The sequence below is a fragment of the Vibrio sp. 2130-1 genome (genome assembly GCF_033339515.1).
Genome location: NZ_JAWOUT010000007.1, coordinates 57,672 through 115,342, shown reverse-complemented (window position 1 = coordinate 115,342; position 57,671 = coordinate 57,672). Strand labels below are relative to the sequence as shown.

Genomic DNA, 57,671 nt, shown 5'->3' with positions numbered 1-57,671 from the left:
TTCAAAACCATTGCCATCCGGTAAGCCTACGTCTAACACAAGTAACGATGCTGAGTTATGCTGCAAAAAGGCTAAGCCCTCTCCTGCTGTTGCAAACCACTCTGCGTGGTAGCCATCCATCTCTAATACATGAATCAGGTTCTCTGCGATAGCAGATTCATCCTCGATAATAAGGACGGTGGGTTGTTCGCTCAATGTCTTAGCCTCATTGACGGTGTTTATCTTTATGTTGGTATTATCACTTAATTTGGAGCCAAGGCTAGTGGATTGATGCAGCAAAGGCGCAGTTCGTGGATAATACTAATCAAACACACTTCTATTCAGCATAATAAATTTATCACTTAGATTAATGGGTCACCACAATTGTGAATACAATGATTTCAACCATTGATATGAACAGTGTTCATTTTAAACTCAAGTTATCAATTCGATTTTATTTAAAGGATAGTCACTGATGAAAAGAGCGCTAATCCCCCTGGCTTTACTGACTTTGCTCTCAGGTTGCGCCAGCATGTCTCCGGATGAGTGCAAAACGGCAAACTGGTACAACGTAGGTTATCAAGATGGCCGAGATGGCAACGATCCAAACATTATCAATAGCTATACCGAAGACTGTGGTGAAGCGGGTGTGACACCCGACCGAGCGAAATGGAAAGAAGGCTTTGATAAAGGCACTATCCAATATTGCTCACCAGACAATGGGTACACTGTCGGTATCGAAGGCAAAGAATATTACGGTGTATGCAGCAGCAAAGAGTTTATTGAGAACTACCAGTTAGGTCATCAAGAATATCAACGCCAGCAACGCATCCAACAAATCGATACTGAAATCTCGGTCATCGATAATCAGCTTGATGGCAATCCAGACAAAGATAATGCCAAGAGACTGAAAGAGAAGAGAAAGCGATTGGCTGACGAGCGTTCAAGCCTCTTGTCGCCAACCATCAACTTGAATCTGAATTTCTAAATCGATTGGATTTAGCTTCTAAAAATTCATGGCCCTAACTCAGTTCTAGGGTCATGAATTGACTGTTCGGATCGAGTTCGTAATCCCCGAACGGCTCGCAGTACACAAAGCCATGCTTTTCATACAACAGGCGCGCTGGTTTAAAAAACTCCATCGAGCCCGTTTCTAAACTCAAGCGCTGCAAACCTTTTTGCTTCGCTTGCTCAATCACATGAATCAATAATTGAGATGCCACACCTTGGTTTCTTGCCGTAGGCGTGGTGCGCATGGATTTCAGCTCCGCGTGTTGGTCATCCAACTCTTTAATCGCCGCACACCCAAGCAGTTGCTCACCTTTCCATCCGGTCCAAAATGTCACTTCTGGCGCTTTGAGCTTATCTAAATCTAACGCATGCACGCTTTCTGGTGGTGACGTGGCGTACATGTCCTGTAAATGTCCTTCCAACAGCGCTATCACTTGCGGCCGTTCTAAATTGTCGATTTCAATCCTCATCTTTCCATCCTTGGTTTTTCCTAGCTAAAGCGGCTGTCTCATAATGTGTTGCGGTCCAACGGGGCCTCCGTGGTAAAGCTCATTGGTATCTTCAAACCCTGATTTTAAATAGCACTGATAAGCGGGTATGTTGCGGCAATTCACTGTGAGATAAAGCGCATCAAACTCGGGATAATGGCGTTTGGCGAAATCGGCAAACTGTTGAATGGCTTGCTTGGCGATGCCTTTGCCTTGATGACGGTGATCCACCAGCAAAGCACGCACGCCTAAACTGTTTTTCGGGCAAAAATCGTATTTCTCGCTGTAAGCAGCATCAAATAGAAAAAAGCCAACCACGTCATCGTCCGCCAGAATCAGATGCGGAAGCTCTGTAGGTTCAAGACGCGTAAGCATTTCACCCACATCCGCGACCGTAAACTGCGATTGCTCTTCTAGCACGCTAAGTTCGCAAGTTTGTTCATGTCGCTCAGGCGAATACTTTTCAATGGTAATCATAATCTTCCTTGTTGTTTTTATGCTCAATTCATACAGGGTATGTCGTAAATAGAAATACCTAGTGTCGTATTTCCCACTCGCAGGCAAACGTTTAGCACTCTATTATCCTCGCCATTCGATAGAGAGGTTTCCATGTCCCGTTTTTTACTTTGTAGTTTTGCACTCGTTTTACTCTACCCTACTGCCATTGATTTGTATCTTGTTGGTTTGCCTCAAATTGCGTCAGATCTCAACGCCAGTGAATCTCAGTTGCATATTGCGTTTTCGATCTATTTAGCTGGCATGGCTACCACCATGTTATTCGCGGGGAAAATTGCAGACTCTGTGGGACGAAAGCCTGTTGCCGTCGTCGGCGCGATGATCTTCGTGCTCGCGTCTTTTCTCGGCGGGATGGCTGAGCAACCAAACACTTTCTTGATTGCTCGCTTTTGCCAAGGCATCGGGGCTGGATCTTGCTATGTCGTCGCATTCGCGATTTTACGCGACACGTTAGACGATGAACGCCGCGCGAAAGTATTGTCGATGCTCAATGGCATCACCTGTATCATTCCAGTGATCGCACCCGTGATTGGTCACTTGATTATGCTGAAATTTCCTTGGCCGAGTTTGTTTACCACAATGGCAGGAATGGGCATTCTCGTCAGTGTATTGGCCATTTTTGTTCTCAAGGAATCACTACCCAGCCAACAAGGTGAAGAACAGACAGCGCCAGAGAGCCATCAAGAGACTTTCTTCGAGCGATTTTTTATCAGTAGGCTGATCATTACTGCACTTGGAGTGACCACCATTCTGACTTTTGTTAACGCTTCACCAATTGTCGTGATGAGCATGCTTGGTTTTGATCGCGGTGGCTATTCTTCCATCATGGCTGGTACTGCGACGATCAGTATGTTGATTTCGTTCTCGGCACCATTGGTATTGGGGATTTTTAAACAGCGAACCTTAATGATAACCTCTCAAGTATTGCTCGTTTGTTCAGCCATCGTGCTCAGTGCAGCCCATTTCCATGATGGACAACCTTTTTACTATGTGTTCGGACTTGGGCTGATTTGCGCTGGCTTCGCTTGTGGCTTTGGCGTGGCCATGAGCCAAGCGCTCAGCCCATTCTCTCAACAAGCTGGCGTGGCGAGCTCAATACTGGGCATTGCTCAAGTTTGTAGTTCCGCGTTCTATATTTGGTTTATGGGTTTCATCGGCGTTAGTGCACTGAATATGTTGGTGTTTATCTTAGTGTTAGGTAGCGTAATCAGCCTTGCTCTAATACTATTGATTCCAAAGCCTGTTCACGATACCCATTATGAAGAAATCCCTAGCGCGACTTGATTTAAACTTACTGTTCACTCTGCAATTATTGTTGCAAGAGCAAAGCGTCTCGAAAGCCTCGAAAAAGCTGAACGTTACGCCCTCTACCGTAAGTAAGTCGCTCAACAAACTTCGTCATTGGTTCGATGATCCTTTGTTTGTCAAAACACCTAAAGGTCTTGCGCCAACGCCCTTGGCGCAAAGCATGGAGCAAGATCTTGCAGAATGGCTGCAAATTGGCAGCCAAATTGCAGAAAAACGCAGCGATATTACGCCTAAAGGAGTGCGTTTTGATATCACGATTGAGTCGCCATTAGTGCTCACAGTGCTGGACAGACTCATCGTCGCTATCCACCAGCGATACCCTGAAGCGAAAGTAAAAACCAGTAACTGGGATTACGATTCACTCGACGCCATCATTCGAGGCGAGGCGGATATCGGTTTTACCGGCCGAGAAAGTCACTCTAGATCGAAAGAGTCGTTGGATCTTCTGCCTTATTTCTTGGATTTTGAGATTCTATTTTATGACCTGCCGATGGTGTATTTGCATAAAGATCATCCGGCTTTACAGCAAGAGTGGAATCTCGAGACCTTTCTGAGCTACCAACACATCAATATTGTTTGGGAAAAAAGTGAAACTTGGGCGTTGGATGAAGTATTAACGGAACTAGGGCTACAGCGCTCTATCGGGCTGACGATGTCCAACTTTGAGCAATCCCTTTTTATGGCAGCGCAGCCGACGCATGGCATGATCACCACCGCGCCGCACTATTGCAAAAGTTACACAGAAAAGCTGCATCTCGATTTGGTGTGCTTGCCAATTCCGTTAGACCAAGCTCAACAAGACAAGTTACTGATTCCATTCACCATGATTTGGCATAAACGCAATGCGTACAACCCCAAATTGCTATGGTTGAAAAACACCATTAAGTCATTGTACAAACAACCTTCCCAACCACAGTAAGACTCAGGCTAAGGTCAGGTTTTCTCTGGTTATTTTTAATGACTTTCTTGCTCTGATAGCTATAACTAATCACTTTATCAACTAATAAAAATGTTCTTTTGGATCTACACTAGCTGTTCATTTACACGCTAAGGATCAAGGATGTCGACCTTCTTACTCACAGCTATTGCAATGCTGGCGTTCGCTGCCAATTCATTATTGTGCCGACTTGCCTTGGCAGAAGGGTTAATTGATGCAGGAAGCTTCACGCTCGTTCGATTGATATCTGGCGCGATTACCTTAATCGCAATGCTTGTCGTGAGAGGTCAGTGGAAAACCGATCGGCCAACTTCTCGCTTTCGCTTTTTTGCTGGCGTGGCGTTATTTGGTTACGCAGCCCTTTTCTCTTTCGCGTACTTACAACTGGCGACAGGAACTGGTGCTTTGCTTTTGTTTGGTGCCGTGCAACTTACGTTACTGGCAATCTATTGGTGGCAAGGTGAGCGCTTTCAGTTTCTCGAAATCATCGGTATCGGCCTTTCAATTGTTGGATTTGTTTGGTTGATGTTGCCATCTGCCACTCGCCCCGATATTAGCTCTGCACTTCTCATGTTGATTTCTGGCGTTTGTTGGGCTGCGTTTACTGCGCTCGGTAAACAAGCGCCTTCTCCAAGTAGTGGAATCACGTGGGGATTCATCGCAGCATCAATAATTGGCGTGCTCCTTTCGCCATTAATCTTGTCCTCAATCCAACTTTCTTTGAGCGGAGTGTTGCTCGCTATCGCATCTGGTGCCATTGCCTCTGGCCTTGGTTATACACTTTGGTACCAAGTCGTACGTAAGCTCTCTTTACTTCAAGCCGCCGTCAGCCAACTTTCCGTGCCAGCCATTGCTTTACTACTCGGCAGCATCGTACTCCACGAGCCTCTTTCACTGCATACTCTTTTAACCAGCGGCATCATTCTTGGTGGGATCGCTTTGGTTTTTTTATCTCGATCCAAAAAAACAAACGAACAATCGGCAAGCCGATAAAAAGTAATAACTTTCCCTCTCAAATACCCATTCATCATCTATGCTTTTTAAAGCAGTAAAGCTCATTGCAGATGGTACAAGTGGTCTGCTTTGGTACCAGGCGAAGAATATAAGGTGAGAATTGGCTCACACAATGCAGCGATTTTGTTTCAAAAGTGAGAATCATCACAGATCGCGAATTTGCTCGTTTTAGGCGTTTCACCAATAACGCCAAGGGCTAGCACGAGATCAAGCCAAATACGCACTTTGTGTTTTGACAAAGGGTTTACAAAGCACACTTTTTCACCCGCTATATTCCGCCCCCCGAATTTATTCAGAACAAGATTCTGATTATTCATATAAGAAATTCATCAACTTATAACGATAAGCCTGAGCAAACTTTGACACTATGAACGACAAAATAAAATTCGCTATTAAAGTATCGCTTAGCCTGACTCTGGCTTATCTGATCCCGTTTGCCATGGGTTGGCCGCAAGCATCGACGGCCGCAACTACTGTAATGCTGATTGCATCGACAGGCAGTCGTCGTGAATCACTCGCCAAAGGTACCTTACGCGTGTTAGGTACATTGGTTGGTGCCGTGGTTGGCTTGTTACTGGTGGGGTTGTTTGCTCAAGACCGCTTGCTGTACATGCTGAGCGTGTCGGTTGTGGTCTCATTCATTTTTTACTTCCGTAATGCCTATCAAAAAGATCCAACGCTACTCATGCTGACCGGCGTGATGACACTGATGATGTCCAATGGCGGTGACGCAGAAGGTGCGTTTCTTTATGGCGTTGACCGCGCCTACATGACGGTGTTTGGGGTGGTGGTTTACACACTCGTGGGGACTTTCTTATTCCCGACCAAAACAGAACAAAACCTAAGACAGCTCATCGAACAACTCAACCAAGCACAACGCGCGTTGTTCACCTCTATCTTGCAAAATTTCGAGCAAAAATCGGCAGGGCAAATCTCTCCTCAAGAAGGCGGAGAAGAAAATCCAGAAGCGGAAGAGCCACAACCTAGCGTGGACACTCTCATCGAACAGATGTTTGCCGCTCAAAATGCACTCGAACAGCGCTTTGCCACGGTCAGTGTGGAATGCAGCGACGTGTCGGCCTACATGAAAGAGTGGCGCTTGGCAGTTCATTTGAACAAGCAGGTAACGCAACAATTGACCGTCGCGGCGCACAGCCACTTTAGCCACCAGCAAGACCGTGAAAGCATCAGCAACTTTGATCAAGCCGTGGCGGAAATTGACGCGCTATTTGATACCTGCCAACAAGTCTGGGAAAAAAAAGAACCCGCTTATCGTGCTCAGGAATTCAAAGTCAAATACAACCAAGCGTTGCTAGAAGACGCAGCTCACCTAGAGAAAGGCTCTGCGCTTACGCTTGGTCACCTGTTGGAACTGATGCATCAAAACTTGTCGCGTTTAGCGGAGAGCATTAGCTGTATTGACTCTGTGACGAACAATGTCTCCTTTGACGTGCCACTGCCGAAACCGAAAGGCAAGTTTCTATGGTGGGACGCAGAAAACTTTAAAACCGCGGTCAAAACCTTTGTCACTTATTGGGTTGCTGGACTGATTTGGATTTATTTCAATCCACCAGGCGGCTACTCGTTCGTGGTCTTCTCGACCATGTTTATGTCTTTGCTGTCGTTCGTGCCTGTGCACCCAATTTTGTTGCTTGTGCTGTTCACTTTCGGCTTCTTGTTCGCGGTGCCTTCTTACGTCTTCATTCTTCCGCAATTGGATCTCGGGTTAGAACTTGGCCTGTTCATCTTTATCTACACCTTTATCGGTTTTTATCTGTTTAACGGGCCAGTGACGATTTTCTATATGATTGGCTTGTTTGTTCTCGGTTTAGACAACAACATGTTTTATCACTTCGGGATCCTCATGACGATCATGCTGTTGTTCTACATGGTGGTGTTCATGATTATTTTCGCGCACTACTTCCCGTTTAGCTCACGACCAGAACACCTCTTTTTGACCATAAAAGAACGCTACTTCCGACATACCCGAGAGCTGTTCACTACCTATCAACAGCAGTCTAGCTCGGTTATTACGCCGCCCAAACGGGCCTTACACTTGGTGACGCTCAATGTCTCATCGAAAAAGCTCAAAGTCTGGGGTTCGAAAATCAACCACAAACACTTTGATAAAACCACGCCAGAAGCGATTGGCGCGTTCAGCAAAGCGTGTGATGTACTCAGTAATCACATCAACATCTTAATGGCCGCCGAGAAAAAGTTGATGACCAATCCGCTGATTACTAAGCTTCGCCAACAGCACCGCGATTCCATCATTCCTTTGATGGCTGGCGCTTTAGCTAGCCATCAAGCAACACAAGAACTCGACTCCGTATTCGACCAATACAGTCAGGATTACCAAACATTCGAAGATAAACTGGAAGATTTTTTTAGTGAGTTGGATTTATCTGACTACGCTTATTCAGAGATAGCCGGTTTTTATATCTTGCTGAATTTAAAACGGAACGTGTTCGAAGCAATCAAGCATTGCAAGCAAACCTACGAGGATATCGATTGGGTGAACTTACAACAGAAGCGTTTTTAAAGGTGGGGATATGATGCTTCCAAAACTAACCAAACCAAGCCTCGCCATACTTTCTTTGCTCGGACTCAGTGCGTGTACCACGGTAGGACCAGATTATGTTCATCCAAAGCAGGCGCCACTGCCAAGTGACTGGTCGGTGCAAAAAGCAGCCAAAGATACGCAGCAATCAGAGCAACAGCTACAACAATGGTGGCAGCAATTTAATGACTCGACTCTTAATCAGCTGGTTGAGTTGGCGAGCAAACAAAACCTCGATTTAGAAGCCGCAGGGCTACGAATTGTACAAGCACGTTCATTGCTTGGTATTTCGACTGGCTTGCAATACCCACAAGTTCAAACCGTGTCAGGAAACCTAGCGCGTGCCTACGTAAATGATCAGGGCGTGAATAACGCCACTTTGTCGTTTGATGCTGCTTGGGAAATGGATGTTTGGGGCAAGTATGCTCGCGGTATTGAGTCGGCAGAAGCGGGTTACTACGCATCCATCGCATCGTATCACGACATCATGGTTACCATAACCGCCGAAGTGGCGCGCAATTACATCAACTATCGCACATTCCAAGAACGTATTTTGCTGTCTCGCCGCAATATCGAGATTCAAGAGCGTGTCGTACGTATTACTCAGGTGCAGTTCGACTCTGGCAACGTTACAGAATTGGACGTTCAACAAGCTAAAAACCAACTCTACACCACCAAAGCAGCGCTACCGAGCCTCGAAGTGGCAATGAAGCAATCACGTACTGTGTTGGCTTTGCTACTGGGTCTGTTACCAGAAGAAGTAGATGGACTGCTACAGTCGGATGGGATGCACAAGCAAATCGCTGAGTACGAAGCCCAGTTCAAATCAACGGGCAGAAAATCGGCGCTATCGGGCACCGACGAGCGCTCCATTGTGCCACGTCCACCGCTTTTGGATACGCAAGTGGATGCTAACTTAGTGATGCGACGTCCGGATTTGCAAGTCTCTGAGATGCAAGCTCGCGCGCAAAGTGCGCAGATTGGCGTGGCAGAAACCGCTCTGTACCCAAGCTTTTCGTTGTTCGGTTCCATCGGTATCGACAGTACGGTTCCCGATGGCAGCAGTTTCAGTTTTAGCGATTCGCTCACCATGGTGGTTGGCCCAACGTTCAGTTGGAACATTTTCCAATACGGACGCGTGAAAAATAACATTCGTTTCGAAGATGCTCGCTTCCAAGAAACGCTGACGAACTACAACAAAAAGGTACTGCAAGCCGTTAATGAAGTCACCAATGCAATCGAAGCATATGACCTGTATTTGCAGCAAAAAGATTTACGCTTGCAATCGGTCAACTCTTCCATTCGTGCGTTCAACATATCCATGACACAGTACGAAAACGGACAAATTTCATTCGAACGTCTGCTTAACTCGGTAGAAAAAATGACCCGCGCAGAAGACAGCTACGCAACGATCAAAGGTAATGTTGCGAACCAAGTTGTCGCGCTCTACAAAGCCCTCGGTGGAGGCTGGCAAACCCAAACAGGCAAACCTTTCATCAGTGAATCGATTGCCACGCAGATGACAGAGCGCACTGACTGGGGAAGTTATTTAAATGAAGAAAACCGCGTATTGCCGCCTTTGCGACTCGAAACTCCGGCTGAGACCAGTGATGAAAACAAAACGGAGGATCGGTAATGCCTCATGAACTCTCTTGGGGAGACGTTTACTTTTCTCCTACGCTACTCGTGCTCTTTCTAGCCGTCACGGCCACGTGGATAACGGTGATGATATTGAACAAGACACGTTTGTCTCGCTTCATCGCTTTTCCGTCTCTGACGTTTATTGCCATCATGGTCGGTTATGTGGTGGCCATCGACAGCTTTTATATTCAATTTTAGGTGCCAAACAAGATGAAAAAACTATTCGTAATCGCACTCAATCTTGTCATTCTTGGTGGCGCAGCTTGGCTCGGCTATCAAAAGTTTGAGGAATACTTTAATAACCCATGGACACGAGATGGGCAAGTGCGTGCTAACGTCATCAAAGTGGCTCCTCGCGTATCAGGCCCAATTGTAAATGTCGCGGTGCAAGACAACCAAGAAGTAAAAACGGGGGATTTACTGTTTGAAATCGACCCTGCGACTTACCAGGTTGCGTTATCTCAAGCCGAAGTAGCACTGGAGCGCTCCATTGTTAGCTCTCGCGGTAAAAAAATCGAATATGACCGCTTAAAAGACATTCGTGCCAAAGACCGTGGCGCAGTTTCTCATAAGGATCTGATTCGTCGTGAAATCGCTTACGAAGAATCGCTACTGCAAATCAAATCTGCAGAAGAACAACTAAAATCAGCACGCCTTAACCTCAGCTTTACCAAAGTTTATGCGACCGTCGATGGTTTTGTATCTAACCTCGATATTAGAAACGGTACGCAAGCGGTCGCAAACCAACCACTGCTCGCACTGATCGACAAAAACAGCTTTTGGGTATTTGGTTTCTTCCGTGAAAACCAACTTGCGCAAATCGAACCTGGCAGCCAAGCGCGTGTCACTTTGATGTCTCACCCAGACACGCCAATTGACGCGACGGTTGACTCGATTGGTTGGGGTATTGCGCCCAAAGACGGCACGGTCGGCTACAACCTTCTTCCAAACGTAAACCCTGTTTTTCAGTGGATTCGCCTAGCACAACGTATTCCGGTGCGAATCTCCCTACAAGAACTTCCTGAAGATGTTGATCTTCGATTCGGGCTTTCTGCGTCCATCATGGTGATGAAAGAGTCATCCGCAGACAGTGAACAATAACTAAGTGAGAAGAGCCATGGTCATTGGTAAAAACCTCAAAAACATTAATGAAGAAAACAACTTCTTCTATCTAACCTTAGCGCTAGTGATTTTGTTGCTAGGGAGTGCGATGGCACAAGTAGTAGGTGAAGGGACGATTGAACACATACTTCAGGCTTTCACGGTTCTGACGTTTATCGTCTGTTTTGCGAGCCTTCGCTTTGACAAAACCTGGTCTCGTTTCCTCTACAGCCTGTTTGGTGTTTGGGTTCTTGTGATTGTGATCAAGACCGTTTTCGACATCAGAGAGATGAATGTGGTGATGCTTGCCCTCACCTTTGCGTTCTTTTTCGGCACTTTCAAATCCATCGCAAGACAGATTCTTTTCACCGGCCATGTCAACAGCAACAAAGTCATTGGCTCGGTAGCGCTTTTCTTGCTGCTTGGTCTGATGTGGGCGATTGCCTACCTCATTCTGCTTGAGTTTTCGCCTGAAGCCTTTACCGGTATGGAAGCGATTTCTTGGGGGCAGAACTTCTCCAATGCAGCGTATTTCAGTTTCGTTACCTTAACCACGCTCGGTTATGGCGACATTAGTCCTCTAACACCACTGGCTCAAGTCGTGGTGTATTTAGAGGCCATCACAGGTGTTTTTTATATGGCGATTGTTGTTTCAAGTCTCGTCAGTTCTAACATTGATCATCAGGTAAACAAAAATGGATAAACAATCGGTAAAAATCGACAGTAAGCTTTTCATCAGTAATATGGTGGAATCGGCAATACGCATTGGCTTGATCTTTGTCTTGCTGATGTTTACGTACGACATCATCAAACCCTTCATCCTTCCGGTTATTTGGGGCGCTATTATAGCCGTCGCTTTAATGCCGCTTACCCAAAAATTGCAGCGTGTATATGGTGGTCGTAGAGGCTTGGCAGCCACAACCATTGCTTTACTTGGTATTGCCCTCCTTGTCACGCCACTTGTTATGGTATCAGGCTCCATTGTGGATGGTGCAACGCACGCGCTTGAAGTACTACAAAATGGACAAGTGAAAATACCAGGGCCAAAACCTTCCGTAGCGGATTGGCCTATCGTGGGTGATAAGCTCTACGAAGTGTGGACCCTATTCGCTACTAATCTTGAACAAGCTATTCAAACCTTTATGCCACAAATAAAGGCAGGACTCACATCTTTACTGGGTACACTGGGGGGCGTATTGGGAAGTTTACTGCTTTCAATCTTGTCACTTGCGATTGCAGCAGGTTTCATGACGTACTCTGAATCTGCAGCATCAGGCTTAAGAACCATCGCGATTCGAACCGCTGGTGAAAACGCAAAAAGCTGGACCACGCTTATCGCTGCGACAATTAAAAGCGTACTGCTTGGCGTAGTCGGTGTAGCAGCGATTCAAGCACTGTTGATCGGTGCTGGTTTCTTCGTATTTGGCGTTCCGGCAGCAGGTTTACTCACACTGCTTCTAATGATTTTATGTATCGCTCAGCTCCCGGCGTTGCTCGCAGTGCTACCTGTGATTGGCTTCATGTACATGACCCAAGACACCTCAACAGCAACCATGTTTACTGTTTGGGTCGTAGTTGCGGCTCTTTCTGAAAACCTGTTCAAACCAATGTTAATGGGACGTGGCGTCGACGTGCCAATGCCTGTGATTCTGCTCGGTGCCATCGGTGGTATGCTTTTCTACGGTATCGTTGGTCTGTTCTTAGGTGCCGTTATCCTAGCAATTTGGTATGAGTTATTTGTTTGGTGGTTGAGCATTGAGAAAGCACAACAGCAAGAAGAAATGGCAGAACAACAAGACGCTTCTGATGACCAATCAGAACCTGGACACGGTGCTGGCATTTAATAAATCAATAAGTTAGAAAGAAATTTAATCTATAACTTATGATATCAAACCGCTGCATTTCAGCGGTTTGATTCTATTTGGATCACAGTTTCGTCGTAATAAATGCGATAAAAATGACGTTCTTGTTAAATTTTCATACTTATTACACTTGGGAGTTGCAATCGGGCAATGAACGATGCACTCTCGATGACCACTAATTTGCTTAGGATAAAAACAATGAAATTGATCAAGCCTTTAACTTGTGCGCTTGCTCTCGCAATGAGTGGCATGGCATTCGCAGATGTAACCGTGAGTGTTCCTGACAACGTTTCAGTATTAGCGGCTAACGGTGAAAAAGCAGATCTTTCGGGTGGTTTTTTCGCCTCTGAAAGAACACTGACGTTACCTGATGGCCTTAACCAAGTCGTATTTCGTTTCGCCCCTTACTTCAACCAAGGTAATGACCGTTTAAGTGTTGAAAGCGATGTTATCGTTACACGATTTGACGCGACCAATGCCGAACTCACTCTACAAATGCCAGAATACCGCAACCTACGTGATGCGGAAGAGAAGATCAAAGACTTAGATTGGAAACTGGTTGATGATTCTGGCAACGCAATCGCGGTTGACCAGGACAAGTTGCTCAAACCGGGTATGCAAATCGGTCGTGATTACGTACGTGAAATCGAAGATTATAACCAAGCTGGCGGTGCAGCAGCCGTGGCTTTTGCTGGCGCAGCAACCATGCAGCCAGTCACGCTTCCTGCAAAGGTTCCTGCGGATATGAAGCAAGTGAGAGCAACTGCGGTTAAAGCGGATTCGACAGCTGAAGAGATGCTGCACTTCTGGTACCAAAAAGCAGACGCAGAAACCAAAGCTCGCTTTAAGAAATATGTTAATCAACAGTAAATCTGGTTAACTTTATCGATATTAAAAAAGCCACTTCACGTGGCTTTTTTGATCAAAAATTAGGAAGCTTGGACAACTTTAGTATTGGCGATCAAGTCATGCAACAAACGTCGCTCCGGATGAAAGAACAACAATGCCAAATTTACCAACGGGATCCCCGGAATGAGCATCTCCAGCAAGTAGCTAATAACAAGCCTTAACCCTGCTGTAACTTTCGTTGCCTTACTATCATTTTTCATTACAACTTTAATACCAATCATGCGCATACCAATGGTTTGCCCATGACTCAATGCATTCCAGTTGATCATTAAAACCGTTGGTAAAGAAAGCAAGTAAAACGCCTGAGTTTCACGAACAAGCGTGAGGTTATCTGCTAAAGAGAGCTGAAAGTCGTTAAGAAAAGAGTTAATACTCAATGCGATGATTAACACGACCACCATCGTAAAGAGCAGGTCGATAAAACCAGCAATGATTCTCTGTTGCTTGCTCGCGATAAAAGCATACATGGACTTCAGTCACCTCAATGTAATTGGTTAAGCGAGAATGACTGAGTGTACAGACGCGCAATGGTGAGCGCAGTTTAGGTATTGCCAACATAATATTCAACTAAGAACATACTAAATCGCGGTCGTATCTCAAAAGTAATCATTACATCTTGAGCATAACCGTATCAATTTAACAAAACGCTACCAGTAACGTTCGTAAATGATATTTCCCCCGGTTTGATGGCGATACTTTTCCAAGCCTAGCTCTTGTAAGACGGGCACGGTATCTTTGATCATTTGTGGATTCCCACACATCATGACAAAGCTACGCTGAGCTGAGAATGGCGCATCAGCGGCGTTGGACAGTAAACCCGATTCGATGAGTTCAGGAATTCGGCCTTGTAATTTACCATCAACCACCTCCCTGCTGACTATCGGTATATACTTTAATCTGCCTTCATATCGTTGCTGAAGCTGTTCAATTAGGTATTTATAAACCAGATCTTTTTCGAAACGAACGGCATGAACCAGCACAATGCGCTCATTGTGAGGCGGTAAGTTTATATCATCCAGCAGCGATAAAAACGGTCCAATCCCCGTACCTGTAGATAGCAGCCACAGGTCATGAGCCTGTTTAGGAATAGAATCATGGGTTAAATCGCCATGTGCAGTGGCACCGACATAAATGCTATCACCAGATTTAAGCTTTTGGAGCCGTGGAGAAAGTTGTCCTTGAGGGTCGGCTACTATTAGAAATTCCAACCAATCGAATTGCTCGCTTGGCGCATTAACCACGGAGTAAGCACGGCTGATCGGCTTACCTTCATCATCAAGCAAAGCAAGCTTGGTGAATTGGCCAGCTTTAAATGAAAGAGGCGCGCCAGATATTCTCAAACTGAACAGCTCACCTGTCCAATCAATGCGTTTCTCAACTCTTGCGAGGTTGAAACCTTTGAGTTCAATCATGAGACACCTCCTATCTGGTTACTCTTAGTTAAACTTACGCCTTCAAATCGATTATGTAAAGTTTCTAGTTTACATAATCAAACCACTATTTCATTTCACATTTTAAAAACAATTTTATTACATATTAAATGATTACATCTAGAATAAATGCTCAAAGTGATAAGTCGCGTCGCAATTTGTGGCAAAGCAGATGAAAAAGGAGCAATAAAAATGGACACACTGTTAAAGGACTTTCCCGTTATCACAGAGATAAAAGTCGCATGGGGTGAAATGGATGCTCTGCAACACGTTAATAACGTGGTCTATTTTCGCTACTTCGAGACCGCACGTTTAGATTACTTCAACAAAATTAACCTGCTGGTCGACCTGCAGACCTCGCAAATTGGACCAGTACTGAGCGAGACTCAATGCCGCTACAAATTGCCTGTTACTTACCCAGACACGCTATTAGTCGGTTCTCGCGTAATCGACATGCAAGAAGATCGCATCACGATGGAGTACCAAGTGCTGAGTAAGAAGTGGGGTAAAATTGCGACCATCGCGACCGCCACTGGTGTGATGTTTGATTTTAAGAACAACGTTAAAGCTGCGATTCCAGATCACGTTCGCCAGTCGATTTTAGACTTGGAAGGAACCGTGGGTAGTACGCATCATTTGGAGTAGCAAGAAACGAGAGATTAAAGGCGAGGTTCCCGACAGCGCTTCTTCATCGCTATCGGGAATGATGCTGAGGTACCATTCCAGCCCGCGTGATAAGAAAACTAGCGTCATTCTAGCGAGCCATAGCGAGAGTAAGAATCTACTTACCGCTTGCTGCAGACCATAAAGCCATGAATAAACTCAATACAATCTGAGAGTAGATTCTGAATCACGCTCGTTCCTCGCTGTTCAGAATGACGGTTCGAGTTTGGCTCTGAGCTCTACAAAACCATCTAAAAAAGCGATTCCAGACAAGCCTAAGTGACCATCCGAAATCTCGCTTGAGACGCATCAGCAGCGCGACTCTTCCAGCCTACGCGATAAGAAAAGCTACGTCATTCTAGCGAGCCAAAGTGAGACTAAGAATCTACTTGCCGCTTGCTACAGACCATAGAGCCATGAATAAACTTAATACAATCTGAGGGTAGATTCTGAATCACGCTCGTTCCTCGCGGTTCAGAATGACGGTTCGAGTTTGGCTCTGACCTCTACAAAACCATCTAAAAAAGCGATTCCAGATAAACCTATGTGACCATCCGGAATCTCGCTTTAGACGCATCAGCAGAGCGACTCTTCCAGCCTACGCGATAAGAAAAACTTCGTCATTCTAGCGAGCCAAAGCGAGACTAAGAATCTACTTGCCGCTTGCTGCAGACCATAAAGCCATGAATAAACTCAATACAATCTGAAGGTAGATTCTGATTCACGCTCGTTCCTCGCGGTTCAGAATAACAGTTCGAGATTGGCTCTGACCTCTACAAAACCATCTAAAAAAGCGATTCCAGATAAGCCTATGTGACCATCCGGAATCTCGCTTTAGACGCATCAGCAGAGCTGACTCTTCCAGCCTACACGATAAGAAAAACTGCGTCATTCTAGCAAGCGGTAAGCGAGACTAAGAATCTACTTGCCGCTTGCTGCAGACCATAGAGCCATGAATAAACTCAATACAATCTGAGGATAAATCCTGAATCACGCTCGTTCCTCTCGGTTCAGAATAACAGTTCGAGTTTGGCTCTGACCTCTACAAAACCATCTAAAAAAGCGATTGCAGACGAGCCTATGTGATCATCCGGAATCTCGCTTTAGACGTAACAGTAGAGCTACTCTTTCAGCCTACGCGATAAGAAAAGCTACGTCATTCTAACGAGCCAAAGCGAGACTAAGAATCTACTTACCGCTGCTGTAGGCCCATAGAGCTATGAATAGACTCAATACAAGCCTGAGGGTAGGTTCTGAATCACGCTTTAAACGTAACAGCAGAGCGACTCTTCTAGCCTACGCGATAAGAAAAGTGGCGTCATTCTAGCGAGCCAAAGCGAGACTAAGAATCTACTTACCGCTTGCTGCTGACCATAGAGCAGTTAGCAAAACGTCTCGATATACAGCGCTTCGACTTTGTCCCGCGCCCATTGCGTTTTGCGCAGGAACTTCAGCGACGATTTGATTGAAGGATCTTTTTTGAAACAGTTCACACGAACGCGCTCATACATGCCATTCCAACCAAAGTGTTCAACTAGTCGGGTGACGATTTTCTCTAAACTCAACCCGTGAAGTGGGTTATTCGGCTGATGTTGGCTCATGCTATTGATCCGGTAAAGTGAAGTTGCGCGCTAATCTAACTCAAACTCGCCGTGCAACCTAATGTTTTAACCTTGAATTGGCCTACGACTCTCCCCTATAGTAGCCCAAACTTCATAAAAGCCCTTTTCACGATGAAAGCCCTCAACGACCTCAATATTTTTGTCGAAACAGCGCGCCAAGGCAGCTTTTCAAAAGCCGCTAACAGCATGGACATGACACCAGCCGCCATTAGCGCATCGATTAAGCGTCTTGAAGGGCAAATCGGTTTCCCGTTGTTTGTGCGTTCCACCCGAAGCCTGCGTTTAACCTCAGAGGGCGAACTGTTTTTAGACAAAACCACGCAAGCGTTGGCAACATTGCAAGAGGGGTTGGATCAGATCTCAAGTGCGCGCGGGGAGTTGTCTGGTCAGCTGCACATTACTGCATCCTCCGATTTTGGTCGCAATATGTTGCTCGATTGGGTGGATGAGTTCATCGATCTCTACCCAAATGTTTCCATTAAACTAGAGCTGTCCGATAGCTTGACGGATATGTACACCAAGCCTGTCGATATTGCGATTCGCTACGGCGAACCGGCCGACTCCAATCTGGTCGTATTGGCATTGTGTGGGTCAAACGAACGGATATTATGTGCATCGCCAGAGTACGTAGCTACACATCCAGAACTCACCTCTCCTGCCGATTTAACGCAACACAATTGCTTGTGCTACATGGTCGCGGATTCGGTCTACAACAAATGGACGCTCACGCGTGGCAGCGAGAAAGAACAAATCGTGGTCAGCGGTAACTTGTTGAGCAACGATAGTGACTTGCCACACCGGTTAGCGATCAAAGGCAAAGGCATTGCGAATAAATCATTGATGGACATTAGCCGAGACTTAATCGAGGGAAGATTGGTACGAGTGTTACCAGAGTGGGATTGCGGCCCAGTGCCGCTCTACATGGTATGTGCCGATCGTCGATTATTGACGCCAACGATTCGGACTTTCCGCGACTTTATCCAACAAAAATGCTGCCAACAACGCGCCAACGTGCTGGCAACCTTCTGTCATTAGGCGATAAATCGAAGAGGACGAATCTGGGTATACTCAACCCAATCGTTCTCTTCTAATGTTTCAAGAAACGTCGACATGTGCGGGCTTTGCAAATGCTTATCCAAGGCCTCTTGCGATGCCCAAATCTCTTGGAACATAAATAGGCCATCAACTTTTTCGTCGAGATACAACTCGTATTGGCAACAGCCTTCTTCTTGACGAGTTGGCTCTAGTAAACCAGCAAGCAAATTCACCACCTGATCCTTACTATCTGGATAGGCTTTCACTTCTGCAACTAAGTGGATCATCGTTTTATCACTCTTTTGCGATTTATATATTGATTACAGGGTTCTACGTCACCTGCAAGTAAGCTCGAATTAGATCTCGGTGAATACGGTTTCTGCGTCCCAGCGAGACTTTGGCGTTTTCGCGTTGAAGTCATCTTCCGCGTGGTAGCCCAGCGGCACGATCACAACGCTGGTGTAACCTTTTTCACGCAAGCCAAATTCTTCATCCAGCACTTTGGGATCAAACCCTTCAATTGGCACTGCATCAATTTCTAGCGTCGAAGCACCCAACAACAACGTACCCACGTTGAGGTAAACTTGTTTCTCCATCCAATGATTCGCATCTTTCAGATCAAAGCGGTGCATGTTCACAAAGTAGCTACGACCACCACGCACAGCCGCTTTCGCTTCTTCGGTTGGGAATCGGCCATCTTTTTCTTCTTGCGCCATTAGCGCTTCAATGTAGTCGTTATCAATGCCTGTTTTCGCACAAAACACCAATACGTGAGAAGCGTTGAGAATCTTCGCCGCGTTAAACGCGTAATTCTCTTGCGCCGCTTTAGCGATGCGCTGCTTGCCTTCTTCTGTGCTTGCCAGAATGAAATGCCAAGGCTGGGAGTTCACACTCGATGGACTAAAACGAATCAGCTCTTTAACTGCATCGATTTTTTCTTGAGGTAGCTTGCGCGTTGGGTCAAACACTTTCGTTGAGTAACGAGATTTTGCAGCTTGTACGATATCCATGAGGTTCTCCAATTAATGAATTTAAGCTGTGTAACAGCATAACCTCATGAGATAAAGGGAAAAACCGATTTCGATTAAAAACATTTTCAAAATAAATTTGAAAATAAAACGATAAGAAAGGCTTTGAGCGTTCTCACTGAATTTCTTCATCTTTTCGGCAATAATGCATGTTTGCTCGCAACCAAACTCAACTCATGCTGCCTCAAGATAACGTTATTACATCCTTTCTGTGCAAAAAGCTCGGTCACAATCACCTTCGAATTGCCGGCGAATATTGGCACATTGAGAAGTTGGTGGCCTTGCAATGCATGATGTTGAAAGAAGCGCCTAACCTCCAAGAAGGGCTGCTTTGGTGGAGTAAAAGTGTCTCATTATTCGACCGCCGTTTGTACGTCACATTTCAACATGGTGATGCCCAAATCCATCTGCAAGTAGAATGCAGAACGGGCGATATGCCAAATTGGGCGGAGTCGGTGTTTGGCTTGCTCAGAATGCAGTTGGAGATGCTTGAGCTAAGCGAATCAATACAAGTACAAGTTCAAGCCAGCAATCCATTCGCGGCCGATATTTTTCTAGGGGAAACGCGAGATTCTAAAACGAGTTCAAGCGTGTTTGAACTGGTGAAACATGTTTATTTGCTGCTTTCTCACCAGCCAATTGAGCAACCCGAATTGCTGAGTGTTTTGAACGCCTTGTTCATCAAAAACAGCAATTACGCGTTCAAGTTAGAGCAAGCGGCAAGGCAACTGGGCGTCTCCAAACGCACCTTGCAACGTCGACTGCAAGAGAAGCAAATGAGCTACTCTCAATGCGTTGATTTCGCTAAAAGAAAGCAAGCACTCACTTTGCTTGCCGACACCCAACTCACAACGCAGCAAATCGCCTATCAACTTGGTTATGAAGAACCTTCGAACTTTCACCGCACTTTTCGTCGTTGGTATCCGTTTTCACCCATGCAATATCGCCAACAATGTTTGGATAACCGAACTCAACTAAATCAACAACCGATCCGCTTATACTACGCCAAAGCCAATACCTTCGACGATAACCACATCGACCAACCTGTCGGCAAAATCTGGATGGAAGTGGACAATATTGCGTTTGAAAAAGTGGTCTCGGTAGAATGCCGTGACCGTGATGGCGCATGGCGGCGCTACCCCGCCTTCTTCGAGCGTTTTTTAAGTCATGGCACCGAACTCTGGGCAACGACCGAACTTCCGGTAGCGCACCCCCTTACCTTTCGCCTTTGTTATGAAGTCGATGGGGAACGTTACATTGAGAATAACCACCAGCGTGACTATGTGGTTTCTAAGGGGCTTTTAATTGGCGCAACGGAATACATTGTCCCGACTCGGCAGCTTATTAATATTGGGGCGCAATACACGCTCTTTATCGAACTGGCATGCCGACTTGAAAACGTTTCGAGGATTGACTGTTACGTCGATGATGACCCCACACCTCACGCAATGCGCTTGACCCAACACTCGCTACATTATGCTTGTTGGGTGCTGCAATTATCGCTCACTCAAACTGCAAAGCAGTGCCGTTTCCGCCTTTATGATGAATCCGACAACGAGCTCGCGAAAGATCATTACCCGATACAATATCCTATTGTGCAACCGCTCAATTAAAACTGTCGGTCAGATCAAAATCGTCTCTTCGTGACATCATTTCACGTCTTTTTTGGCGTGAAATGACACTCTCAATTTCAAACCTTTGATTTATCGTTTCCGCATTGCTGCATAACGGAGACAAAAACCGTGTTTGAAAACTTACCTAACCCTATGAATAAAATAAAAATACTACCTTTAGCGATCGCCTTAGCTCTTTCTGGCTGTGGTAGCGATGAAACCACACCAGCAGATACAGGAAGCCACGTGGCATCTCCTGATTGGCAAGATCAAATCATTTACTTCCTGATGATCGACCGTTTTAACGACGGCGACAGTGCTCTTAATGATCAAGGGCAAAACGAATTCGATCCGACTTCGGATAAAAAATTTAGCGGCGGCGACCTCGTTGGTGTGAGTGATAAGTTAAGCTACATCGAAGATCTCGGTGCCACATCGATCTGGATTACTCCGCCAGTTGCTAACCAATGGTGGGATGCAGAGCAAAACTACGGCGGCTACCACGGGTACTGGGCGCGCGATTTCCAAAAAGTGGATGAGCACTTCGGCGACCTAGAAAGCTACCAAGCGTTAGCACGCGAAGTGCATGCGCGTAACATGTTCTTAATTCAGGACATCGTGACCAACCATGTAGGCAACTTCTTCACCTACGATGATCCTTACAGTTATGATCCAAGCCTACCTTGCCAAGGCTTCCGTTTGATTGAAAATGCGCTACCCGCCGGGCAAGAACTGCCGTACCCACTCAACATGAACGAGTGTAAAACAGACGGCACAGGCAGCTACCACTGGACGCCAACCATCACCGACCACAACGATCCGGTACAAGAAAAAACCTGGCAACTCTCTGATTTGGATGACCTTAATACGTCCGATCCTGAAGTACGCGCTTATCTAAAAGAGAGCTACCGAAAATGGATTCGCGAAGTCGGCGTCGACGGATTCCGTATCGATACGGTGAAGTTTGTTGAACACGACTTCTGGAACGACTTCCTACATGCCGACGATGGTGTGATGACGCAAGCGGTTGATACCGGTCGTGACAACTTCCTCACTTTTGGTGAAGTATTCGAAACATCTACGCCTTACCACACCGAAGGCGAAGAGAAGATGCTGACTTACATCGGTGAAAGTGGTTCGCCGAAACAGCTAACCTCGGTACTGAACTTCCCATTGCAAGCGACCATGACGCGCGTATTTGCATCAGGACAACCGACCGACTATTTACGTTTCCGTCTTGAGAAAATGATGGAGATGTTCCCAAATCCATACATCATGCCGAACTTCATTGATAATCACGACATGCCGCGCTTTCTGTCGCAAGGTAGCGTGAATGACATGAAACAAGCATTGATCACCATGATGAGCGTACCGGGTATTCCTGTGATTTACCAAGGTACAGAACAGGCGATGTCAGCGGCACGCGATGCTATGTTCGCCGGAGGGTACCGTGAAGATGGCAACTACGTAGACTCGTTCGACCAAAACAGTGAGATGTACTTGTTTATTCAAGAACTTGCCAAGCTACGCACTGAAAACAAAGTCATGACACGCGGCGAAATGAAAGTGATTGGCAGCGATAAAGCGGGCGCGGGCGTCTTCGCCTTTACCCGAACGTTGGATAACGACGAAGTCTTGGTTGTGATGAACACATCGAATTCCCCGATGTTGATGAACCAACTCGATGTAGAACAAGTTGGCGGCACCGTCTTCCAACAACAAATCATGTCGAACTGGGCAGAAGCTCCAGAACAGTTAGTCGCAGATGAAAATGGCCATGTGACGTTGGAACTGCCAGCCAAGTCAGCTGTGATTTACTCAAAAACAAGCAGCAATCAATCTGTAGATACCCCAGACCTCAATATCCGACTTGCTCAAGATTGGGAAGGACAAACCATCACTGGTGATATTGTTATCGCGGGTAGTGCGAACGCCAACGAGAAGTTGAACCTCGTCGTCGATGGTAACTTGGAAACGGCGCAAGCCATTACTGTAGGCGATGATGGTCAGTTTAGCGTCACGCTGTCGACTCGTCACTTTGCTATTGGCGAACAACAGCACCGCTTCGCGATTTATTCCACCGAGAAAAAAGCAGGCATCGAGGACGTGAATTTTGTCTCGAACCTAAGCTGGTCAAACACGCCGGATGACACCATTGATGATGCAGGCGATGCACAAGACGGCATGGGCGGTCCTAACGGTAACTATTCGCTACCAACGGATCCAACATTCGATAAAAACAATAGCCAACTCGCAATCAACAAAGCTGAGGTATTTACCGTTGGCAGTAACGTACGTTTGACCTTCACCATGGACAAGATCACCGACACTTGGTTACCACCAAACGGCTTCGACCACGTAGGTTTCACCATCTTCATTGATTTACCTGAAGAAGCCGCAACCAACTTGTCTGAGCTACCGAAGATCAACGCTTCTATGCCAAGCGGAACCTGGAGTCGCAATGCGGTTGTTTTTGGCTGGCAAAGCTCTATTTACAACACCAAAGGAGCAAATGCGACGACATGGGGAGAAGCCGTAACGCCAGCACCAACAGTGACAGTAGACAAAGCCAACAACACCATTTCAATGGACTTTGCTAGCGATGCACTAGGCCGCCCAGATTCGCTCGATGGTATCCGTTTCTATGTCACGACTTGGGACTTAGACGGTCTTTCAGCAACTTACCGTCCGCTAGAGCAAGACAAAGGCCCTTGGAACTTCTCCGGTGGCGCATCGGATGAAAGTAAGATTTGGGACGATTTACCAATCATCACCTTGTCGGAATAAACCGTTAAAAAAGACACCGCCCAGCGTTTAGCTGGGCGGCCATCAACAAAAAAAATGCAGAAAGACACTTCTGCTCGTTTTTATTCTAGTTAAAGAACGATTTCACCCACAGCACCAGACTGTCCCAAAGCTGACCGAACCACGAGCCCTCTTCTACCGCTTGGCTGCTGACCAAGGGATAACTCGCCACGGTACTGTCATCGCTTTTCCAAACGACCTTACCAATCTCATCCCCTTGCGCGATCGGCGCAATCAACGGTTCATTTAACACCACACTCTTATCAAGCCCAGCCGTCATTGAACGAGGCAGAGTGAGATAGGCATCTTTAGCGAAGATCGCTTCGACTTGATTGGCATTTCCCTTCCAAACGCGAACTTTAGACTCAACTTGGCCCTGCTTAGCAACTTGCTTGGTGTCATAAAAACGAAAACCATAGCTGAGTAGATTCTTCGATTGGCTGATCCGAGCCTGTTTACTCGGCGTGCCCATCACCACCGAGATAAGGCGCATTCTTCCTTCTTTGGCCGAGCTCACTAAGCTGTATCCCGCATTGCTGGTGTAGCCGGTTTTTCCCCCGTCGACATCAATGGAATTGTCCCACAGCAATTTATTGCGGTTGTACTGTGTAATGTCGTTCCACTTGAAGACTTTCTCGCTGTATAGCGCATACACATCAGGAACATCGCTGATGATCGACTGCATGAGTTTTGCCATATCGGTTGGTGAGGTTTGGATGCCATCACTATCAAGACCATGGGAGTTCACAAAATAGGTGTCTTGCAGTCCTAATTTCTCCGCCCAACCATTCATCAAGGCGACAAAGCCGCGTTCACTGCCTGCAACATGCTCAGCCAGTGCAACGCACGCATCATTTCCTGATTGGATGATCACGCCGCGCATTAAGTTCGCAACACTAATTTCATCTTTCGGTTTGATGAACATTTTAGAAGAACCGGGAAACTTGGCCGACCACGCGTTTTCGCTCACGGTGACAACATCATCCCATTTCAAACGCCCCGCTTTGATTTCTTGTCCAACTACATAAGCGGTCATCAACTTGGTTAAACTCGCCGGAGCAAGGCCTGCTCGCCCGTTATGCTCGGCAATAATGGCACCGGATTGAAAGTCCATTAATACGTAGCCTTTTGCCTGTAACTGAGGTGGGTTGGGCGTAACAACGGCAAAAGTAGGTACGCTTATTAAACAAGTCACAATTGTCCATCGAGCCAGTGACACTTTCATCCGACTTCCTCCATGCTCTTACTTTGTCGCAACTCTATTGAGCATAGCTCACTCAACCAGTTGCACCAGTCGCTAATCGTTTCATTTTCTTGAACTTACATTGATTTGACCAAGGTATAGAACTGAAGAGGCGATTGGGAAATAGCATTGGTTCTTCATGCCATTCGCAGTAAAGTAGCGCTACCCCTCAATAAGGAAATAAAGATAACAATGAACGCTCAATCATTTATCGACGCAGGATTGCATTACACTCCCCACAGTTTTACCGTTCCTCTGGATTACCAAGACGCGAGCAAAGGCACCATTGAAGTCTTCGCCCGTGCGGTTTGCCTAGTTGGCGATGAAGAATCGACCAAACCTTGGTTGGTTTACTTTCAGGGCGGGCCTGGCTTTCCCTCTCCGCGTCAAAACGGCAATAGCGGCTGGGTAAAACGCGCGCTGCAAGAGTACCGAGTTTTGCTTCTCGACCAGCGTGGTACGGGCAACAGCAGCGTAATTAATCATCAGACGCTTGCTCACCTCACGCCAGAGCAACAAGCAGACTACTTGAGCCACTTCCGAGCGGATAACATCGTGCGCGACGCGGAATACATTCGTGAGCAATTTGGCGTCGAAAAATGGGCGATCTTAGGTCAAAGCTTTGGTGGTTTTTGTTCCCTCACCTATTTGTCTTTGTTCCCAGACAGCTTGCTGCAAAGCTACATCACGGGTGGCGTGCCATCAGTCTCGCGTCATGCCGACGATGTGTATGAAGCCACCTTCAAACGCACCATGGAGAAAAACCAAGCGTTCTTCCAACAATTTCCAAGTGCGCAACAACTTTGCCAAAACATTGCGAATCACTTGCTGGAAAATGAAGAGTACCTACCAAATGGTCAACGCTTCACGGTGGAGCAATTTCAACAAATCGGCATCAACTTTGGTGTGAGTGATACTTTCTTACCAACTTACTATTGGCTAGAAAGCGCGTTGATTGAAGTGAACGGCAAACCACAACTTCGTTATGAATTCTTAAACGATATGTTGGCGCAGCAAAACTTCCAAACCAACCCGATCTACGCCATTTTGCATGAATCGATTTACTGTCAAAGCTTCGCGTCGAATTGGAGTGCGCACCGCGTTCGCCAAACCCGATCAGAGTTTAATTATGAATCTGGCAAGCCATTTTACTTTACGGGGGAAATGGTCTTCCCATGGATGTTCGACCAATACGTTAACCTCAAGCCACTAAAAGACACCGCAGAAATATTGGCAGCGAAAGAAGATTGGACTGCGCTGTACGATCAAACACAACTGGCTCAGAACAAAGTGCCTGTCAGTTGCGCCGTTTACGCCGATGATATGTTTGTTGAAATGGATATCAGCCGAGAGGCGCTCGCGTTAATCCCAAATTCAAAAGCGTGGATCACCAATGAGTACGAGCACAACGGTTTACGTGCCGACGGTGAACGTATTCTCGATAGGCTCATAGCCATGGGCAAACAGACCGCAGCTACGTTGAAATAAGCACGGCAGACGTTAGAAAAACGCCTTTTCAGTATGTGGTGAAAAGGCGTTTATAGCGGTTTATGAACAATGGCGATCAGTCATTCACTCTTTGTCCCTAAACCTTTATCCCTCACCACCTCATGTATAAAACTGCGACATGTCCTTTCCTTGTCAATGACTCCGGTGATTATTTGGTGCTTCTTGCGCCTAACTTTTTTGAAGGGCCTAAAACAGAATAACAACATAAATTTAAACCAAAAGTATCGGCCCCAACCTACCTGACTCACTATAATTAATGCTTATAATTTGAACACATAGCGGCTTCACCTGCGGACATGCACCCCCTATCAAAGACCGCCAGGCCCCGCCTACTCATAATATCCGTATAATTTGTCCGTATTTCCGACTAGTTTAGTCAGGTATACTTCGTGCCGCTAAAATTTTAAGGTCGTTGACCACCTGTATTTTTAAAGGAAACCTCATGAGTCAGTATGTAGTTTGTGCGCTGTACAAGTTTGTTGAGCTGAATAACTATCAAGAGCTACGCGAGCCATTACTTGCGTTGATGGAAAAACACCATATTCGCGGAACATTACTACTGGCAAGTGAAGGTATCAACGGTACTGTTGCATCTGATCGTGCAGGTATTGATACGCTACTGGAGTGGCTAAACAACGAACCTCGTTTGACTGGCACCGTATACAAAGAGTCGTATTCTGAGACCCAGCCATTCAATCGCACCAAAGTGAAATTGAAAAAAGAGATCGTAACATTAGGTGTTGAAGGTATAGACCCTCGCCACGTAGTGGGGACTTACGTGAAACCTCAAGAGTGGAACGATCTTATTGCTGATCCTGAAGTGTTTGTTGTCGATACACGTAATGATTACGAAATCGAGATCGGGACATTCAAAGGCGCTGTAAACCCAAATACTGAAACCTTTCGTGAATTCCCAGACTATGTAAAAGAAAACATGGACCCGGCAAAACACAAGAAAGTTGCGATGTTCTGTACCGGTGGTATCCGCTGCGAAAAATCAACTGCTTACATGAAAGAACAGGGCTTTGATGAGGTCTACCACCTAGAAGGCGGCATTCTTAAATATCTTGAAGAAGTTCCTCAAGAAGAGAGCATGTGGGAAGGCGATTGTTACGTATTTGACGGTCGTGTTGCCGTGAACCACCAGCTAGAAAAAGCAGATTACGATTTATGTAACGCTTGTCGTCTACCGATCACTGAAGAAGACAAACAGTCAGAATTGTTCGAGCAAGGCGTGAGCTGTCCAAAATGTCACGGCACACACTCAGAAGAACAAATTGCTCGATTCCGCGAGCGTGAAAAACAAATTGTTCTTGCAGAGCAGCGAGGCGAGCAGCATGTTGGTGGTGAAAGTGCCAAGCAAAGAGAAGCCCGACGTGCCGCTAAGTACGCGCAAAAAGAAGCGCAGCGTAAACAAGACTAAGCCCAACTCTCCTTATATTTAGCGAGCTGCCGTATGGTGGCTCGCTTTTACTACGCACCAATACTCTTTCAATACAATTTTGTATCCCTCACCAATACCTCTAGTTGATTGTCTCTTTTGCCTTCGGGTAGCCCCACCATTTCATCATAAGCACTTTGATGCACTAGAACCTGCTTATTTGCTTTGATATTCCTGCACTTCTTTTGCATCTCGATCAGGGAATGAGCCCTCAAAAAGATACCGTTGTCATCAGTGATAAATTGCGCTTCTCCATCAATCACGACAGATGCCTGGTACAATGCGAGATCAAGCGAATGAATGACCAATTTGTCTACATAGAAGTATTTTTGTAACTTACTCAATGGTATTGCCATGTGTCACCTCCCTGAAAGTTACCTCTACGTTTTGTAGAATAAAACCGATCATTGGATGAGATTTCTTCGGTTTACTTGCGTACAACATCGGAAACAAAGAGGATTCCGATGCAAACAATCAATGTCGTGTGGTTAAAGCGAGATTTGAGGCTGACTGACCATCAACCACTAACTCAAGCATTATCAACAAAGCACCCAACTGTGCTTTTGTATATTGTTGAACCATTGCTATTGAACAACCCACACTATTCTGAGCGCCACTGGCGATTTGTTTGGCAATCACTGCAAGACATGGATGAAACGCTCAAAGCGTATGGGCATCGAATCACGGTGCTGTTTGACGATGCCTTAGCATGTTTCCAATCAATTCAAGCGCAATATCAAATCAACGCTGTTTTTTCTCACCAAGAAATAGGACTCAACTGCACCTTTGAACGAGACCGACAAGTTGCCGCTTGGCTGTATGAGCAGAACATCGACTGGTTTGAGTTCGAACACGGTGCTGTTATCAGAGGTGCAAAAAACCGGCAAGGTTGGGACAAACATTGGGACTCTGTCATGAGAGCCTCAATAAGCCCTATTGAGATCCAAACCGACTTATTGCATTCATTGGATGCAGAAGCTCTCGGCTGTTCGTTTTCGCCACCATCATCCTGGCTATCAAAATGCAAAGGAATGCAAACGGGAGGAAGCCGGCTCGCTTGGAAAACACTAGAGGACTTTTTTCATCGTCGAGGTCGTGATTACTATCGAAGCATTTCTAGTCCCACAGCCTCACGCACAGCCTGTACTCGACTTTCTCCATACCTCGCTTGGGGTAACATATCCTTGCGTGAAGTTTATCAATACCTTTTGAAACACTGGCAAGTCGCTGGATTTCGTCGCAGCTTAATTGCATTGTCTTCACGGCTTCATTGGCACTGTCACTTCATCCAAAAATTCGAATCGGAATACGACATGGAGTTTTACTGCGTTAATCGGGCTTACGAACCATTGATTAGACAAAGTAGTACTTTCGATGAAGAAAAGTTAGCAGCATGGAAATCCGGGCATACTGGCGTACCTTTGATTGATGCCTGCATGCGCTGTTTGCACCACACTGGTTACATTAACTTTCGCATGCGTGCCATGCTGGTTAGCTTTCTTACTCACCACATGAACATGGATTGGCGAGTAGGTGTAACGCATTTAGCGCAACTATTTCTCGACTTTGAGCCTGGAATTCATTACCCACAATTCCAAATGCAAGCAGGAGTAACCGGGACTAACACAATCCGTATTTATAATCCGATCAAGCAAGCCCAAGAACATGATCCTAACGGTACGTTCATCTACAAGTGGGTGCCTGAGTTACAAATGGTTCCTCCCCCTCTTTTATTCGAGCCCTGGACAATGACCCAGATGGAAGCTGTCATGTATCAATTGCAGCCAGATAGCCGTTACCTTGCACCTATTATCGCACCAGACAACGCAGCTAAGGCAGCAAGAGAGCGCTTATGGACGTGGCGGAAACGAGCTGATGTGAAACAAGAAGGCAGACGAATTCTTGCGCGACATGTTAGACCCTCAAAAGAAAGTAGGACGCGATGATCATCTTTCAATCACGATGCGTACAAATGCAAACACACTCCAGGGAATCCGTTGTACCCTCAACTAGTAAGGAACACATTATGTTCAAACGTATCTTAGTTATCGCGGCGACACTGATGGCGACATTATTTTTTATGCTTCCCGTTCAGGCTCATGAGCATGGCATGATGAAAGCCGATATTGTCGACGTTGCCGCTGAAAATGGCTCTTTCAATACGCTTGTTGCTGCGGTGAAAGCAGCGGGCCTGGTTGACACTCTCAAAGGGGAAGGCCCATTTACTGTTTTTGCACCAACGGATGACGCTTTTGCAAAACTGCCAGACGGCACAGTCGACATGCTCTTAATGCCGGAAAACAAAGACAAGTTAGTATCTGTTTTGACTTATCACGTCGTCCCAGGGAAAGTGATGGCTGCCGATGTTGTTAAGCTAGACAAAGCGACTACGGTTCAGGGGCAAGATGTCATGATTAAAACCATGGGCGATAAAGTCATGGTTAACGATGCAAATGTCATTGCAACCGATGTGAAAGCTAAAAACGGTGTCATTCACGTGATTGATACTGTCATCATGCCGAAATAACACCATTCAAAGGGCGGTACACTCCGCCCTTTAGACAGAACTTCTTCCACCCTTAGCACGATTCCTCTCCACTTATCCCCAACAAACCTCCACCCATTCACCATGACTATAAAAAAGATAAAAACAAAATTAAAATCAATACCTTGCAAGACGACACTGCACAATATTGACGAGGTTAAGATATCGTTATCTTTCAATTTGAGAACAGGATTCCATGTCAGTGACGTTTACTTTTCCACATGTAAATTCTTAAGCTAAATTTTGGCTGCTCAATCACATTTCGGCAAACCATTCGAAAGGGTGGGACGCAAAGCTTCCGGTCTGTCAGCATTTAAAAATCTAAAAGAATGCTCATGATAGCGGGGTTACCATGACGCAGTGTTACAGAAGTCCAATTTCTGTAGCGTTACTTTATGCTCAGCATGCGCCGGGGTGTGACACTAGTTTGTCAGCCATAACAGAGGACATGTGATGAAATCATTTCCAACCAAATCCGTACTCGCGTTAGCACTTGCAAGCATTAGCTCAGGTGCTGCGGCTCACGGTTATGTATCAGAAACCAATGGTGGTGTCGCTGCAAGTCGCTCGGCACTATGTAAGTATCCAACGCCAGATACTAACGAAAAAAATAATAACTGCGGTGCGATTCAATATGAACCGCAAAGCGTTGAAGGCCCTGATGGCTTTCCCGAAACAGGGCCTCGCGATGGTAAAATAGCGAGTGCCGAAACCGCTTTAGCAGCTGCCCTTGATGAGCAAACTGCCGACCGTTGGGTAAAACGCACTATTCAAGCAGGTACACAAACTTTTGAATGGACATTTACCGCTAACCACGTGACGCGCGACTGGAAATATTACATCACCAAGCCTGATTGGAACCCAAACGCTTCACTATCACGAGACTCTTTTGATCTAACTCCTTTCTGTGTCGTCAACGGCAATATGGTTCAACCCCCGAAACAGGTAAGCCATCAATGTAATGTGCCTACTCGCGAGGGATACCATGTCATCCTGGCAGTATGGGATGTTGGCGACACTGCAGCCTCATTTTATAACGTGATCGATGTGAAATTTGATGGTGACAGTCCCGTTATTCCAGATTGGAAGCAAGGCGGTCAAATTATTCCTACAATGGATTTAAATATTGGGGATTCGGTTTATACGCGCGTATTTGATCAAGCAGGTGAAAACATAGCGTATAGAACTGAACTAGAAATTACCGATGCAGCAATGGGCCAAGCGAAAAACTGGTCTTACGCACTCGCGACTAAGCTAAACCAAGAACAAGCAAAACTGCAAGCCGGGCAGTATGCAGAGGATAAATTCACTCCTGTTTATGGTACTAATCCGGTGTATCTGCAAGCAAATAGCGGCCTTGAGCGAGTAGAGATCGGCTATAACATTGAAACTCCTGTTCCAGAATACTCACTCACAGTAGATGGCTTAGCAGACGAATATATCATTGAGTCAACACCGACAACGTTGGATCTGACACTAACTGCTGAAGGCGACTTAAATGCAGAACTCACCGTTTACAATCACCATCGCGAACCACTTGCAAGTTGGGCAAACGAAATGAAAGACGGCTCGGTAGAAGCGATATCGCTCGCTTTAAGTAAATCGGAGCCGGGTCACCATATGCTCGTAACACGTATTAAGGATAAAGATGGCAACTTGGTGGATCAGCAAACGCTCGACTTTCACTTAAAAGAAGATCCAGTAACGCCACCACCATCTGGTGAGTACGATTTTGTCTTCCCTGAAGGACTATCTAGCTACACTGCGGGCACAAAAGTGCTTGCCAGCGACGGGGGCATTTATCAATGTAAACCTTTCCCATACTCTGGTTACTGTATGCAGTGGAAAGAAAGCGCAAACCATTACGAGCCTGGAATAGGTTCACACTGGGAGATGGCTTGGGATAAAGTCAACTAAATCACCCTTTGAACGTTACGCAAAAGAGCCTCACTATGAGGCTCTTTTATAATCAAACGCAAAAATGACAATTTTCCCGGTCTAAACCATGAACACCAGATAAACTAGTGAGATGCGCTCGCCCCTCAATCAGCCCCATTTCATACCCTTCTAGTAAAACGGATTGTCGCATTGATAAGCGCTGAACATGAAAATTATCTGGTGGGGCAATTACCCTAACATGTGTTCCTGGTGGAGGGTTACGAATAAACTCTAATGATTGATTATAGTTATCTGCACGTCTTAACATCGCATCCGCCATTTTGGGGTGCTCCGCAAACAGTTTCTTCATCAGCCATGTGGTCTTAACTGGCTTTTTGGCATAATTCAGCGGGTGAGAGAGTACTACGGTTATGTCGCGAGCCCCTCGACGATAAGCCTCACGCACTGGTATAGAGTCAGCGACCCCACCATCGGTATAACAACCGCCAGAAAAACAAGGGGTATGCTTGTAGGCAATCGGCAATGCTGTTGTCGCTTCAATCGCATGGTGAAAATTATCACGTGTCACGCGATAGTAATCTGCTTGCCCTGTATCTACATTTGTTGTCGCTGCGAGAAAAGGAACGCCATTAAACAGTTTATTTTCATCGACGGGATACAAGCGATTAGATTCTTCAAACAGCCACTTCACATCAATGAGGTCCCCACCTTTAACGAAGCGAGTTGGGTCAAAAAAGCGTTTGCTTGTGGCCAGCTTAGTAATGACGTTAATACTGCGATGCGGGTAGTCGGTCAAATACCCAATCAAATTTGATGCACCAGCAGATACACCGATTGCAAAATCAAACGGTTTATAACTCTGCTCTAAAAACGCATCTAACACTCCGCTTGCGAAGACGCCTCGCATCGCGCCACCTTCTACTACAATTGCTTTTGTTGCCATATTTCCCCCATTCTCCTTGCCAAAAGAGTAATGAAATTCGTGCAATCACAACAATTGAATATTCTTATTATTGAAATAGGTGAAGTCTATTCATTTCTCTCTTAGAAAATGAAAACTAAAGTTCAAAAAATCCGTACCCGTTAGAAATGTAATTGCGGGCTTAACCAAGGTGGCAAGGTCTAAGAGAAATCTAGGAGAAAACCGTTTTATAGGCTTCGCCCGCGCCATCAATGAACATTTGAGTACCAATAACCGCTAGAATTAAGCCCATCATTTTAGTCACAACATTTAGAGCACTTGGTCCAACCGCTTTGACCAATTTGTCTCCAAACAAAAACAGTACATAGGTGATCACACAAAGGACAGCGAAAGAAACGATAGTAATAATGGTTTGATCGAAACCACCCGCTGTCGCAAAGTTCATCGCGGTAGCAATCGTTCCAGGCCCAGCTAATATTGGCATCGCCAGTGGAGACACTGCAATACTCAATGCCGCCCGTTGCTGAGCTGGTGAATACGCCTTCTCTTTGGTTTTCTGATGCGTCGAATCACCTTGAAGCATGTTAAAACCTATCAAAAACACCAAAATGCCGCCTGTTATTCGCAATGCATAAAGCGTGATACCAAACAAATCAAAAATTAACTTACCGGCAATAGAAAATATCGCGATGATAATAAATGCAATAAAAACCGAGCGGAGCGCAATGGAACGGATGGTTTCTTTATCTTCATCAGCAGTTAAACTCAAAAAGATGGGAATATTGGCGATAGGGTTCATGATGGCAAAGAAGCCCATAAACACCGTAACTGTATGAACAATGAGTTCTTTCATATTTTCCACTGCATTTAAATTATTGATTCTAAAAACAGTATATACGCTCTCAAACAGAACGAGTGGTGTATTCTCGATTCGTCTTCACACTTATGCACCAAGCATTGTTTTTCTTTTGAGATAGTTTACCGACTCATCAAATGTCGCTAAGGTGAGTCTTCAGCCTTTACACGTAACAGGGGATGTTAAGTCACCATGAACAGCACGATTCAAACAATTCTCAATCACCGCTCAATTCGAAAATTCACCTCACAACCGATTGAGGGCGAACAATTAGATGCCATTCTTCAAGCCGGCCTTGCGGCGTCCTCATCAAGCATGTTGCAAGTCGTTTCAATTATCCGCGTGACCGACAAAGAAAAACGTACACTATTAGCTCAATATGCCGGAAATCAAGGGTACGTTGAAAGCGCGGCTGAGTTTTTGGTGTTTTGCATTGATTACCAACGCCACGCCAGTATCAACCCAGATGTTCAAGCTGACTTTACCGAGTTAACTCTAATAGGCGCTGTAGACTCGGGCATCATGGCACAAAATTGCTTGCTAGCGGCGGAGTCGATGGGACTAGGAGGTGTGTATATTGGTGGTTTACGAAACAATGCCCAAAAAGTAGACGAATTATTAGGTTTACCTAAAAATACCGCCATTTTATTTGGTATGTGTCTTGGTCATCCAGATCAAGCCCCTGAAGTAAAACCTCGCCTACCTAAGCATGTCGTGGTGCATGAAAATCAGTATCAAGACCTAAACTTGGATGATATTCAGACGTATGACAAAACTATGCAAAACTACTATGCAAACCGTTCGAGCAATCAAAAACAGAGTACTTGGTCGCAAGAAGTCACCAGTAAACTGGCTGGCGAATCACGTCCGCACATCCTGCCTTACTTAAACAGAAAAGGGCTCACTAAAAGGTGATGACTACAATATACGATAGGATCAAAAAAGGCCTCTGAAGAGGCCTTTAGAATTTATCAGCAAAAACTTGCTTAGTTACCGCCTGTCGCGCCAGTGCCTGGACCCGGTGGATCTTCAGGTTCAATTGGCTCACCGACTTCCGCATCTGGAATTTGTGGTACGTCAGGTTCGATATCTTCTAATGGAATGTCGTTATCGATAGCCTCTTGTACATCAGCAACAACTTTCTGAGTATCTTCAGCTGGAATCGTTACGTAGATAACGTCACCTGAATCATTCTCAGGATAATTTGGGTTCGCCGCGATTACATCTTCTGTGATTGCTTTTGCAGCAACAGCTACAGCTTCAGGCGAAGCTGTTGGGTTCGCTTTGATGATATCTGATACAACGTTTGCTGTTGCAACTAGCTGAGTAGCAAGTGCGCTGTTACCACCCTCACTGCCAAGTCCTGCTACTACAGATTCTGTATCACGAAGGATTTCGTCAACTGTTTTACCACTTGCATTGATATCGATACCCAAATTCTCGAATACTTTTTCAGCGATATCAGAAGAGTATACTTCACCATCTTTTAAAGAGTTAGCAACCAAAGTCGTAAATGGAGAGCCTGTTACCAATGAATCCGCCTGGGCTAGGCCTTGAGGGATTTTGTAGTCAGATGTAATAGGTTTGCCATTTGACGCGTCTTTACTATCTTCTGTGTGCGTTAATACGAAAGCACAATCACCTGGCGCATTTACAACGTTGATATTTTCAAAACGCGCTTTACCAACCATACCTTCATAGTTTGTTGTATTTTCAATCGCGTCGTATGTCTCACCACCACATACTGCTTGAACTTTCATGCCGATAACAGCTGGGTCATAAGCCTGAACTGAGTATCTTTTTACCTCAGGGTCGCTGTCACTACCACAACCTGCTAGTAGGACTGCTGCCACACTTGCCGTTAAAAGTTTGATTTTCAAAATTAGCTCCAATATTTGTTGTTATATCCGACCGCAACAGGAAGCATAACGGCAGTTGCATATAGTGTAAATAGGATGCATACAACTTTGGCATGAGTTTTTTCACATTCTTGCCTGTTTGCTTGTGCAAAATCATGCATTCATCTCAATAACGTTAAATAGACACAATTTTGTCATGTATTCGTCAGTATTTTTTTAAGTAACTTGTTGCCTTTATTGCAACCAGATGGATAATAGTTGACTATTTTTTGTGGGTCGGATTTTCACACCTTCATTAATGAAACTAAGAGCTCTAAGTCGCTAGCAGCCATTTGGAGTGTTTATTACACAAATAATTCTGAATGGACTCGCTTTCTAAAGGCTTAAAACTGCAGTAAATCATCAATATTGATGAAATGCAGTTCAATTAGAATGAATCAATTTCAGTCGGCAAACTTTCTTTCGGTAGTTATAAACCAATGAACACATTTAATAAATTTTTGGGGATATCAGTACTTCCTATCCTTCTTACAGGGTGTACTTTGCCTGGTAGCCACCTTTCGGTCAGTGACAAAACAGTCATGAGCACTGAATCGAGTGATATAGAGTCTCAGGTTACCGTTTATCCCTTAACTTTGGAGCGCGTAACGTCTTTAAATTCAGTGGGCCCTTTTTCAAAACCAAACCCAGAGTTAGATATTGAAATCGCAAAATATGAATACGAAGTAGGACCTGGCGATATCCTAAATATCACTATTTGGGATCACCCAGAGCTAACGATCCCAGCGGGCTCATACCGAAGCTCAGCCGAAGCGGGTAACTGGGTGCATTCGGATGGCACGATCTTCTACCCTTACATAGGTGTCGTACATGTTGAAGGCAAAAACGTACGTCAGATTCGTGCAGACATTGCAAGCCGCCTTGCAAAATACATTGAGAGCCCACAGGTCGATGTAAGCGTTGCGGCATTTCGCTCTAAAAAGACTTATGTAACTGGCGAAGTTAACAAGCCAGGACAACAACCAATTACAAACATCCCCCTTACACTTCTAGATGCTGTGAATAGAGCTGGCGGACTGGCTGCCGAGGCTGACTGGCGTAATGCGACACTGACACGCAATGGCGTTGTTGAAAACGTCTCTTTGTATGCTCTGATGCAACAAGGCGATTTAACTCAAAACCGCCTTCTAAAGCCTGGCGATATTGTTCATATTCCTCGAAACGATGCGCAAAAAGTATTTGTTATGGGCGAGGTTAACGATCCGAAATTACTCAAAATTGATCGTAGCGGCATGAGCCTTACTGAGGCTCTTAGCAGCGTTGGTGGTATCAGTGAAATCTCCGCAGATGCTACCGGTGTGTTTGTCATCAGACGTTCAAAAGAAGAAGCTAAAATGGCGGACATTTATCAGCTAGATGTTTCTGACGCTTCTGCTTTGGTGATTGGTACTGAGTTTGATCTCAACCCTTACGACATAGTCTATGTGACGGCTGCACCTGTTAGTCGTTGGAATCGTGTGATTGCTCAGCTCGTTCCAACCATTTCCGGCTTTAATGAACTAACCGAAGGTGTACTACGAGTACGCACTTGGCCGTAAAACAACGTGCCGCAAGAAAATTATCTCTTGCGGCACGTAATCGATAGCTACTCAGCTCAATTGCGCAATATAAAGAAGCCAGCAATTCAGTTGAGATCATAAGCATACAACTTAAAGTAGGGTAAGCATTTGTTTTCTAATATTCTTGTCGTCTGTGTCGGTAATATTTGCCGCTCTCCAACAGGAGAGCGGCTTTTGCAGTCTTTACTACCAAACAAACATGTCGCATCAGCAGGAATCGCAGTAGATAAGAGCCATCTAACGGGAAAAGCTGCTGACGAGATGGCAACCACTATCGCGAACGAACATAGCGTAAGCTTAGATGGACACGAAGCACGACAATTAACACCTGAGCTTTGCGCTCAATACGATCTGATATTGGTTATGGAAAAAGGTCATTTAGAAGCCTTAACCAAAATCGCTCCTGAGGCACGAGGTAAAACGATGCTGTTTGGACAGTGGATAAATGAACAAAACATCCCTGATCCATACAGACAAAGTAGAGAAGCTTTCGAACATGCATATACGCTTATAGAAAAAGCAGCAAAAGCGTGGTCTCAAAAACTATAAGCCGCAAGGCTAAATAAACGCCAATGGCAAGGTATTTAAGAAGTTAAAGTAATGACAACACAAACTATTAAGCAATCACGTCAAGCCGACGATGAGATCGATTTGGGAAAGTTATTTGGGATCATTCTCGATGCCAAATGGCTCATTCTATGTACCGTAGTCCTATTTTCGATTATAGGCGTCGGCGTTGCCATTCTATCAACACCTATCTATAAAGCTGACGCTCTTATCCAAATCGAAAGTAAGAGTTCAGGTGGTATTTCAGCGATGGTTGGTGATATGGGAGAGCTGTTTTCAGCAGAATCATCAGCGACAACAGAAATAGAGATCATCAAATCTCGTATGATCTTGGGCGGTACTGTTGATAAGTTCAACTTAACGACTGTCGTTTCTCCAAACTACATGCCAATTATTGGTAAAGGCCTAGCTCGACTACAAGGTGAGCAAATCAGTCTGAGCGTTTCACGATTTAATGCTCCTTCTTACGCAGTTGGCGTTCCTTTAACTCTTGAAGTTATTGATTCTGAAAAACAGACGTTCAGGCTCTTAGAAGATGACAATAACGTCATTCTAGAAGGTAAAGTTGGTGAACTGCTTGAGAAGAATGGATACCAGTTTTTGGCGACTGAACTTGTGGCTCAAACTGGTGACTCATTCACGGTCAGCAAAATCAGTAAATTAGATGCAATTAATAAACTTCAAGAAAACTTATCGATTAGCGAACGTGGTAAGCAAACCGGGATTATATCTTTAAGCTTCTCTGGTGAAGACCGCGCTAAGATTCAAGATATCTTGAACGACATTAGCCAAAACTACTTCTTACAAAACGTTCAAAGAAATTCTGCAGAGGCAGAGCAAAGCCTCGAGTTCTTGAAAGGTCACCTCCCAGACATCAAAACAAAACTGACCGCTTCTGAAGACGTTTTAAATCGGTTCCGTCAAGAAAATGAATCTATCGACTTAGGCCTTGAAGCTCAGTCAACGCTGAAAGTAATGGTTGAGTTAGAAGCACAGCTAAATGAGCTTACATTCAAAGAAAGTGAGATCAGCCAACGCTTCACACAGGATCACCCAGCTTATAAGTCGCTACTTGATAAACGTGAAACACTATTAAAAGAGAAAGAACGTCTTAATAAACAAGTTCAAAAGTTACCGAAAACACAGCGTGAAGTTCTACGTATGACACGCGATGTAGAAGTAAACCAACAAATCTACATCCAACTATTGAACAAGGTTCAAGAGCTCAACATTATTAAAGCCGGAACAGTTGGCAACGTTCGAATCTTAGATAACGCTCAATCTTTCTCTAAGCCAATCAAGCCGAAAAAAGCGCTTATCGTTGTGCTAGCAACACTGCTTGGCGGTATGGCAGGCGTGGCTTTCGTATTAATTCGTGCAGCATTCCACCGTGGTGTGGAAACACCAGATCAAATTGAACAGATTGGCATGCCAGTTTACGCAAGCGTTCCAAAATCTATTCAACAACTGGAATTTGCAAACAAGCTTAAGCGCAACAAAGGCAGCAACAATGAGCTAGTCCTTCTAGCGGAAGCTAACCCAGCCGATCTTTCCATTGAGGCTCTACGTAGTCTTCGCACTAGCTTGCACTTTGCAATGATGGAAGCGAAGAATAACGTTCTTATGATTTCAGGTCCTGCACCATCTATCGGCAAAACATTTGTATCGACCAACTTTGCGGCCGTCGCTGCGAAAACCGGTCAGAAAGTGCTGCTTATTGATGCGGATATGCGTAAAGGTTATTTGCAGCAATGCTTCGGTCTACGTTGGGACAACGGTCTTTCTGATTACTTGAGCGGTAAGACATCCCTTAGCAACATCATTAAATCTACATCCATTGATAATTTAGATGTTGTGACTCGCGGCCAAGTACCACCAAATCCGTCAGAACTTCTTATGCACCCTCGCTTCAAGAGCTTTGTTGACGAGATGTCTGCACAATACGATCTAGTCATCATCGATACGCCGCCTGTACTCGCAGTTACCGACCCAAGCATTGTTGGCGCGCTTGCAGGAACAACTCTGATGGTCGCTCGTTTTGATCAAACGACTTTGAAGGAGATTGAAGTCGCGAAAGGTCGCTTCGAGCAATCAGGCGTTGAAGTTAAAGGTGTGATTCTCAATGCAGTTGAGAAAAAGGCATCTAACTCATACGGCTATGGATACGGCTACTATAACTACGCGTACAAAAGCGAATCATGAATTAATCTAGATCGCTAATTTGACCAAATATGACAAAGCCCTGCTAGAAACAGCAGGGCTTTTTCTATTGCACTCTTAATTGCTTGTACGTAATCAAACTAAGCAAGACAAAGAATATTGGGTCACTCCAACCAAAACCGACAAATACTCCGATAATGCCGGCATAGGTAGTAATCACTGCCCCTAAGCCATTAGTAATCAATAATGCTTTAAACAGCTGTTTCGCAGTATGCCCTGATTCCACATTACGTAACATCAAACTCACCGCAGCGATTCCACCTAAAAAGATCGAAGTATGCTGCGATAAAAACAGCGCGTACTGGTCGTTAATTTGTACTCCATACATCGGCCACATTATTGTTGGTACAAAAAACAACGCAAAAGCGAATACCGTATATACGACACCATGAACGGTTAGAAAAGTGCGGTTGGTCATCATCTCCTTATCCTCTAATAGGCCCTTGATTGAGCGTCGTTAACGGCACATTGATATCGAAAATTTGACCTCGTACTTCGACTACGCCCATTTTTCGTAAGCGTGCGGCATGCATTTCGAGATACGCTTGCGCCGTGGCTTCATCTTCAAAAAGATAGATACCACCACCGAGTTTGTCTTTTTCGCTTTCCGTCCAGATTTTCCAAATCATGCCCGACTCTTGGTTAATCGACTTAGCTAAGTCGACCAGAGCATTCGACATCTCTTCACCAAACGGACCATGAAATTCAAAATCAACTTGTAATAATTTCGCCATCTTGAGTCTCCTCTTCTTATTGACTCGTTTTCGATGACAAGATTATTACCTTTATAAAACTGACAGAAAAGTTCATAATTTCGCCATTAACTGTCTAAAAAATTGACTCATGAGACTAAAAACGACCTTAGAACAATGGCAAACGCTACAAGCGATTAATCAAGAAGGCAGCATTCAATCCGCAGCTTTACTGCTCAACAAGAGCCATACCACATTGATCTACTCGGTGAGGAAGTTAGAAGACCAACTTGGTATTCAACTTATCGAAGTACGAGGGCGCAAAGCGGGTTTGACAGAGCACGGCAAAACCATACTGCGTCGTGCACAATCCATGCTTGAACAAGCGCGGGAACTAGAAGTCATCAGCGAGCAGTTAAAAAGTGGGGTGGAATCTCAAATCACGGTCGCAGTAGATCATCTTTGTGACCCTTGTTGGCTTTATGCACCACTCAGTCAATTTTTGGAGGACAACAACACGACCTCCGTTCAAGTGGTTGAAACGTCACTGAGCAAAACAACCGAAATGGTCGTAAATGAGCTCGCTGACATCGCAATCATCAACTTACCGATAACCAACTACCCTGCCGAAGCATTTGGCGTAACAACCATGCTGCCTGTAATCGCAGCACACCATCCACTCGCTAAAAAGCCGCATGTTTCCATCGACGATTTTGCAACCACCAGCCAAATTGTCATCCGTGACTTAGGTGATTCAGACAAAACGAAAAGAGATGTCGGTTGGTTACGCGCACGTCAGCGTATTACCGTCGATAACTTCGACCACGCTTTTCACGCCGTAGAGCAAGGCGTTGGGTTTTGTCGGCTACCAGCGCACTTAGTCTCAGCCCAAAAGAGCGATAAAATTAACGTATTGGAGCTCGAACACTCCCATCAATATCAAGTTGCGCTGCACCTCACTTTGCCCAAAGGAGCCAAAAGTGGTCCTGCGACTCAAGCGCTTTATCGTACTTTACTCAAAAGTGTAGAAACTCGAGTCTAGCAACAGTGGTATTGAGTTGAATCGCTAGTGTTATCGGCTATTGATTCTCCCTAAACATAGAGAAACGGCCATTTTGTGACGCTACACTCTCACAAAAGGTTGCACGAAGGACAGCGACCACCTACTATCACTCTGCTCATGCCTAAAGCACCCAACACTCGCGGAAAGAACTCGGTTCACGGCAATATCCTCACCTGCTTGGTTTAGCAGGCACAATCTGTTTTTACCTTCTTTTTAGCTTCTATTTAGGCGAGTGTGGAAGAAGTAAGAAAGGTGAAATATGAACTCTACAAATAGCTTCTCGATCAATATCAATCAGCAAAAATCCATTGCTAAAAAAAGGCTCAAAGCTATCCGCCTATACGATGACGCTACGTTGGAGTTAGTTAAGCGATTTCACTCCAAGCCAGAATCTTTGGCTCCCAATGCAATTCAATTGGCTGACGTTCAATATGCACTCGCAAGAGAACTTGGCTTATCCAGTTGGAGTAAACTAAAAGCTCATGTCGAAGAGCTAGAAGCGCACAAACTAGCCATCAAACAACAAAAACCGCCCCTAGATGCGAAAGTAAAAACGCTACACGTTCGTTGCGGTCACGATATACAACAACAGCTTAAAACCAGTGGATTTGAAGGGACATTTTTAGCCCTGATCGATCCGCTTTGTATTGGCCCCATACCAGCAACACCGCAGAACTTCCTTGCCATTCGTGCCCAATATGTCGTAGAGACTCTGCTGCCCGTGATGAAGCGTGAAGACTCGGTTCAAGATATAGTCACATTGGAACAATCAAACCTCGATCTGTTGCAAAGTGATGTATTTGAACGAATCGTCTTTTGGGTCGAACATGACAGTTATGATCAATTGATGCTAATTCGTGCTCTAACACAGTTAGAGAATGTAGAGAATAAAGTGATAGAGATCATTGAGTTGAACCAGTTCCCGGGCACTGAACGATTCATCGGCTTTGGGCAGTTGCCTGAAGAAGCTATTCGTTCTTGTTGGCGATACCGTAAACCTGTGACAGCAAAATTATTCAGTCAGGCTAAACGGTGTTGGCACGCTATTACATCACCGACACCTATTTCCATAGTTAATTTGATTCAGCAGCATAACCTGGATTGCTTGCCCAATATACTCAACGTGCTTAAACGCCATTTGCAAGAGTTACCTAATTCACAAACTGGATTGAGCTTGACACAACACCTCGCACTAAAGGTCTTGAGCTCACAAAATCGTTCAATTCCCATCAAAGATTGGTTTGAGCAATATCAACAACTAGAACCTCTTCCTTACCTAGGAGACGTGATGTTTTACGCGTTACTCCTCCCTCTAGCACAGTGTCAAACACCTTTGATCACGATTGAGTCACGTGAAAGGCACTGGTGGGAACAAAGCGTCCGTATCACTGAGGCTGGCAAGCAGTGTTTGGAAGGCTTAATACGAGCGAAACAATGCTATTGGGTTGGAGGGATTAAAAATACCAGTCAAAGTTATTGGAGCTGGGATCACCTCCAACTAACTACACTTGCCAACCATCATTGAGTTGACAAATATGAAAGCATAAAGGGTTCGTTGGCTCTGATGAACACTCAATACTAAAGTATCGCTAAAGAAGCGACCGCTAGCCTGAATATAACTTAAATAGTTATGCAGAAATGCATCCACTCAAAGAGAGTATGCACTCTATCTCTTATTAAAATTTATTGTAAATCCTCTTTGTTATCGGTTGTATATTCGATAAAAGTGTTAAAATACAAACTTTTCATCCGGCCAATTCGTTAATATTTGGTTAAAATTCCATTTTTATTAGTGATAAAGTTCACATCTATTAACCATTTAGAGGATTATTCTTTCGTATTTTCTCACTCCGCTGCTAATCTGCTCGCCGCTTTGAAGTGAACTCAAGGTGCATAACTATAAGGAGTGTTCTCATGAATACCAAGAAACCGATGTCGCTTACCAGCCGCGTAATTTTAGGTATGGTTGCGGGTATCTTGACAGGATTTGCAATTCGCACACTTTTTGCCGACAACGGATTTGTCGACGCATACATTGTTAATGGATTATTCGAAGTTGGTGGACAGATCTTCGTTGCCAGCTTAAAAATGCTCGTAGTCCCTCTAGTGTTTGTTTCACTAGTTTGTGGTACTAGCTCCCTCAAAGACCTTTCTACACTGGGTCGCATGGGTGGTAAAACCCTCGCTTTCTACGTTACAACAACGGCTATCGCGATTACGCTTGCTCTAACTATGGGTACTCTGTTCCAGCCAGGTGCTGGCGCTGACCTAACCGCAGCAAGTTCATTCAAATCAGCAGAAGCACCATCTTTGGGTCAGGTGATCATCGATATGTTCCCGACCAACCCAATCAGCGCAATGGCAGAAGGTAAAACTCTGCAAGTTATCGTGTTCGCCGTGCTATTCGGTATCGCGATCAGTGCAGCGGGTAAACCAGGCGAACGCATCGCAGCATTCTTCTCTGATCTGAATGAAGTGATCATGAAACTGGTCGCGATTTTGATGAACTTGGCGCCTTATGGGGTGTTCTTCTTAATGGCGAAGCTATTTACTGGTCTTGGTCTGGGCGCGATCGTCAATCTGGCAGAGTACTTCTTAGTACTGGCTGGTACGCTTGTCCTACACGGTCTAGTTACTTACAGCTTAATGTTAAAAGGTTTCACAGGTCTAAACCCAATTACGTTCCTACGTAAGATGGAAGACGCGATCATGTTTGCTTTTTCTACAGCATCATCGAACGCGACGATTCCAGTGACAATGGAAACAGCAAAGCACCGCATGGGTGTTGAGAACCGTGTATCATCGTTCACTGTACCACTTGGTGCAACCGTGAACATGGACGGTACGGCGATCATGCAGGGCGTAGCAACTGCGTTTATTGCTCAAGCTTTCAATATTGATTTAACTATGGGCGATTACCTAATGGTTATCATGACGGCAACTCTGGCGTCTATCGGTACCGCAGGTGTTCCTGGTGTGGGTCTTGTCATGCTTGCTATGGTATTGAACCAAGTTGGTCTGCCGCTTGAAGGTATCGCGCTCATCATGGGTGTTGACCGTCTTCTCGATATGATTCGTACCGCGGTAAATATCACTGGTGACAGTGCTGTAACCGTCATCGTTGCAAAATCAGAGGGTGCATTGGATGAGGCTCGCTTCAACGACCCAATGGCAGGCGTAGCCGAAGAAGAAGTGCATCTTAAACGCGCTGACGCCTAAATCGTTCTACGATTACCATTCTGAAATTATATAGTCCTGTCTAAAAGAAAGCCCCGATGGAAACATCGGGGCTTTTGTTTTCTCCGCGTCTAGAAATATTCTTTCTAATCCGCCATCGAATTCAGTTTTTCTCTGGCTTGTGCTTCGTGTTCTTTAGTGATGGCATTACCGACTGAGTTCGCGGCTAAGGTAAGTGCTGCCATGTCATCGGTAAAACCGACGCCAGCGAGTACGTCTGGCACCATATCTGTTGGTAGGACGAAGTAAGCCAACGCGCCACCTAAGATAGCCTTGTGGCGAACAGAAGTGTTGGAATCTGCCATCGCGAGCCATGATTTAATGCCCATAACCGCAATCTCTTCACCTGCTTTCTTGACGGAATTTTTCATTTTACGCCAGAAGGTTTTCTCATCTGGCGCTTGCATCGTTTGGTCTTTGGCGTCTTTCGGCGCCGATTTTACAGACATTGTTGTGGTCATCGTTGCCTCCGAAATTTATGACTATGTCCAACATATTAATAAATCGAACCTGAACGCAAGATTAATAACAAGAAATGATAGTAAAGTGAAACACAGATAGAAAAATCCCCAAACCGAAGTCCGGGGATTATTGCTTTGGAAACAAAAAGTCTTGGAAATCAAAAGTCTTAGAAACCAACAGCTTTGGGAGCCAAGCTTTAGAAGCAGAATGCCTTATTGAGCAATCTTCTCCAGGACACGCATCAACATTTTGATACGTGGTTCGATAGACTCAAGCAACAAGTACTCTTGATCGCTGTGGAAGCCCGCACCGATAGGACCTAGGCCATCCAAGGTTGGAGCGCCTAGAATCGCCGTGTTGTTTGCATCAGAGCCGCCACCCACTTCTTTCCAGTTGATGTCGATAGCCAGTTCACTTGCGGCTTCTTCAACTAATGCCATCAGGCTTTCCGTTTGCGCACTTGGCACCATAGAAGGTTTGTAAGCTTCACGAACCAACTCGATACTCACACCATCAACGAATGGTGTTTCCAGCATGCCGTTTAGCTTGTTGTCGACATCATCGTATTCTTCGTTGCTCCAGAAACGCACATCCACGATCGCTTCCGCGTGCTCCGGGACGATGTTCGCACCGTTGCCGCCAGAAATAATACCGACGTTCAATGTGGTACCAGATTCAAAGTTGGTCATTGCATTGACAGCCAGAATCCAATTCGCCATCTCAGTGATTGCGCTGCGGCCATTCTCTGGCTCGTTACCAGCGTGAGCTGCAACGCCATTAAAGGTCATTTTGTAGCGAGCCATGCCTTTGCGCGCTTTCACTAAACCACCGTCTGCACGTGCTGCTTCTGCAACCAGTACATTCTTAGCGTTTTTCGCTACTGATTGAATCCAATCCACAGAGTCCAGAGAGCCCGTTTCTTCATCTGGGTTCATGCAGATAGCGATAGACAGCTTATCCAACACCGCTTGGTCTAGGTTGCGCATCGCGTATACGATGTTCAGCAAGCCAGATTTCATGTCCGAGACACCCGGACCGTACGCTTTTTCAGAGTCTTGAGACATAGGACGTAATCCAGCGGTACCGACAGGGAACACGGTATCCATGTGACCAATCAGCATCACGTCGATTTGCTCAGCTTCCGGCTTGTTTCGAACTTCAAGACCGATGCCCGCTTTGCCACAGTCGATGCGTTTTACGCTCCAACCTGACATCGCTTGGTACTTCTCTTCAAATTGAGAAGCGATAAACTCGATACCATCAGTCGTGTAAGTGCCACAATCCACATTAATCAGCGGACGTAGCTCTTCTAGATATTCATTTAGAGAGAATTGCATGACTCACTCCTAGACAAACAGATTCATCACCAGCATTGCGCCAAATGCGTTCAATACTGAGATTGCAATCATAACTGGGATGTAACGACCTTCAGTACCGATTGGCCCCATGATACGACCCATGTACTGAACTTGAGAGCCCATTAGGTAGATGGCAGGCGCTAGAATCGCAATGTGCGTGCCGTTAAGGATACCTTGGTCAAACAGCGTGATAACCACACCCACTGCGCCACCCATCGACATCCAAGCACCGATCAATACCGCTGCAGCTTCACCCGGAAGACCAAACACCGCCATGATTGGAGAGAACACCGTGCCCATCAGATCCAGCGCGCCTGTGATTTGCAGCGCTTTGATGATAACGAACGCCATCAATACGTTAGGCACCGTAGAGGTAGTCGCAATTAACCAGCCTTTCTTAGCACCCTCGACGAAGATATCCGTCACCATTGGTTTTTTCGCTTTAACGTCACCCATTATGCCGTCTCCTCTTTTAGGTTCTCTGATTTGTTTTGGTCTTGTTTGTCTTCTTTACCTTCCGTCATGTTCAGGTAAATACGGAACAGGTTTGCACCGATGATCTTGAATGCGAACATCACCACAACCGCTAAACCAATAGAAGACGTGACCGCTAGAGAGCCGTCAGCCATCGTCAATGTGAACAGCACAGCACCTGATGAGAAGAAGTTCACGATGGTCGCACCTGCAGTGAACTGGAACATGGTAAATACGTCCGTTTCACGCTTAGTTAGGTGACCTTCATCTTTTAGCTGACGCGTCATCGCCGCGCCCGCGTCGGTACTTTGTAGAGAAGCAATTAAAGCCAGACCAGAGTTACCAGGGATGCCCATTAGAGGACGTAGAAGAGGAGTAAGAAGCTTACGAGCTGCTTCAAGTGCACCGTAGTGCTCAAGTACGTTGATCATACCTAAGGCGAACATAACAGTTGGAATCAAAGTAAGTGCAAAAATGAAACCGTCGCGAGCACCGCTACCACCAGTACCGCGAAGCGACGTTGTTGCAACTTGCACACCGTCAGCCGTTTCGGTGACACCATACGCCACCTTGCCGAAAGAGCCATTGAGCGTTGTAAAATCGAATACACCGTACCATTCGCTAGATTGCATCAGGCCAGAAAAGAACACAACCGCAAACGCCAGAGCAACGTAGCACCCCAGTGTAACTTTACGCTCAGTTTGAACAGGAATTTTCATAACATTACCTACACATGTGGAACTTAACACATATGTTCACCTGAATAATGTGCTAGAGAGATGATCAAAATCAATCCGCCTGCCGAACATTATCGTGACTCAGTTATGAAGTTTTGTTTTATGATTCCAATCACAATTGAAAGATAATAAAAATTTGTGCTAACAATTAGGTATATTAATCTATGTCGATAGCTCACGACTTCTTCATCAACTCAACAAATGATTCTGACGAATATTGCTTTCTACAGCATTCATGACGTACTTCATACTTTGGCATTGAGGCAATATCGATTAACTCGAAAGTAACATTCAGCCACGAAATTTAGGTTAGGATGGCCCGGTCATATGTAAACGGCATAAACCAGAATTAACAGGACTATACGACCCATTGTTACGCTCACAATATAAAATAGCCAAATGGACACTCGCCCTCGTGCTTTGGGTGGTGATGATATGCTTAAGCCAAAATTCTGGTTTCTCGAAAAGCTGCCCGAAGGCTCACCAAATACAGAGTCAGCAAGATGAGAGTGTGAATTTATCACCATCTTGCGACCTTTCAGAAAAGCTGGTTCAAGCGTACCAACATCAGTTTGATCATATTCTTATTCCATTTTTTCTGTTTGCTTTGATTGTGGCGCTGCCGATGACAACCACAGCAATTCGTTATCTGGAATACACAGAACCGATACCGGAAAAGTATCGGGTTCACCTAAAACTTTGCGTGTTTAGAGAATAAAGCCAGCAAGGCGAGAGACCTTTCTGCCTGACTTTTGTACATATTTTATTCACTTCACATAACAAACAACGAAATTTAAAAGTTTTAGGAAATATTATGACATTCACTCGTACACTTTTGGCGTTAACGATGGCTATCGTACCTGCCGTATCTTTCGCATCAGAAAAGACCGCAGAACAAAAGCTAGAGGAAGTTACTCAGATATTAAAAGAAAACCCTCAAATTCTTGATTCATTGCACCAAAACCTTCAAGAGTACATTGCGTATCAACAGTCATTTGGCGACACCTTGAAGGAGGTTCGTCAATATCTAAGTGATGGCAAACATTCCTCTTTTGGTGCTGAAAACCCTGAGTTAACCATTATTAACGTAACAGACTACAGCTGCCCTTTTTGTAAACGTTTAGAAGGAGAGCTGGTCAAAGTTGGTAAGGAATATCCGCAGGTAAAAGTGCTTAACCTCAATGTCTCTTTTAAAGAACAATACGAGAAAAACGGCTACAACTCGGCAAGTTACGCATTAAATGTTTGGCAAAACCAGCGAGATAAGTACGAACAAGTGCATGAGTTATTGGTGAAAAAACCGAGCGCACATGACGCACGTTCCTTAAATCAAATCGCGAAAAAAACGGGGACAGAAGCGCAGCTTGTCGACGACAAAGAGACCAAGGCGTTGCTTGATAAAAACTATCAGTATTTCACGCAACTTGGTTTACGCGGCACGCCTGCGTTGATCATTAATGATCAAGTCATTCCTGGCTATGTGCCGTTTGACGAGCTAGAAAAAGTCATCGACCAAGAACTGGCGAACTAAAACAACAAAGCCCTTCCTTGATAACTCAAGGAAGGGCTTTTTATTTATCGACATAAAGAGCGTTTAGTTACTTATCACGTCCTACAAACGCCACGACGACTTTGTCATTGCCAAGCGAGCGAGAGAACACGTACGCGCCTTCTTGTTCAATTACTTGATGCTGACCCGCACCAATCGCTGGGTGCGCTTTACGGAACTGACCAAGAGTTTGCCAGTGTTTGAGCAGCGCTTGCTTCTCATCAGATAGCTTCCATACCATGTCAGAACGAGTGCCTTGGTGGAAATCGTCCGCGTAAGGACCAATGTTACGACCAACTTCATCACCATAATAAACCTGAACAGCACCAGGACTCAGAAGCAGTGCATTCGCGGCGTTACGCTGCATACCGTAATCTTTGAAGCGAGAGAAGAACAGCTCGGTATCGTGAGAAGACATGTAGCTCACAGGGTTAAAGTCTTTCTCATTGGCGATAGTGTCCGCATAGCTTTGGTAAGTGTCTGCCATTTGGCTGAAACACGCCGCGCCTTTATCTAATTTCTTCTGCATGTCGAAGTTAATCAACGCATCAAAGCCATCGTCAAAGTAAGGGCTGCGATAAGCGGTATGTCCCCATACTTCACCCATCATCCAGAATGGCTGACCTGACTTACCGTTCTCTTTACGCCACTGCTCAAGGCTGCTTGATGCCTCTTCTTTCAAGCGTTTCCACACATCGCCTTCAACGTGCTTCACCGTGTCGACACGGTAACCATCAATACCAAAGCGTTTCACCCAATCAGTTTGCCACTCAATTAGGTAGTCCGAGACGGTGTAATTATCACGCGCCTCAACGCGAGTGCCAGGGTTATCCAATAGCCACTGCGCGGGCTTCACGGCTTTGTCTGATTCGGTGATAAAGTCAGGTAAACCCGCCAATGACATAGTGATATCACTGCTGCCCGGAGCTGGGTATCCCGGTAGACCTGTTCTTACCCAGTCACCGCCCCACCATTTCGACCAGTTTGGACTCTGGTAATCAATATTCTGGTGATAGCTATGCCAATTTTCACCCGCTTTTGGTTGCCAGTCACCCCACTTATTCGGTAAATCAGCGTTTGGTTTTAACACCTCAATACCGTCAAATTGCAAATCGGCTAACGTTGAGTAACCGGTGTGGTTGATTACTGCGTCCATCAAGACTTTAAGGCCACGTTTGTGTGCCTCTTCCACCAGCTTTTTCAGATCAGCTTCGTTACCGAAGTTCTCATCAATCTTGGTAAAGTCACGCGTCCAGTAACCGTGGTAAGCGTAGAATGGGAATGAGCCGCTATCGCCGCCGCCAACAAAGCCGTGCACTTGTTCAACGATTGGCGACAACCAAATCGCATCTGTACCTAGGCTCTTGATGTAATCTAGCTTTTCGATCACGCCTTTTAGATCACCGCCGTGGAAGGTGCCGATCTCTTCTTTGCCGTCTTTCTGGCGCCCATAGCTGTTGTCATTGCTCGTATCAGCATTCTTGAAACGGTCGACCATCACGAAGTAAATGTTGGCATTGCGATAATCAAACGATACTGCTTCTTTGGTTTTCTTCACTGGCTCTAGTAGCACCAACCCGCCTGAATCTTTGCTTGGCGTCAGCGATACTTGCTGATCTTTTACTTCGACCATTTGCCCAGAGTAAGCATCACGCAACTTGGTGCCATCGGGGAAACTGTCACCCAGCGCAATGGTGACTTCGCCGCCTTGATAAACCTCACATTGCACTTGTGGGATTGGGCGTTTGAATTCTGTCTTCGCGGCTTTCTTAGGTTCACGCTTGAAGCGCAGTGTTTTCGCTTCCGCATCAAAAGCAAAAGAGTAATCGCCAGTAAAGCGGATTTTTAACGGCAGTTCCGTTGGCTTTCCGCAGTTCAGCGCGATAGGTTTATTGAATTTGACCTTCTGGCCATCAGGCGCGACACAGTCACCTTCAACACCCGTAATTTTGAGCGTGTATCCATCTTTGGTTAAGGGCACAACCAACGGCTGCTCTGCATTTAAAGGAAAGTCACGGCTGTTGGTCGTGGTCGAAATGGTGATGTTTGGCTCGGCGATGGCACTTGCCGATGCAAGCAATAAGGTAGTCGTAATCAGATTCAGTTTCATCGTTCAGTCCATTGGTTGCGCATAGGCGCAGTATTCGTGTTGTATTTTTATTCACACTAATAGTAAATGGATGAAAAACTGAGCACATCATTCTGAAAGGCTACGCCCTAAAGCTTGTGACGCTTCACATTTTATTGATATAGGGGCGTAGTTCTATTTAAGTGCAATAGATTGAGGGAGTTAAAGTTGCACGCTGCCAAGATTGCTCATTTGATTCATCGCCCATCTTGTGCGGCGAGCAGTGTACTCACTTTGTGGGTAGACTTTGATTCGATATGGGTTTGGCAACACCACGGCTAAACGCGCTGCTTGCCACTTCGAGAGTTGCTTTGCACTGACACCAAAGTAATTCTGCGCCGCTGCTTCGGCTCCGTAAATACCGGGACCAAATTCAACCACATTTAGATACACTTCTAGAATACGCTCTTTACTCCACATCAGCTCCATCAGTAAGGCAAAGTAAAGCTCGTAAGCCTTGCGAACGTAGGAGTGAGAAGGAAACAAAAACACATTTTTCGCAGCCTGTTGGGTAATAGTGCTCGCGCCTCTCGACGGACCATTATCACCAGCCTCGGAAATCACGTCGAATAGCGACTCGAAATCGACACCATAATGATGAGGGAATTTTTGGTCTTCGGTCGCAATCACCGCTAACTGCATATTTTTTGAGATACGCGTCAAGGATACCCATTCATGTTGGCTGCTGTCTGGATAGTTCTTTGGTGGCGCAACAATGCGGCTTAACTTCCATCCCCATATTGGTGGATCGACATATTTCACCACCCCCACCAAAACGACTGGGGCGATCAGTAATATCAACACCATTTTAAACAGAAATGACTTAAGCCTTTTCAACATGTGTGGTTCCCCAATGCATTAGCGATTGATGATAAACAAACCAGCGAGCTTGCCTGATTCAATCAGGAACAACAAGTTTTTGAGGTAAAAAATAGGTCAAAAAAAGCCCGATTTACAATGTAAAACGGGCTTAGAATTTGATTAGACTGAATTATTTATTCAGCTTGTAGAACACGGTTGAAAGTGGTGGTAAACGAAGCTCAAGTGATTGAGGCAGTGATTCACTTTCGACTTTTTCCGTTTTCACACTGGTCAGCACTTTAAAATCGCTGCCGCCGTATTTGTTGTCGTCCGTGTTCAGCAGCAGTTCGTATTGACCTGCATTTGGAACGCCTAAACGGAAACGCTCGTGTGGTACGGGCGTAAAGTTGGTGATGATGAGAATACGCTCACCTTCTTTACTGATACGCTCGTGCGCTAGGATACTCGCATCCGCTTCGTCTTGTAGACGCCACTCAAAACCAGCAGGAACACAATCTTGATCGTGCATCGCCGCTTCATTTCGGTACAAGTGGTTCAAATCTCGCATCAGCTTTTGGACACCTTGATGACGCTCATATTCCAGCAAGAACCATTGTAACTGATCATCGTGGTTCCACTCCGCCGTTTGGCCGATTTCCGCGCCCATGAAGTTCAGCTTTTTGCCCGGTTGACCATACATGTAACCGTAGTATGCACGTAGGTTTGCAGTTTGCTGCCATTCATCACCCGGCATCTTGTTATGGATAGAGCCTTTGCCGTACACCACCTCATCGTGAGAGAGAGACAAGACGTAGTTCTCGCTATGAGCATAAACCAGCGGGAATGTGATGGTATTGTGGTGGTATTTGCGGTGAACAGGATCTTCTTTGATGTATGAAAGACTGTCGTGCATCCACCCCATATTCCACTTGAAGCCAAAACCTAAACCACCCATAAAGGTTGGCGCAGACACCCCAGGAAACGCCGTTGACTCTTCCGCAATCGTCATCGCATTCGGGAAGTGCTTGTACACTTCTTCGTTCATCCATTTTAAGGTTGCGATTGCGTCGTAGTTTTCGTTGCCACCGTCGACGTTTGGTACCCACTGATCGTGACTACGTGAATAATCGAGATAGAGCATCGACGCGACAGCGTCCACGCGAATACCATCAATATGGAATTGTTCAAACCAGTACAGCGCATTCGAGACAAGGAAGCGACGTACATGTTCACGGCCTAAATCGTAAATGTAGGAGTTCCAATCTTGGTGCCAACCGCGACGAGGATCTGGATCATGGAACAGAGGCGTACCATCAAAGTTCGCTAAACCATGATCATCCGATGGGAAATGCGCAGGAACCCAATCCAGCACTACACCGATACCAGCTTGGTGACACGCATCCACGAAGAATTTGAAATCATCAGGGGAGCCAAAGCGGCTAGTTGGCGCAAATAAGCCAACGGGTTGATAGCCCCATGAACCATAGAATGGATGCTCAGACACAGGCATCAGCTCAACGTGGGTGTAGCCCATATCCACAAGGTATGGCACCAACTGCTCCGCGAGTTCGCGGTAGTTGAGGAAATCACCTTTCTCGTCGCGCTTCCATGATCCAGCATGCAGCTCATAAAACGATAACGCTTCATCACGCTTTTGTGTCACTGCGCGGTTTTGCCATTTCGCATCTTGCCATTGGTAACGCTTGTGATCGTAGGTGATGGATGCGAACGATGGGTATTGCTCAGAGTAGAAACCCCAAGGGTCTTGTTTGTGTGGCAGCCCTTCCCCATTTGGCCCTTTTAGCTCAAATTTGTACTGAACGCCTTCTTCTAAGCCAGGAATAAATAGGCCCCAGATACCGTAGTCTAGGCGTTGCATTGGATGACGACGGCCATCCCATTGGTTGAAGCAACCCACAAGGCTAACAGCAGATGCATGTGGTGCATAAACAAGGAAACGCACACCAGAGATGTTTTCACCGCCACGTTCTAGCGTGACAAAGTGTGCGCCCATGTAGTGATACATGTCTTTTGGCGTATGCAGATGCTCGTACTCTTGGTAGATATTGTGGTACTGGTACGGGTCATCAATAATTTGTTCAACACCATTCCAATCGACCGCTAAACGGTAGTGGGTCAGGTGTAAATCGCGTTGCTCTTTTAAGATGAAACCGCTGTCGCCATCACGCTCAAGCGCCACGCGAGGTTCACCATTAACAAGTAGTTCAACCTTGTTTGCGCCCGGCATCCAAACTCTCAGCGAAGCTTCGTCGTCAATGAATGGACCCAGCGCCGCAAATGGATCTGAGTAAGCCGCCTCAGCAAGCAGTTCGTATGCGCGTTCGTGTTGTTTCTTTATTTTCTTGGTTTTGGTGGTTTTCAAATCTTTCTCCCTAGAGCCAACATCCTTTTCAAGACCAGAGATCTGAATCAAACATCGGTTTCTCCACAGCCAACGTTGTGAACTCACAAAAAGACTCCGCTTCTCACGTTCGTTGCGTAAACGGCGTCAAAATACAAAAATGCCCGCTATTGTCGCGGGCATAATAACGGTACTTCATCCTAACGGATTGTGTTTTAGGAATGAGTGACCTAGACGGAACTTTCGTACCTCTGAGCTAACAAAATTCGTAATCAGCTCGTCCATCTACGCCACTCTAGGCATCTTACTTACTCGCCTGTGCACGAACTTCAGTAAGGCGTTTAGAAATACGATTCACATCTTCACGGCTGAAGATTTCATCTAGGTTCATCGACAATTTACGACGCCAGTTTGGATACTCATCCACCGTACCAGGAATATTGACCGGTTGATCCATTTCTAGCCAGTCTTCAAGCTGAACACTAAGCAGTGCAGAGTCACCCGCGGCTACGTGCAGTTGCAGCGCTTCGCTTAGGTATGAATCCATTGGCACGTACTGAGCATCATGACCAATGCCTTCTGGCAAATAGCCATGCCAGCGAACACTGTCTAGAATGCCTTGTTTGCACTTCAAGCGGTCAGCGAATAGGCCTTCCAACTGCTGCTCATCAGGGTACAGACCAATCTCACGCCCCATCTTCAAGTCATCACAGTGCCAGAAACCGCGTAGTGTTGGCATATCGTGCGTACACAGCGCAGCCATAGACTGCTCTGCGTAATGCTTCGGAGAAATAAAGCCGCCGTCCTCTTTTGAGGTTTCGAAGAAGAAGACTTTGTAAGAGTGCACACCTGCATCACGTAGGATATCAACGATTTCATCTGGCACAGTACCTAAGTCTTCACCAATCACAGAGCACTGATGGCGGTGCGACTCAAGCGCTAGGATTGCGAGCATGTCTTCCACTGGGTAGTACAAGTACGCGCCTTCTGTCGCTTTCTCGCCTTTTGGAATCCACCATAGACGCAATAGGCCAAGTACGTGGTCGATACGCAGTGCACCACAATGCTTCATGTTGGCACGTAGCAACTTGATGTACGCATCGTAGCCTGTCGCTTCCAACACTTGAGGGTTTAGCGGAGGCAGACCCCAGTTTTGGCCTAGTGGACCAAGTACATCTGGTGGCGCACCGATGCTTGCATCCAATACTAGCGCGCCTTCGTCAGCCCATGTTTCGCTGCCTGAATCTGCAACACCAACCGCAAGGTCGCGGTACAAACCCACAGCCATGCCTTTTTCTTCGGCTAGCGCTTGCGCTTCTTTGATTTGATCGTCTGCGATCCATTGCAGGTACATGTACAAGTGAACACGATCTTGGTTGTCCTTAATGTACTTCTGAGTACCAGCTGCGTCGAATGTGCGGTATTTCTCAGGGAATACTGGCCAGCCCCACATGTTTGCATCTTCTGCATGTAAATCAGCATGAAGTGCATCGAATGCAGCTTGATGTAGCAAGCTGTCGCCGCCTTTTTCAACAAAGTCCAAGAAGGCACGAGCGCGATCGGTGTTCTTGTCTAAATGGCGAGCTTTAAACTCACTGAATAGCAGCGGAAGAACGCTCATTTTTAGTTGCGAAACTTCGGTGTAATTCACCCAATGAGAGTCTCGCGCTTTTTGTAGACGTTGTTGGAACTCTGCGCTACCAACACGCTGTTGTGCTTCTGCACTTAGCGCGAATTCAGGTACAGAGCTTACGTCGATGTACATGATGTTCAACCAACGACGAGAAGACGGGCTGTATGGGCTTGCCCCTTCTGGATTCGCAGGGAACAGCGAGTGAATAGGGTTCAAGCCAATGAAGTCACCGCCACGAGAGGCAATATCACTCACCAGTTGTTTTAGGTCACCAAAATCACCGATGCCCCAGTTATGCTGAGTACGCAGTGTGTAAAGCTGGATACTAGGACCCCATAGCTTTTTGTGTTGGTTTAGATCGTCTTGTTTGAAACACGCTTTCGGCGTAATGATCAATGACATCTCGTAAGGTGTTTTACGACGCTTACGACTGATGATCAGTTTGTGATAACCCCAAGCCAAGTTCTTTGGCAATGCAAACACTAGAGGGCCACCCTCAGCACGCTCATCACGAACAATTTGGGACTGAAGATAGCCTTCAAGTACCTCTCCTTGTTCTGTTTCTAAACGCCAGCTGAATTCACTCTCACGAGCACTCGTACCTAGGTTTAGTTCCACTTCGACTGGTTCGCCGTCGCGTAAAACAAGAACAGGGGCTAGTACGTCTTTTTTATGTTTCTTTTCAGCAGAAGCCAGTAGTTTTTCATCACTGCTAGTATCGTAGCCAAGCGAAGCGAGCAAGCGGCGTAGCGTCTCCTCAGACACTTTAGCCTCATCTCCCCAAGCACTGACATAGCTATCAGCCAATCTCGCCATTTCCGCGACTTTCTTTAATGCTGTTTGTTCTTTCATCGCTTTCTCCGAAGGTAATACCAACACCTTCCATGTAGGGTTTTATTGTTATCAATAACTTCTTTTGGAAAATGACCAAAGGTAGCGCTTGGCTACCTTGGTCTTAACTAGGTTCTATTAG

The 57,671-nt window shown here is 45.6% G+C and carries 53 protein-coding genes and 1 riboswitch (2 of these 54 cut by a window edge); of the genes, 29 read left to right on the top strand and 24 right to left on the bottom strand.

The genetic code is table 11. The features are described 5' to 3' along the window. On the bottom strand, window positions 1-195 hold the start of the coding sequence (locus tag R7Q09_RS12575) for a response regulator (RefSeq protein WP_086047228.1). It extends 516 nt beyond the left edge of the window; only the first 195 of its 711 coding nucleotides appear in the window; the start codon lies at window positions 193-195; its stop codon lies beyond the left edge, outside the window. 259 nt (window positions 196-454) lie between these two features. On the opposite strand from R7Q09_RS12575, the gene R7Q09_RS12570 reads away from it, so the two are divergent. Continuing rightward, complete coding sequence (locus tag R7Q09_RS12570; protein WP_005374970.1) at window positions 455-967, top strand: DUF2799 domain-containing protein; 513 nt, start codon at window positions 455-457, stop codon at window positions 965-967. A 34-nt stretch (window positions 968-1,001) separates the two neighbouring features. Here the strand turns inward: R7Q09_RS12570 and R7Q09_RS12565 are convergent, their stop codons facing one another. Both R7Q09_RS12565 and R7Q09_RS12560 read right to left on the bottom strand, forming a co-directional pair. Continuing rightward, a complete protein-coding gene (locus tag R7Q09_RS12565; protein ID WP_005386911.1) occupies window positions 1,002-1,460 on the bottom strand; it encodes a GNAT family N-acetyltransferase in 459 nt (152 codons plus the stop codon). A 24-nt stretch (window positions 1,461-1,484) separates the two neighbouring features. Then, window positions 1,485-1,955 carry a GNAT family N-acetyltransferase gene (locus tag R7Q09_RS12560; protein WP_005499894.1) on the bottom strand — a complete coding sequence of 157 codons (471 nt, stop codon included), beginning with the start codon at window positions 1,953-1,955 and terminating at the stop codon, window positions 1,485-1,487. Window positions 1,956-2,087: 132 nt separating this feature from the next. On the opposite strand from R7Q09_RS12560, the gene R7Q09_RS12555 reads away from it, so the two are divergent. From R7Q09_RS12555 to R7Q09_RS12510, 10 genes are all read left to right on the top strand, one after another. Beyond that, window positions 2,088-3,278: an MFS transporter gene (locus R7Q09_RS12555; protein WP_182038072.1), complete on the top strand. Its 1,191-nt coding sequence runs from the start codon at window positions 2,088-2,090 to the stop codon at window positions 3,276-3,278. Then, a complete protein-coding gene (gene yidZ, locus R7Q09_RS12550) occupies window positions 3,253-4,221 on the top strand; it encodes an HTH-type transcriptional regulator YidZ (protein ID WP_318070895.1) in 969 nt (322 codons plus the stop codon). The genes R7Q09_RS12555 and yidZ overlap by 26 nt, the downstream gene beginning before the upstream one ends. Before the next feature lie 141 nt (window positions 4,222-4,362). Then, window positions 4,363-5,232 (top strand): DMT family transporter, encoded by an 870-nt coding sequence (locus R7Q09_RS12545; RefSeq protein WP_262606630.1) that lies wholly within the window; start codon window positions 4,363-4,365, stop codon window positions 5,230-5,232. A 388-nt stretch (window positions 5,233-5,620) separates the two neighbouring features. After that, window positions 5,621-7,795: an FUSC family protein gene (locus R7Q09_RS12540; RefSeq protein ID WP_318070896.1), complete on the top strand. Its 2,175-nt coding sequence runs from the start codon at window positions 5,621-5,623 to the stop codon at window positions 7,793-7,795. Window positions 7,796-7,805: 10 nt separating this feature from the next. Then, window positions 7,806-9,449 carry a TolC family protein gene (locus tag R7Q09_RS12535; RefSeq protein WP_017820551.1) on the top strand — a complete coding sequence of 548 codons (1,644 nt, stop codon included), beginning with the start codon at window positions 7,806-7,808 and terminating at the stop codon, window positions 9,447-9,449. Next, window positions 9,449-9,652 carry a DUF1656 domain-containing protein gene (locus R7Q09_RS12530; protein ID WP_005374946.1) on the top strand — a complete coding sequence of 68 codons (204 nt, stop codon included), beginning with the start codon at window positions 9,449-9,451 and terminating at the stop codon, window positions 9,650-9,652. The genes R7Q09_RS12535 and R7Q09_RS12530 overlap by 1 nt, the downstream gene beginning before the upstream one ends. A gap of 12 nt (window positions 9,653-9,664) precedes the next feature. Further along, window positions 9,665-10,555 (top strand): HlyD family secretion protein, encoded by an 891-nt coding sequence (locus tag R7Q09_RS12525; RefSeq protein ID WP_047102391.1) that lies wholly within the window; start codon window positions 9,665-9,667, stop codon window positions 10,553-10,555. A 16-nt stretch (window positions 10,556-10,571) separates the two neighbouring features. After that, complete coding sequence (locus tag R7Q09_RS12520) at window positions 10,572-11,258, top strand: potassium channel family protein (protein WP_017634413.1); 687 nt, start codon at window positions 10,572-10,574, stop codon at window positions 11,256-11,258. Beyond that, on the top strand, window positions 11,251-12,399 hold the full coding sequence (locus R7Q09_RS12515; RefSeq protein ID WP_005386936.1) for an AI-2E family transporter: 1,149 nt from the start codon (window positions 11,251-11,253) through the stop codon (window positions 12,397-12,399). Before R7Q09_RS12520 ends, R7Q09_RS12515 begins: the two co-directional genes overlap by 8 nt. Before the next feature lie 216 nt (window positions 12,400-12,615). Next, window positions 12,616-13,287, top strand: coding sequence for a DUF2057 domain-containing protein (locus R7Q09_RS12510; RefSeq protein WP_017634411.1), 672 nt, complete (start codon window positions 12,616-12,618; stop codon window positions 13,285-13,287). Window positions 13,288-13,346: 59 nt separating this feature from the next. On the opposite strand, the gene R7Q09_RS12505 is transcribed toward R7Q09_RS12510, so the two are convergent. Both R7Q09_RS12505 and R7Q09_RS12500 read right to left on the bottom strand, forming a co-directional pair. Next, complete coding sequence (locus R7Q09_RS12505) at window positions 13,347-13,793, bottom strand: RDD family protein (protein WP_047102393.1); 447 nt, start codon at window positions 13,791-13,793, stop codon at window positions 13,347-13,349. Window positions 13,794-13,973: 180 nt separating this feature from the next. After that, complete coding sequence (locus R7Q09_RS12500) at window positions 13,974-14,738, bottom strand: ferredoxin--NADP reductase (protein ID WP_062730902.1); 765 nt, start codon at window positions 14,736-14,738, stop codon at window positions 13,974-13,976. 210 nt (window positions 14,739-14,948) lie between these two features. On the opposite strand from R7Q09_RS12500, the gene R7Q09_RS12495 reads away from it, so the two are divergent. Next, window positions 14,949-15,401 (top strand): acyl-CoA thioesterase, encoded by a 453-nt coding sequence (locus R7Q09_RS12495; RefSeq protein WP_005374933.1) that lies wholly within the window; start codon window positions 14,949-14,951, stop codon window positions 15,399-15,401. 1,400 nt (window positions 15,402-16,801) lie between these two features. Here R7Q09_RS12495 and R7Q09_RS12490 read toward each other — a convergent pair. Next, window positions 16,802-17,020 (bottom strand): VF530 family DNA-binding protein, encoded by a 219-nt coding sequence (locus R7Q09_RS12490; RefSeq protein WP_025613103.1) that lies wholly within the window; start codon window positions 17,018-17,020, stop codon window positions 16,802-16,804. Window positions 17,021-17,152: 132 nt separating this feature from the next. On the opposite strand from R7Q09_RS12490, the gene R7Q09_RS12485 reads away from it, so the two are divergent. Continuing rightward, window positions 17,153-18,076: a LysR family transcriptional regulator gene (locus R7Q09_RS12485; RefSeq protein ID WP_318070898.1), complete on the top strand. Its 924-nt coding sequence runs from the start codon at window positions 17,153-17,155 to the stop codon at window positions 18,074-18,076. Here the strand turns inward: R7Q09_RS12485 and R7Q09_RS12480 are convergent. After that, a complete protein-coding gene (locus tag R7Q09_RS12480) occupies window positions 18,073-18,363 on the bottom strand; it encodes a putative quinol monooxygenase (RefSeq protein ID WP_005484222.1) in 291 nt (96 codons plus the stop codon). The two genes, R7Q09_RS12485 and R7Q09_RS12480, sit on opposite strands and share 4 nt — an antisense overlap. 69 nt (window positions 18,364-18,432) lie before the next feature. After that, window positions 18,433-19,086: an oxygen-insensitive NAD(P)H-dependent nitroreductase NfsB gene (locus R7Q09_RS12475; protein ID WP_005480118.1), complete on the bottom strand. Its 654-nt coding sequence runs from the start codon at window positions 19,084-19,086 to the stop codon at window positions 18,433-18,435. 167 nt (window positions 19,087-19,253) lie between these two features. Between R7Q09_RS12475 and R7Q09_RS12470 the strand changes: the two genes are divergently transcribed. Both R7Q09_RS12470 and R7Q09_RS12465 read left to right on the top strand, forming a co-directional pair. After that, the gene (locus R7Q09_RS12470) at window positions 19,254-20,717 is read left to right on the top strand and encodes an AraC family transcriptional regulator (RefSeq protein WP_318070900.1); all 1,464 of its coding nucleotides are present in this window, start codon (window positions 19,254-19,256) and stop codon (window positions 20,715-20,717) included. A gap of 129 nt (window positions 20,718-20,846) precedes the next feature. Then, complete coding sequence (locus tag R7Q09_RS12465) at window positions 20,847-23,504, top strand: alpha-amylase family glycosyl hydrolase (protein WP_318070901.1); 2,658 nt, start codon at window positions 20,847-20,849, stop codon at window positions 23,502-23,504. Between the two features lie 85 nt (window positions 23,505-23,589). Here the strand turns inward: R7Q09_RS12465 and R7Q09_RS12460 are convergent, their stop codons facing one another. Continuing rightward, window positions 23,590-24,747: a D-alanyl-D-alanine carboxypeptidase family protein gene (locus R7Q09_RS12460; protein WP_021484077.1), complete on the bottom strand. Its 1,158-nt coding sequence runs from the start codon at window positions 24,745-24,747 to the stop codon at window positions 23,590-23,592. Window positions 24,748-24,957: 210 nt separating this feature from the next. Here R7Q09_RS12460 and R7Q09_RS12455 point away from each other — a divergent pair, with 210 nt between their 5' ends. Beyond that, the gene (locus R7Q09_RS12455) at window positions 24,958-26,253 is read left to right on the top strand and encodes an alpha/beta fold hydrolase (RefSeq protein ID WP_318070902.1); all 1,296 of its coding nucleotides are present in this window, start codon (window positions 24,958-24,960) and stop codon (window positions 26,251-26,253) included. Window positions 26,254-26,716: 463 nt separating this feature from the next. Next, window positions 26,717-27,697: a rhodanese-related sulfurtransferase gene (locus R7Q09_RS12450; RefSeq protein WP_017634441.1), complete on the top strand. Its 981-nt coding sequence runs from the start codon at window positions 26,717-26,719 to the stop codon at window positions 27,695-27,697. A 68-nt stretch (window positions 27,698-27,765) separates the two neighbouring features. Here the strand turns inward: R7Q09_RS12450 and R7Q09_RS12445 are convergent, their stop codons facing one another. After that, window positions 27,766-28,071, bottom strand: a complete 306-nt coding sequence (locus R7Q09_RS12445) for a DUF6482 family protein (RefSeq protein WP_005374898.1) — start codon at window positions 28,069-28,071, stop codon at window positions 27,766-27,768. A 108-nt stretch (window positions 28,072-28,179) separates the two neighbouring features. On the opposite strand from R7Q09_RS12445, the gene R7Q09_RS12440 reads away from it, so the two are divergent. The 3 genes from R7Q09_RS12440 to gbpA all read left to right on the top strand — a co-directional run bounded on the left by R7Q09_RS12440 (window position 28,180) and on the right by gbpA (window position 32,177). Then, on the top strand, window positions 28,180-29,661 hold the full coding sequence (locus R7Q09_RS12440) for a cryptochrome/deoxyribodipyrimidine photo-lyase family protein (protein WP_248486121.1): 1,482 nt from the start codon (window positions 28,180-28,182) through the stop codon (window positions 29,659-29,661). 80 nt (window positions 29,662-29,741) lie between these two features. Then, window positions 29,742-30,242: a fasciclin domain-containing protein gene (locus R7Q09_RS12435; RefSeq protein ID WP_318070903.1), complete on the top strand. Its 501-nt coding sequence runs from the start codon at window positions 29,742-29,744 to the stop codon at window positions 30,240-30,242. Window positions 30,243-30,514: 272 nt separating this feature from the next. Further along, window positions 30,515-30,615: riboswitch (cyclic di-GMP riboswitch) on the top strand. Window positions 30,616-30,713: 98 nt separating this feature from the next. Further along, window positions 30,714-32,177, top strand: a complete 1,464-nt coding sequence (gbpA, locus tag R7Q09_RS12430; RefSeq protein WP_256903057.1) for an N-acetylglucosamine-binding protein GbpA — start codon at window positions 30,714-30,716, stop codon at window positions 32,175-32,177. Window positions 32,178-32,229: 52 nt separating this feature from the next. Here gbpA and R7Q09_RS12425 read toward each other — a convergent pair whose 3' ends face one another. Beyond that, the gene (locus R7Q09_RS12425; protein ID WP_017634445.1) at window positions 32,230-33,102 is read right to left on the bottom strand and encodes a patatin family protein; all 873 of its coding nucleotides are present in this window, start codon (window positions 33,100-33,102) and stop codon (window positions 32,230-32,232) included. 190 nt (window positions 33,103-33,292) lie between these two features. After that, window positions 33,293-33,934: a MarC family protein gene (locus R7Q09_RS12420; RefSeq protein ID WP_005374889.1), complete on the bottom strand. Its 642-nt coding sequence runs from the start codon at window positions 33,932-33,934 to the stop codon at window positions 33,293-33,295. A gap of 195 nt (window positions 33,935-34,129) precedes the next feature. Here R7Q09_RS12420 and nfsA point away from each other — a divergent pair, with 195 nt between their 5' ends. Beyond that, the gene (nfsA, locus tag R7Q09_RS12415; RefSeq protein WP_318070904.1) at window positions 34,130-34,852 is read left to right on the top strand and encodes an oxygen-insensitive NADPH nitroreductase; all 723 of its coding nucleotides are present in this window, start codon (window positions 34,130-34,132) and stop codon (window positions 34,850-34,852) included. A gap of 71 nt (window positions 34,853-34,923) precedes the next feature. Here nfsA and R7Q09_RS12410 read toward each other — a convergent pair whose 3' ends face one another. Continuing rightward, window positions 34,924-35,817, bottom strand: coding sequence for a hypothetical protein (locus tag R7Q09_RS12410; RefSeq protein ID WP_031780904.1), 894 nt, complete (start codon window positions 35,815-35,817; stop codon window positions 34,924-34,926). 458 nt (window positions 35,818-36,275) lie between these two features. On the opposite strand from R7Q09_RS12410, the gene R7Q09_RS12405 reads away from it, so the two are divergent. The 3 genes from R7Q09_RS12405 (at window position 36,276) to R7Q09_RS12395 (ending at window position 40,184) form a co-directional block, all read left to right on the top strand. Beyond that, window positions 36,276-37,394 (top strand): polysaccharide export protein, encoded by a 1,119-nt coding sequence (locus tag R7Q09_RS12405; RefSeq protein ID WP_031778875.1) that lies wholly within the window; start codon window positions 36,276-36,278, stop codon window positions 37,392-37,394. 129 nt (window positions 37,395-37,523) lie between these two features. Further along, window positions 37,524-37,964: a phosphotyrosine protein phosphatase gene (locus tag R7Q09_RS12400; RefSeq protein WP_031780905.1), complete on the top strand. Its 441-nt coding sequence runs from the start codon at window positions 37,524-37,526 to the stop codon at window positions 37,962-37,964. A 51-nt stretch (window positions 37,965-38,015) separates the two neighbouring features. Beyond that, entirely contained in the window at window positions 38,016-40,184 is a 2,169-nt protein-coding gene (locus R7Q09_RS12395) for a polysaccharide biosynthesis tyrosine autokinase (protein WP_213873757.1), read from the top strand. Between the two features lie 64 nt (window positions 40,185-40,248). Here the strand turns inward: R7Q09_RS12395 and R7Q09_RS12390 are convergent, their stop codons facing one another. After that, a complete protein-coding gene (locus tag R7Q09_RS12390; RefSeq protein WP_017634450.1) occupies window positions 40,249-40,620 on the bottom strand; it encodes a hypothetical protein in 372 nt (123 codons plus the stop codon). Window positions 40,621-40,627: 7 nt separating this feature from the next. After that, window positions 40,628-40,936 (bottom strand): monooxygenase, encoded by a 309-nt coding sequence (locus R7Q09_RS12385; RefSeq protein ID WP_005384613.1) that lies wholly within the window; start codon window positions 40,934-40,936, stop codon window positions 40,628-40,630. A 109-nt stretch (window positions 40,937-41,045) separates the two neighbouring features. Between R7Q09_RS12385 and R7Q09_RS12380 the strand changes: the two genes are divergently transcribed. From R7Q09_RS12380 to R7Q09_RS12370, 3 genes are all read left to right on the top strand, one after another. Further along, window positions 41,046-41,936 carry a LysR family transcriptional regulator gene (locus R7Q09_RS12380; RefSeq protein ID WP_318070906.1) on the top strand — a complete coding sequence of 297 codons (891 nt, stop codon included), beginning with the start codon at window positions 41,046-41,048 and terminating at the stop codon, window positions 41,934-41,936. Between the two features lie 280 nt (window positions 41,937-42,216). Continuing rightward, window positions 42,217-43,482, top strand: a complete 1,266-nt coding sequence (locus R7Q09_RS12375; protein WP_318070907.1) for a DUF1835 domain-containing protein — start codon at window positions 42,217-42,219, stop codon at window positions 43,480-43,482. Between the two features lie 389 nt (window positions 43,483-43,871). Next, window positions 43,872-45,176, top strand: a complete 1,305-nt coding sequence (locus R7Q09_RS12370) for a dicarboxylate/amino acid:cation symporter (RefSeq protein ID WP_017820133.1) — start codon at window positions 43,872-43,874, stop codon at window positions 45,174-45,176. A 104-nt stretch (window positions 45,177-45,280) separates the two neighbouring features. On the opposite strand, the gene R7Q09_RS12365 is transcribed toward R7Q09_RS12370, so the two are convergent. The 4 genes from R7Q09_RS12365 to R7Q09_RS12350 form a co-directional block, all read right to left on the bottom strand. Beyond that, entirely contained in the window at window positions 45,281-45,655 is a 375-nt protein-coding gene (locus R7Q09_RS12365; protein ID WP_064369590.1) for a YkvA family protein, read from the bottom strand. Window positions 45,656-45,868: 213 nt separating this feature from the next. Further along, on the bottom strand, window positions 45,869-46,993 hold the full coding sequence (locus tag R7Q09_RS12360; protein ID WP_318070908.1) for a M20 family metallopeptidase: 1,125 nt from the start codon (window positions 46,991-46,993) through the stop codon (window positions 45,869-45,871). A gap of 9 nt (window positions 46,994-47,002) precedes the next feature. Then, complete coding sequence (locus R7Q09_RS12355) at window positions 47,003-47,470, bottom strand: YjiG family protein (RefSeq protein ID WP_064369588.1); 468 nt, start codon at window positions 47,468-47,470, stop codon at window positions 47,003-47,005. After that, complete coding sequence (locus R7Q09_RS12350; RefSeq protein WP_005374846.1) at window positions 47,470-48,207, bottom strand: nucleoside recognition domain-containing protein; 738 nt, start codon at window positions 48,205-48,207, stop codon at window positions 47,470-47,472. The genes R7Q09_RS12355 and R7Q09_RS12350 overlap by 1 nt, the downstream gene beginning before the upstream one ends. A 448-nt stretch (window positions 48,208-48,655) precedes the next feature. On the opposite strand from R7Q09_RS12350, the gene R7Q09_RS12345 reads away from it, so the two are divergent. Together R7Q09_RS12345 and R7Q09_RS12340 are read left to right on the top strand one after the other, a co-directional pair. Further along, window positions 48,656-48,943, top strand: a complete 288-nt coding sequence (locus R7Q09_RS12345; RefSeq protein ID WP_049872671.1) for a hypothetical protein — start codon at window positions 48,656-48,658, stop codon at window positions 48,941-48,943. 96 nt (window positions 48,944-49,039) lie between these two features. Next, window positions 49,040-49,756, top strand: a complete 717-nt coding sequence (locus tag R7Q09_RS12340; protein WP_064369587.1) for a DsbA family protein — start codon at window positions 49,040-49,042, stop codon at window positions 49,754-49,756. Window positions 49,757-49,823: 67 nt separating this feature from the next. On the opposite strand, the gene R7Q09_RS12335 is transcribed toward R7Q09_RS12340, so the two are convergent. The 5 genes from R7Q09_RS12335 to R7Q09_RS12315 form a co-directional block, all read right to left on the bottom strand. Next, complete coding sequence (locus tag R7Q09_RS12335; protein ID WP_064369586.1) at window positions 49,824-51,884, bottom strand: alpha-amylase; 2,061 nt, start codon at window positions 51,882-51,884, stop codon at window positions 49,824-49,826. 180 nt (window positions 51,885-52,064) lie between these two features. Next, window positions 52,065-52,742, bottom strand: coding sequence for a monofunctional biosynthetic peptidoglycan transglycosylase (gene mtgA, locus R7Q09_RS12330; RefSeq protein WP_318070909.1), 678 nt, complete (start codon window positions 52,740-52,742; stop codon window positions 52,065-52,067). A gap of 151 nt (window positions 52,743-52,893) precedes the next feature. Further along, a complete protein-coding gene (gene glgB, locus R7Q09_RS12325) occupies window positions 52,894-55,086 on the bottom strand; it encodes a 1,4-alpha-glucan branching protein GlgB (RefSeq protein WP_246542525.1) in 2,193 nt (730 codons plus the stop codon). 283 nt (window positions 55,087-55,369) lie between these two features. Then, a complete protein-coding gene (malQ, locus tag R7Q09_RS12320) occupies window positions 55,370-57,550 on the bottom strand; it encodes a 4-alpha-glucanotransferase (protein ID WP_104980199.1) in 2,181 nt (726 codons plus the stop codon). A 117-nt stretch (window positions 57,551-57,667) separates the two neighbouring features. Next, a protein-coding gene (locus R7Q09_RS12315; protein ID WP_005374836.1) for a glycogen/starch/alpha-glucan phosphorylase crosses the window boundary here: on the bottom strand, window positions 57,668-57,671 show its 3' portion. Its footprint extends 2,450 nt past the window's final position; the window shows 4 of its 2,454 coding nt (coding positions 2,451-2,454); the start codon falls outside the window, past its right edge — the gene reads right to left on this strand; the stop codon is at window positions 57,668-57,670.

Bases quoted from the DNA above. Each gene is read 5' to 3' on its own strand.
- R7Q09_RS12570 (WP_005374970.1), top strand. From the start codon at position 455: ATGAAAAGAGCGCTAATCCCCCTGGCTTTACTGACTTTGCTCTCAGGT.
- R7Q09_RS12565 (WP_005386911.1), bottom strand. From the start codon at position 1,460: ATGAGGATTGAAATCGACAATTTAGAACGGCCGCAAGTGATAGCGCTG.
- R7Q09_RS12560 (WP_005499894.1), bottom strand. From the start codon at position 1,955: ATGATTACCATTGAAAAGTATTCGCCTGAGCGACATGAACAAACTTGC.
- R7Q09_RS12555 (WP_182038072.1), top strand. From the start codon at position 2,088: ATGTCCCGTTTTTTACTTTGTAGTTTTGCACTCGTTTTACTCTACCCT.
- yidZ (WP_318070895.1), top strand. From the start codon at position 3,253: ATGAAGAAATCCCTAGCGCGACTTGATTTAAACTTACTGTTCACTCTG.
- R7Q09_RS12545 (WP_262606630.1), top strand. From the start codon at position 4,363: ATGTCGACCTTCTTACTCACAGCTATTGCAATGCTGGCGTTCGCTGCC.
- R7Q09_RS12540 (WP_318070896.1), top strand. From the start codon at position 5,621: ATGAACGACAAAATAAAATTCGCTATTAAAGTATCGCTTAGCCTGACT.
- R7Q09_RS12535 (WP_017820551.1), top strand. From the start codon at position 7,806: ATGATGCTTCCAAAACTAACCAAACCAAGCCTCGCCATACTTTCTTTG.
- R7Q09_RS12530 (WP_005374946.1), top strand. From the start codon at position 9,449: ATGCCTCATGAACTCTCTTGGGGAGACGTTTACTTTTCTCCTACGCTA.
- R7Q09_RS12525 (WP_047102391.1), top strand. From the start codon at position 9,665: ATGAAAAAACTATTCGTAATCGCACTCAATCTTGTCATTCTTGGTGGC.
- R7Q09_RS12520 (WP_017634413.1), top strand. From the start codon at position 10,572: ATGGTCATTGGTAAAAACCTCAAAAACATTAATGAAGAAAACAACTTC.
- R7Q09_RS12515 (WP_005386936.1), top strand. From the start codon at position 11,251: ATGGATAAACAATCGGTAAAAATCGACAGTAAGCTTTTCATCAGTAAT.
- R7Q09_RS12510 (WP_017634411.1), top strand. From the start codon at position 12,616: ATGAAATTGATCAAGCCTTTAACTTGTGCGCTTGCTCTCGCAATGAGT.
- R7Q09_RS12505 (WP_047102393.1), bottom strand. From the start codon at position 13,793: ATGTATGCTTTTATCGCGAGCAAGCAACAGAGAATCATTGCTGGTTTT.
- R7Q09_RS12500 (WP_062730902.1), bottom strand. From the start codon at position 14,738: ATGATTGAACTCAAAGGTTTCAACCTCGCAAGAGTTGAGAAACGCATT.
- R7Q09_RS12495 (WP_005374933.1), top strand. From the start codon at position 14,949: ATGGACACACTGTTAAAGGACTTTCCCGTTATCACAGAGATAAAAGTC.
- R7Q09_RS12490 (WP_025613103.1), bottom strand. From the start codon at position 17,020: ATGAGCCAACATCAGCCGAATAACCCACTTCACGGGTTGAGTTTAGAG.
- R7Q09_RS12485 (WP_318070898.1), top strand. From the start codon at position 17,153: ATGAAAGCCCTCAACGACCTCAATATTTTTGTCGAAACAGCGCGCCAA.
- R7Q09_RS12480 (WP_005484222.1), bottom strand. From the start codon at position 18,363: ATGATCCACTTAGTTGCAGAAGTGAAAGCCTATCCAGATAGTAAGGAT.
- R7Q09_RS12475 (WP_005480118.1), bottom strand. From the start codon at position 19,086: ATGGATATCGTACAAGCTGCAAAATCTCGTTACTCAACGAAAGTGTTT.
- R7Q09_RS12470 (WP_318070900.1), top strand. From the start codon at position 19,254: ATGTTTGCTCGCAACCAAACTCAACTCATGCTGCCTCAAGATAACGTT.
- R7Q09_RS12460 (WP_021484077.1), bottom strand. From the start codon at position 24,747: ATGAAAGTGTCACTGGCTCGATGGACAATTGTGACTTGTTTAATAAGC.
- R7Q09_RS12455 (WP_318070902.1), top strand. From the start codon at position 24,958: ATGAACGCTCAATCATTTATCGACGCAGGATTGCATTACACTCCCCAC.
- R7Q09_RS12450 (WP_017634441.1), top strand. From the start codon at position 26,717: ATGAGTCAGTATGTAGTTTGTGCGCTGTACAAGTTTGTTGAGCTGAAT.
- R7Q09_RS12445 (WP_005374898.1), bottom strand. From the start codon at position 28,071: ATGGCAATACCATTGAGTAAGTTACAAAAATACTTCTATGTAGACAAA.
- R7Q09_RS12440 (WP_248486121.1), top strand. From the start codon at position 28,180: ATGCAAACAATCAATGTCGTGTGGTTAAAGCGAGATTTGAGGCTGACT.
- R7Q09_RS12435 (WP_318070903.1), top strand. From the start codon at position 29,742: ATGTTCAAACGTATCTTAGTTATCGCGGCGACACTGATGGCGACATTA.
- gbpA (WP_256903057.1), top strand. From the start codon at position 30,714: ATGAAATCATTTCCAACCAAATCCGTACTCGCGTTAGCACTTGCAAGC.
- R7Q09_RS12425 (WP_017634445.1), bottom strand. From the start codon at position 33,102: ATGGCAACAAAAGCAATTGTAGTAGAAGGTGGCGCGATGCGAGGCGTC.
- R7Q09_RS12420 (WP_005374889.1), bottom strand. From the start codon at position 33,934: ATGAAAGAACTCATTGTTCATACAGTTACGGTGTTTATGGGCTTCTTT.
- nfsA (WP_318070904.1), top strand. From the start codon at position 34,130: ATGAACAGCACGATTCAAACAATTCTCAATCACCGCTCAATTCGAAAA.
- R7Q09_RS12405 (WP_031778875.1), top strand. From the start codon at position 36,276: ATGAACACATTTAATAAATTTTTGGGGATATCAGTACTTCCTATCCTT.
- R7Q09_RS12395 (WP_213873757.1), top strand. From the start codon at position 38,016: ATGACAACACAAACTATTAAGCAATCACGTCAAGCCGACGATGAGATC.
- R7Q09_RS12390 (WP_017634450.1), bottom strand. From the start codon at position 40,620: ATGACCAACCGCACTTTTCTAACCGTTCATGGTGTCGTATATACGGTA.
- R7Q09_RS12385 (WP_005384613.1), bottom strand. From the start codon at position 40,936: ATGGCGAAATTATTACAAGTTGATTTTGAATTTCATGGTCCGTTTGGT.
- R7Q09_RS12380 (WP_318070906.1), top strand. From the start codon at position 41,046: ATGAGACTAAAAACGACCTTAGAACAATGGCAAACGCTACAAGCGATT.
- R7Q09_RS12375 (WP_318070907.1), top strand. From the start codon at position 42,217: ATGAACTCTACAAATAGCTTCTCGATCAATATCAATCAGCAAAAATCC.
- R7Q09_RS12370 (WP_017820133.1), top strand. From the start codon at position 43,872: ATGAATACCAAGAAACCGATGTCGCTTACCAGCCGCGTAATTTTAGGT.
- R7Q09_RS12365 (WP_064369590.1), bottom strand. From the start codon at position 45,655: ATGACCACAACAATGTCTGTAAAATCGGCGCCGAAAGACGCCAAAGAC.
- R7Q09_RS12360 (WP_318070908.1), bottom strand. From the start codon at position 46,993: ATGCAATTCTCTCTAAATGAATATCTAGAAGAGCTACGTCCGCTGATT.
- R7Q09_RS12355 (WP_064369588.1), bottom strand. From the start codon at position 47,470: ATGGGTGACGTTAAAGCGAAAAAACCAATGGTGACGGATATCTTCGTC.
- R7Q09_RS12350 (WP_005374846.1), bottom strand. From the start codon at position 48,207: ATGAAAATTCCTGTTCAAACTGAGCGTAAAGTTACACTGGGGTGCTAC.
- R7Q09_RS12345 (WP_049872671.1), top strand. From the start codon at position 48,656: ATGATATGCTTAAGCCAAAATTCTGGTTTCTCGAAAAGCTGCCCGAAG.
- R7Q09_RS12340 (WP_064369587.1), top strand. From the start codon at position 49,040: ATGACATTCACTCGTACACTTTTGGCGTTAACGATGGCTATCGTACCT.
- R7Q09_RS12335 (WP_064369586.1), bottom strand. From the start codon at position 51,884: ATGAAACTGAATCTGATTACGACTACCTTATTGCTTGCATCGGCAAGT.
- mtgA (WP_318070909.1), bottom strand. From the start codon at position 52,742: ATGTTGAAAAGGCTTAAGTCATTTCTGTTTAAAATGGTGTTGATATTA.
- malQ (WP_104980199.1), bottom strand. From the start codon at position 57,550: ATGAAAGAACAAACAGCATTAAAGAAAGTCGCGGAAATGGCGAGATTG.